The sequence below is a fragment of the Pseudoalteromonas prydzensis genome (assembly GCF_001661495.1).
GTDB lineage: Bacteria > Pseudomonadota > Gammaproteobacteria > Enterobacterales > Alteromonadaceae > Pseudoalteromonas > Pseudoalteromonas prydzensis.
Map to the genome: position 1 here is coordinate 288,357 of NZ_BDDT01000001.1, position 57,671 is coordinate 346,027.

At 41.5% G+C, this 57,671-nt stretch carries 51 protein-coding genes (2 of these 51 cut by a window edge); 19 read left to right on the forward strand and 32 right to left on the reverse strand.

What is annotated here, in order from left to right; all coding sequences use genetic code 11:
* Nucleotides 1-489, forward strand: the 3' portion of a protein-coding gene (locus tag A7968_RS01190) for a substrate-binding periplasmic protein (RefSeq protein ID WP_064664754.1). The gene continues 228 nt to the left of window position 1, outside the view; only the last 489 of its 717 coding nucleotides appear in the window; its start codon lies beyond the left edge, outside the window; its stop codon occupies nt 487-489.
* A 21-nt stretch (nt 490-510) separates the two neighbouring features.
* Here the strand turns inward: A7968_RS01190 and A7968_RS01195 are convergent, their stop codons facing one another.
* The 12 genes from A7968_RS01195 to A7968_RS01250 all read right to left on the reverse strand — a co-directional run bounded on the left by A7968_RS01195 (nt 511) and on the right by A7968_RS01250 (nt 9,801).
* Nucleotides 511-1,266, reverse strand: a complete 756-nt coding sequence (locus tag A7968_RS01195; RefSeq protein ID WP_227008956.1) for a substrate-binding periplasmic protein — start codon at nt 1,264-1,266, stop codon at nt 511-513.
* A 112-nt stretch (nt 1,267-1,378) separates the two neighbouring features.
* Entirely contained in the window at nt 1,379-1,588 is a 210-nt protein-coding gene (locus tag A7968_RS01200; RefSeq protein WP_016706454.1) for a cold-shock protein, read from the reverse strand.
* A 222-nt stretch (nt 1,589-1,810) separates the two neighbouring features.
* The gene (locus A7968_RS01205; protein WP_064664755.1) at nt 1,811-2,518 is read right to left on the reverse strand and encodes a hypothetical protein; all 708 of its coding nucleotides are present in this window, start codon (nt 2,516-2,518) and stop codon (nt 1,811-1,813) included.
* The gene (locus tag A7968_RS01210) at nt 2,515-3,255 is read right to left on the reverse strand and encodes a hypothetical protein (protein WP_064664756.1); all 741 of its coding nucleotides are present in this window, start codon (nt 3,253-3,255) and stop codon (nt 2,515-2,517) included. The genes A7968_RS01205 and A7968_RS01210 overlap by 4 nt, the downstream gene beginning before the upstream one ends.
* Nucleotides 3,242-3,589, reverse strand: a complete 348-nt coding sequence (locus tag A7968_RS01215; RefSeq protein WP_064664757.1) for a cupredoxin domain-containing protein — start codon at nt 3,587-3,589, stop codon at nt 3,242-3,244. The genes A7968_RS01210 and A7968_RS01215 overlap by 14 nt, the downstream gene beginning before the upstream one ends.
* Complete coding sequence (locus A7968_RS01220; protein WP_064664758.1) at nt 3,582-4,892, reverse strand: ATP-binding protein; 1,311 nt, start codon at nt 4,890-4,892, stop codon at nt 3,582-3,584. Before A7968_RS01220 ends, A7968_RS01215 begins: the two co-directional genes overlap by 8 nt.
* Nucleotides 4,892-5,551, reverse strand: a complete 660-nt coding sequence (locus tag A7968_RS01225; RefSeq protein WP_064664759.1) for a response regulator — start codon at nt 5,549-5,551, stop codon at nt 4,892-4,894. Before A7968_RS01225 ends, A7968_RS01220 begins: the two co-directional genes overlap by 1 nt.
* A 9-nt stretch (nt 5,552-5,560) precedes the next feature.
* Nucleotides 5,561-6,208: a tetratricopeptide repeat protein gene (locus A7968_RS01230; protein ID WP_064664760.1), complete on the reverse strand. Its 648-nt coding sequence runs from the start codon at nt 6,206-6,208 to the stop codon at nt 5,561-5,563.
* Between the two features lie 20 nt (nt 6,209-6,228).
* Entirely contained in the window at nt 6,229-7,005 is a 777-nt protein-coding gene (locus A7968_RS01235; RefSeq protein WP_064664761.1) for an SDR family oxidoreductase, read from the reverse strand.
* Nucleotides 7,002-7,691 (reverse strand): iron-containing redox enzyme family protein, encoded by a 690-nt coding sequence (locus A7968_RS01240; protein WP_064664762.1) that lies wholly within the window; start codon nt 7,689-7,691, stop codon nt 7,002-7,004. Before A7968_RS01240 ends, A7968_RS01235 begins: the two co-directional genes overlap by 4 nt.
* Nucleotides 7,688-9,163, reverse strand: a complete 1,476-nt coding sequence (locus tag A7968_RS01245; RefSeq protein WP_064664763.1) for an AMP-binding protein — start codon at nt 9,161-9,163, stop codon at nt 7,688-7,690. Before A7968_RS01245 ends, A7968_RS01240 begins: the two co-directional genes overlap by 4 nt.
* Entirely contained in the window at nt 9,160-9,801 is a 642-nt protein-coding gene (locus A7968_RS01250; protein WP_064664764.1) for a thermostable hemolysin, read from the reverse strand. The genes A7968_RS01245 and A7968_RS01250 overlap by 4 nt, the downstream gene beginning before the upstream one ends.
* Before the next feature lie 613 nt (nt 9,802-10,414).
* Between A7968_RS01250 and A7968_RS01255 the strand changes: the two genes are divergently transcribed.
* Nucleotides 10,415-12,586, forward strand: a complete 2,172-nt coding sequence (locus tag A7968_RS01255; protein ID WP_064664765.1) for a M3 family metallopeptidase — start codon at nt 10,415-10,417, stop codon at nt 12,584-12,586.
* Between the two features lie 124 nt (nt 12,587-12,710).
* Here A7968_RS01255 and A7968_RS01260 read toward each other — a convergent pair whose 3' ends face one another.
* From A7968_RS01260 to A7968_RS01285, 6 genes are all read right to left on the reverse strand, one after another.
* Nucleotides 12,711-13,403 (reverse strand): M15 family metallopeptidase, encoded by a 693-nt coding sequence (locus A7968_RS01260; RefSeq protein WP_084447959.1) that lies wholly within the window; start codon nt 13,401-13,403, stop codon nt 12,711-12,713.
* A 270-nt stretch (nt 13,404-13,673) separates the two neighbouring features.
* The gene (locus A7968_RS01265; protein ID WP_064664766.1) at nt 13,674-14,729 is read right to left on the reverse strand and encodes a hemin-degrading factor; all 1,056 of its coding nucleotides are present in this window, start codon (nt 14,727-14,729) and stop codon (nt 13,674-13,676) included.
* A 38-nt stretch (nt 14,730-14,767) separates the two neighbouring features.
* Nucleotides 14,768-16,867, reverse strand: a complete 2,100-nt coding sequence (locus A7968_RS01270) for a TonB-dependent receptor domain-containing protein (protein WP_064664767.1) — start codon at nt 16,865-16,867, stop codon at nt 14,768-14,770.
* 119 nt (nt 16,868-16,986) lie between these two features.
* Nucleotides 16,987-17,397, reverse strand: coding sequence for a biopolymer transporter ExbD (locus tag A7968_RS01275; RefSeq protein ID WP_064665345.1), 411 nt, complete (start codon nt 17,395-17,397; stop codon nt 16,987-16,989).
* The gene (locus A7968_RS01280) at nt 17,390-17,935 is read right to left on the reverse strand and encodes a MotA/TolQ/ExbB proton channel family protein (RefSeq protein WP_064665344.1); all 546 of its coding nucleotides are present in this window, start codon (nt 17,933-17,935) and stop codon (nt 17,390-17,392) included. The genes A7968_RS01275 and A7968_RS01280 overlap by 8 nt, the downstream gene beginning before the upstream one ends.
* A gap of 23 nt (nt 17,936-17,958) precedes the next feature.
* Entirely contained in the window at nt 17,959-18,654 is a 696-nt protein-coding gene (locus tag A7968_RS01285; protein ID WP_167542945.1) for an energy transducer TonB, read from the reverse strand.
* 106 nt (nt 18,655-18,760) lie between these two features.
* On the opposite strand from A7968_RS01285, the gene A7968_RS01290 reads away from it, so the two are divergent.
* From A7968_RS01290 to A7968_RS01300, 3 genes are read left to right on the forward strand one after another with little or no spacing between them, the layout of a single operon-like run.
* Nucleotides 18,761-19,687, forward strand: a complete 927-nt coding sequence (locus A7968_RS01290) for a heme/hemin ABC transporter substrate-binding protein (protein WP_064664769.1) — start codon at nt 18,761-18,763, stop codon at nt 19,685-19,687.
* A gap of 2 nt (nt 19,688-19,689) precedes the next feature.
* Nucleotides 19,690-20,742 (forward strand): FecCD family ABC transporter permease, encoded by a 1,053-nt coding sequence (locus tag A7968_RS01295; protein WP_064664770.1) that lies wholly within the window; start codon nt 19,690-19,692, stop codon nt 20,740-20,742.
* A 3-nt stretch (nt 20,743-20,745) separates the two neighbouring features.
* Nucleotides 20,746-21,543, forward strand: coding sequence for a heme ABC transporter ATP-binding protein (locus A7968_RS01300; RefSeq protein WP_064664771.1), 798 nt, complete (start codon nt 20,746-20,748; stop codon nt 21,541-21,543).
* A gap of 5 nt (nt 21,544-21,548) precedes the next feature.
* Here A7968_RS01300 and A7968_RS01305 read toward each other — a convergent pair whose 3' ends face one another.
* Nucleotides 21,549-23,174, reverse strand: a complete 1,626-nt coding sequence (locus tag A7968_RS01305) for a sensor domain-containing diguanylate cyclase (protein ID WP_064664772.1) — start codon at nt 23,172-23,174, stop codon at nt 21,549-21,551.
* Between the two features lie 177 nt (nt 23,175-23,351).
* On the opposite strand from A7968_RS01305, the gene A7968_RS01310 reads away from it, so the two are divergent.
* Together A7968_RS01310 and A7968_RS01315 are read left to right on the forward strand one after the other, a co-directional pair.
* Nucleotides 23,352-24,542: an acyltransferase family protein gene (locus A7968_RS01310; RefSeq protein WP_064664773.1), complete on the forward strand. Its 1,191-nt coding sequence runs from the start codon at nt 23,352-23,354 to the stop codon at nt 24,540-24,542.
* Nucleotides 24,542-25,045, forward strand: coding sequence for an NlpC/P60 family protein (locus A7968_RS01315; protein ID WP_208855825.1), 504 nt, complete (start codon nt 24,542-24,544; stop codon nt 25,043-25,045). Before A7968_RS01310 ends, A7968_RS01315 begins: the two co-directional genes overlap by 1 nt.
* Before the next feature lie 192 nt (nt 25,046-25,237).
* On the opposite strand, the gene A7968_RS01320 is transcribed toward A7968_RS01315, so the two are convergent.
* From A7968_RS01320 to A7968_RS01330, 3 genes are all read right to left on the reverse strand, one after another.
* Nucleotides 25,238-27,121 carry a C39 family peptidase gene (locus A7968_RS01320; RefSeq protein WP_064664774.1) on the reverse strand — a complete coding sequence of 628 codons (1,884 nt, stop codon included), beginning with the start codon at nt 27,119-27,121 and terminating at the stop codon, nt 25,238-25,240.
* Nucleotides 27,122-27,397: 276 nt separating this feature from the next.
* Nucleotides 27,398-28,612, reverse strand: a complete 1,215-nt coding sequence (locus tag A7968_RS01325; protein WP_064664775.1) for an MFS transporter — start codon at nt 28,610-28,612, stop codon at nt 27,398-27,400.
* Nucleotides 28,613-28,692: 80 nt separating this feature from the next.
* A complete protein-coding gene (locus A7968_RS01330) occupies nt 28,693-31,137 on the reverse strand; it encodes a TonB-dependent receptor (RefSeq protein WP_064664776.1) in 2,445 nt (814 codons plus the stop codon).
* Between the two features lie 147 nt (nt 31,138-31,284).
* Between A7968_RS01330 and A7968_RS01335 the strand changes: the two genes are divergently transcribed.
* Nucleotides 31,285-32,190, forward strand: a complete 906-nt coding sequence (locus A7968_RS01335; RefSeq protein ID WP_167542946.1) for a LysR family transcriptional regulator — start codon at nt 31,285-31,287, stop codon at nt 32,188-32,190.
* A 13-nt stretch (nt 32,191-32,203) separates the two neighbouring features.
* On the opposite strand, the gene A7968_RS01340 is transcribed toward A7968_RS01335, so the two are convergent.
* Together A7968_RS01340 and A7968_RS01345 are read right to left on the reverse strand one after the other, a co-directional pair.
* Entirely contained in the window at nt 32,204-32,524 is a 321-nt protein-coding gene (locus tag A7968_RS01340; RefSeq protein ID WP_064664778.1) for a hypothetical protein, read from the reverse strand.
* A 21-nt stretch (nt 32,525-32,545) separates the two neighbouring features.
* Complete coding sequence (locus A7968_RS01345; protein ID WP_064664779.1) at nt 32,546-35,410, reverse strand: FAD-binding and (Fe-S)-binding domain-containing protein; 2,865 nt, start codon at nt 35,408-35,410, stop codon at nt 32,546-32,548.
* Between the two features lie 372 nt (nt 35,411-35,782).
* On the opposite strand from A7968_RS01345, the gene A7968_RS01350 reads away from it, so the two are divergent.
* From A7968_RS01350 to A7968_RS01370, 5 genes are read left to right on the forward strand one after another with little or no spacing between them, the layout of a single operon-like run.
* Nucleotides 35,783-37,588 (forward strand): glycoside hydrolase family 3 protein, encoded by a 1,806-nt coding sequence (locus A7968_RS01350; RefSeq protein WP_064664780.1) that lies wholly within the window; start codon nt 35,783-35,785, stop codon nt 37,586-37,588.
* 15 nt (nt 37,589-37,603) lie between these two features.
* Nucleotides 37,604-38,401 (forward strand): putative hydro-lyase, encoded by a 798-nt coding sequence (locus tag A7968_RS01355; RefSeq protein WP_064664781.1) that lies wholly within the window; start codon nt 37,604-37,606, stop codon nt 38,399-38,401.
* Nucleotides 38,402-38,413: 12 nt separating this feature from the next.
* Nucleotides 38,414-39,145: a 5-oxoprolinase subunit PxpA gene (locus tag A7968_RS01360; protein WP_064664782.1), complete on the forward strand. Its 732-nt coding sequence runs from the start codon at nt 38,414-38,416 to the stop codon at nt 39,143-39,145.
* A complete protein-coding gene (locus A7968_RS01365; protein WP_064664783.1) occupies nt 39,130-39,999 on the forward strand; it encodes a glutamate cyclase domain-containing protein in 870 nt (289 codons plus the stop codon). Before A7968_RS01360 ends, A7968_RS01365 begins: the two co-directional genes overlap by 16 nt.
* The gene (locus tag A7968_RS01370; RefSeq protein ID WP_064664784.1) at nt 39,996-40,853 is read left to right on the forward strand and encodes an aminotransferase class IV; all 858 of its coding nucleotides are present in this window, start codon (nt 39,996-39,998) and stop codon (nt 40,851-40,853) included. The genes A7968_RS01365 and A7968_RS01370 overlap by 4 nt, the downstream gene beginning before the upstream one ends.
* On the opposite strand, the gene A7968_RS01375 is transcribed toward A7968_RS01370, so the two are convergent.
* Genes A7968_RS01375 through A7968_RS01385 form a run of 3 tightly spaced genes read right to left on the reverse strand, consistent with a single transcriptional unit; the run spans nt 40,824 to nt 42,283 of the window.
* Nucleotides 40,824-41,114, reverse strand: a complete 291-nt coding sequence (locus tag A7968_RS01375) for a MerR family DNA-binding transcriptional regulator (protein WP_227008955.1) — start codon at nt 41,112-41,114, stop codon at nt 40,824-40,826. The two genes, A7968_RS01370 and A7968_RS01375, sit on opposite strands and share 30 nt — an antisense overlap.
* 3 nt (nt 41,115-41,117) lie before the next feature.
* Nucleotides 41,118-41,879 (reverse strand): polysaccharide deacetylase family protein, encoded by a 762-nt coding sequence (locus A7968_RS01380; RefSeq protein WP_064665347.1) that lies wholly within the window; start codon nt 41,877-41,879, stop codon nt 41,118-41,120.
* 23 nt (nt 41,880-41,902) lie between these two features.
* Nucleotides 41,903-42,283, reverse strand: a complete 381-nt coding sequence (locus A7968_RS01385; RefSeq protein ID WP_064664785.1) for a VOC family protein — start codon at nt 42,281-42,283, stop codon at nt 41,903-41,905.
* 180 nt (nt 42,284-42,463) lie between these two features.
* Here A7968_RS01385 and A7968_RS01390 point away from each other — a divergent pair, with 180 nt between their 5' ends.
* Entirely contained in the window at nt 42,464-43,153 is a 690-nt protein-coding gene (locus A7968_RS01390) for a 4'-phosphopantetheinyl transferase family protein (RefSeq protein WP_064664786.1), read from the forward strand.
* A 134-nt stretch (nt 43,154-43,287) separates the two neighbouring features.
* Nucleotides 43,288-45,312 (forward strand): S9 family peptidase, encoded by a 2,025-nt coding sequence (locus A7968_RS01395; RefSeq protein ID WP_064664787.1) that lies wholly within the window; start codon nt 43,288-43,290, stop codon nt 45,310-45,312.
* Between the two features lie 671 nt (nt 45,313-45,983).
* Here the strand turns inward: A7968_RS01395 and A7968_RS01400 are convergent.
* Nucleotides 45,984-47,585 (reverse strand): isocitrate lyase, encoded by a 1,602-nt coding sequence (locus A7968_RS01400; protein WP_064664788.1) that lies wholly within the window; start codon nt 47,583-47,585, stop codon nt 45,984-45,986.
* A gap of 258 nt (nt 47,586-47,843) precedes the next feature.
* On the opposite strand from A7968_RS01400, the gene A7968_RS01405 reads away from it, so the two are divergent.
* Entirely contained in the window at nt 47,844-50,021 is a 2,178-nt protein-coding gene (locus tag A7968_RS01405) for a malate synthase G (RefSeq protein ID WP_064664789.1), read from the forward strand.
* Between the two features lie 317 nt (nt 50,022-50,338).
* Here A7968_RS01405 and A7968_RS01410 read toward each other — a convergent pair whose 3' ends face one another.
* The 4 genes from A7968_RS01410 to A7968_RS01425 all read right to left on the reverse strand — a co-directional run bounded on the left by A7968_RS01410 (nt 50,339) and on the right by A7968_RS01425 (nt 54,996).
* Complete coding sequence (locus A7968_RS01410; RefSeq protein WP_064664790.1) at nt 50,339-51,064, reverse strand: YebC/PmpR family DNA-binding transcriptional regulator; 726 nt, start codon at nt 51,062-51,064, stop codon at nt 50,339-50,341.
* 161 nt (nt 51,065-51,225) lie between these two features.
* On the reverse strand, nt 51,226-51,867 hold the full coding sequence (locus A7968_RS01415) for an HAD family hydrolase (RefSeq protein WP_064664791.1): 642 nt from the start codon (nt 51,865-51,867) through the stop codon (nt 51,226-51,228).
* A 178-nt stretch (nt 51,868-52,045) separates the two neighbouring features.
* Nucleotides 52,046-52,555: a DUF6702 family protein gene (locus tag A7968_RS01420; protein WP_064664792.1), complete on the reverse strand. Its 510-nt coding sequence runs from the start codon at nt 52,553-52,555 to the stop codon at nt 52,046-52,048.
* Nucleotides 52,555-54,996, reverse strand: a complete 2,442-nt coding sequence (locus A7968_RS01425) for a M1 family metallopeptidase (protein WP_064664793.1) — start codon at nt 54,994-54,996, stop codon at nt 52,555-52,557. The genes A7968_RS01420 and A7968_RS01425 overlap by 1 nt, the downstream gene beginning before the upstream one ends.
* A gap of 551 nt (nt 54,997-55,547) precedes the next feature.
* Here A7968_RS01425 and A7968_RS01430 point away from each other — a divergent pair.
* The 3 genes from A7968_RS01430 to A7968_RS01440 form a co-directional block, all read left to right on the forward strand.
* Complete coding sequence (locus A7968_RS01430; protein WP_064664794.1) at nt 55,548-55,787, forward strand: hypothetical protein; 240 nt, start codon at nt 55,548-55,550, stop codon at nt 55,785-55,787.
* A 66-nt stretch (nt 55,788-55,853) separates the two neighbouring features.
* Nucleotides 55,854-57,095 (forward strand): exonuclease SbcCD subunit D C-terminal domain-containing protein, encoded by a 1,242-nt coding sequence (locus A7968_RS01435; RefSeq protein WP_064664795.1) that lies wholly within the window; start codon nt 55,854-55,856, stop codon nt 57,093-57,095.
* Nucleotides 57,092-57,671 carry the start of an AAA family ATPase gene (locus tag A7968_RS01440; RefSeq protein ID WP_064664796.1) on the forward strand. It continues 3,071 nt past the right edge of the window, so the window shows 580 of its 3,651 coding nt (coding positions 1-580); the start codon lies at nt 57,092-57,094; its stop codon lies off the right edge, out of view. Before A7968_RS01435 ends, A7968_RS01440 begins: the two co-directional genes overlap by 4 nt.

Here is a 57,671-nt window from a genome sequence, read left to right on the forward strand (position 1 = left end):
AACACGCTCATTTATAGTATGGCGCGCACGCCCAAGCGTGAACCGCTATTTCATTGGATAGGCCCAGTTGCACAGTTTAAAATGGGCTTTGTAAAGCTTACAGAGCGTAGTGATATAAACCTTGATACCACCGATCAGGCTAAACAATATAAAATTGCTGTACAACGCCACGACCTAGCCTCAGAAGTGTTGGAAAAGCGCGGTTTCGAACTTCTCATGACCACAGATATTCAAAAGTCATATCAGTTATTACTGGCAAAAAAAGTTGACCTTGTGATTGATGATGCCAACTATATTGCTACAATGAGCGAGGAATTAGCTATCAATGCTGATACGCTGACATTTGTTCATGCCATTGAGGGATTGACGGTGGAGGGCTATTTAGCTGCAAACATTAATACCGATGAGAAAGTGGTAAAGGCGTTACGTCAGGCTTTTGTTAAAGTCAAAAACACCCCGCAATACCAGCGGCTGATTAATAATAACTAACCTGAACTCTAGCTAACTAGCTTATTTCATATAGCGGTTACGGTAGGTAGCTAAATTATCTTGCTCTTTGAGTAGCTGTAGTTGGTGGTTAAAACGTTCAACAACCTCAAGTGGTACTGCTTTATTAAACACTAAGTAATTGCCTTTGACAGCGTCAACTGGCAGCTCTACAAGTTTCACAACTTCTTTACCACCGTGGCCAAATTGCTGTAATTGATAATCTAGCGTTAATTCAGAACCTAGTATTAAATCAATTTTGTTTTTAAAAAATAAGTTCATATATTCATAGTGATGAGACACTTTTAGAAGGTTTTTATCTTTTTCAAAGCCAATCCCCTCCACTAACTCTGCATAGATATTACCTCTAACAACTCCTAATGTATAAGCACTTACTTCACTAAGGTTGGTTGGGTTAATGTGATCATTACTTGTAAGACGGTAAAAAAAAGTTCGGGACGAAACTAATGGGCCAACCCAATAAAACAACTCTTCACGCTCCGCTGTACGCGCAGTTGAGACTAAACCTGAGAGTGGATTTTTTTGCACTAAGTTGTAGGCGCGTGTCCAAGGTAGTAGTTCAAACTTACACTCCACTTGAACGCGTTCACACAAAGTACGAGTGATATCTAAATTAATCCCTTGTAGCTGCCCTTTATTGGAGAAGTTATAGGGTGGAAACTGCTCAGTATAAATAGTAATTAATGGTTTCGCGCTGCAAAAAGCCGCAAAAATAAAACTAAATACGAGAAAAATAGGTCGGAAGATAACCCGTCTCACTACAGAGGAATTTATAATAGATAAATATAGGTGGAAGGCGAAGTTACGTCAATTTTCAGACACAAAAAAGCAAGCCGTAGCTTGCTTTTCTTATTTTACCTAGAAGGTAAAATTAAACTGGAGTGATGTTCTCAGCTTGTGGACCTTTTTGACCTTGTGAAAGAGTGAACTCTACACGTTGGCCTTCAGCTAAAGTTTTGAAACCTTCGCTTTTGATTGCTGAGAAATGAGCGAATACGTCTGGGCCATTTTCTTGCTCGATGAAACCAAAACCTTTAGACTCGTTGAACCACTTAACTGTACCTGATACGATGTTAGACATAGTAATATCCTGATATAAAAATAAAATAAATTGCTCATATGAGCGGGTGTAGCAAAAAATGAGATGGTACTTTAAAAACTTCAGGACGGTACTACAAGTATTACTTATACAACATCGAAATGGAGATTTATAGCTTTCATGCTTTCTTTCTAGCTGCGGCCCACTATATAGAGTTAATTAGCTATGTCAACCCCTTTGTTTTTATTTTAACTCGATTTGACACTAAAACTCGAACTCTAAGGCAAGGCGAAAACTATGGTTTTTTTCTGATTGGCTTATTTCAGTAATAAAACCCGCTTCCCACTTTAATTGCCGTTGTGGGCTAAAACGATGTAAACCAATAAAGCCAGGTCCGACACCTACAAAGTCTTCCCCCACGTACACCTCTAAGGCTGGCTGAAATTCAGAACGATAGCGATAACGGTATTGCGCTCGGTATTCGCTTTCCCATTCATTTTCAATGTCGGCTCCCCACTCATACACTAAAAAGGCATTCATGGTTAAACTGGTTTTACCGAATTCTTTTTCCCATAAAAAGCCAGTCGTAAATTCGTACGCGTCTTGATCGTGTTGTTTCTCTAATTCAAACAAAGCGCCCCAGTCAGCCCATAAACGGCCTTGTTCTACTAACTGCCAGCGTAATTCGAGTTCATAAGCTGATAAACCAAAATCACCATTATCATCACGCTCACCGACCACATACCCTTCAAGACTCATGGTGTCGTTAAATGCGCCCCCCAACCCGACTCGTTGCGCTAAAATATTGCCGCTATCGGTTTGGTGCGATACTAAGCGCCACTCAAACTCACGTTCAAACGGCATTACATAAGGATGGTAGACTTTATCTACCACAATACCATCCGCTTTAACTGCGGGGCTTATTGCTAGCAGTGATCCAACACAAGCTAACTGCAATACGGTTAATTTCATATTGGTTCCTTAACTGAGTTTCGTTTACTGAGTAACCAACTGATGAATAAAAATACACTCATTGCTATGGTGTATAACCAGATCGCGGTTTTACTGGGCGTTGCTTCATAACCGATTAACGCTTTAAGTACGCGACCTAACTCTGAGTTTTCAACAAGAAAACCACGCCAATCAACATAACTTGCCGTGATATTAGCCAAATCAATTTGGCTGGCTAAATCGAGGGCGATCAATGTTTTTGCCGCAGCATTCATTGCGAGTAAAATAATTAACGGCAGATTACCAAAGCGCTGCTTTATGCCATCCAGTAAAAAATAAAACAGTGTGCCGAAACTAAAGCAGATCCCTAAGCCCAACGCTGTGCCTATCAGTAATGGCTGTGCGGTTTCGTTTGTTTGCCAAAAGCTAATTAAGTAAATCATGTAATGACTTAAGTACACGATCATAACACTTATCATCGCGATTACCGCGCCTTGGCGTTGTTGTTGGCAAGCAAGTAAAGCCGCTACAAACATGATGCCGCATAAGGCAATTTGGCTAAATTCTACCCCTCGGTGATCAAATAATTGACTGATCGAAGCTGCGTAGTGCACATAGATAAAACTACTCAATAGGCCAGCCAGCAGCGTGATCACTAATTCCTTTTGCGATAACTTAACTATGGCGTGCAATAACACCCACAAAATAACAACCGGTAATAGCTGATTGATACTCATTAATAAGCTAGTGATCAGCATTATCTTGCTCCTCAACGATCACTACCCCACGAGCAGTATTAGGTGAAAACTCACCAAAAAATTCGTAGCGCCCAGGCGATAAAGGGCCGATATAAATCACACTCACACGACCTGGATAAAGTACTTTTTCACGGTTTAGATCGAAGCTGTCGAATTCTTCAGGGGTGCTATCTTGGTTTTCAATCAGTAGCTTAAGCTTTTTATTCGTCGGCACCACAATTTCACCGGGGTAAAACAAATGCTCTTTTAAGATCAGTTTGAATTCCTGTGCGTGAACAGTCAGCGGACTCAATAAAACAATGACCAAGTAGACATTTAACAGGTGTTTACTCATCCGCGTTCCCTTGCATAAACATCACTTCAACTCGTAAGCCACCGAATGGGCTGTCACTGAGGTTAATTTTGCCATTATAAATACCAACAATATGCTCAACAATGGCCATACCTAATCCCGCTCCTTGCTCTGACGAGGCGTGTTTATCGCCACCAACGCGATAAAAACGGTTAAATATTCGCTGTTTTTGACTGTCATCAATCCCCGGGCCCGAATCATCTATTTGCCATAAACACTGTCCACCTTGTTGTAATAAGCGGATCATTATGTGGCCATTCGCAGGGGTATACTTGATCGCGTTACTGAGTAAGTTGCTAAACAAGGTCGTGAGGGTAAATTCATCTCCTGCAATAATAAAATCCTCCCCTTCGAGAGAAATAGTATGACCCTTATTATCTATTTGATCATATAACTGTGCGACTACTTGCTGACTCACTTGCAATACTGATTGCGGATTAAACTGTGCTTGCCATTGCTCTGGATAAGTACGCCCGAGGATCAGCATTTGCTCTACAATGTTACTCAGCTTGTCGATCCCTTTAGCCATCGCTTGCAGCTCTACGCTATCAATACCTTGGCCTTGTAAATTATGCACATTAATTTTTAAACTGCTAAGCGGAGTACGTAATTCATGGGCTGCATCTGAGGCAAAAAAGCGCTCGCGTAAATAAGCGCTTTCTACACGTTTAAACAAATCATTTAAACGACTAATAACAGGCTTTACCTCCGCAGCTGTCACTTGCCAGTCAATAGCAGTAAAGTCGTTTGCTTGGCGCTGTTGTAATTGCCTTGATAACCGAGTTAGTGGCTTTAAACCTTGTTTTACAAATAGGCTGATCAAAATTGCCAGCAGCGGCACACTCCACAGTAACGGCGTCATCGCTGATAAAATAACACTCTCGGTCAAGGCAAAACGCTTGCTTAATGGCTCTGCCACCAGCACATGTTTATTGCCGACCTGTAGGCGATAAACACGCATTCGTTGACCTGCAAAGTTTTCAACGCTTAATTCTTTTTGCCATTGTTTTTGCTCTAACGGCTTGGTTTTAAGTAAGGCTGAGCTACTGATCAAACGCTGATCCAACCACACTTGAAACATTAAATCGGGCAAATCACTGCTCAGGGTCACCGTACTGCCATGAATAGGCTGCTCAATAAGCACATGTGCAAGGGTTTTTAATTCGTTATCAAGCAGGTGTTGCGCTTGCTCCATACTCTCTCGATAACCTTTGGTAAAGGCTAAAAAGCAGGTCAGTACCACCATTGACAGTATAAGCAGGGTTAAACGCTTTTGAATCGACACTAACGCTTACCCGCTACATAGCCAATACCACGCAGAGTTTTAATCAATTCTTTGGGGAATTTTTTGCGTAAGTGATGGATATGAACTTCAATCGTGTTTGAGCCTACCTCTTCGCCCCACTCGTACAGTTTGTTTTCTAGTTGCTGCTTGGACAGTACCCGTCCTTGATTTTCTAGCAATGCTTTGAGCAACATAAACTCTTTACGGGGTAAATTAACGGGTTGTTGTTGATAACTGACCGTATGCGCAGCAATGTCCATTACCACATCATCAACTGATAACAGGCTGCTTTGCGCCTGAGTTAAGCGCCGGCTCGCCACTCTGAGGCGGGCAAACAACTCGGCGGGATCAAAGGGTTTAGCTAAGTAATCATCCGCGCCGAGATCAAGACCCAGCACTTTATCATCAATGCTGCCCCTTGCAGTTAAAATCACCACAGGTAATGATTTACGGTGCTTTTTGATATGTTTAAGCACATCAATACCATCGCCGTCAGGCAAACCAAGATCAAGTACCACCAGCTCAATTTGATCACTTTGCAGCCATTGCAGCGCAGCTTTTACAGTTGCGCAATGTTCGACGCTGTAACCTTGCTGGCGCAACGAACGCGATAACCCTTGCGCAACTAATTCATCATCTTCAACTAGCAGTAAATGCATAACAGCCTTTTATTTTTTAATTTTCTTATCCACTTTGCTCAACAAGGCGGTGATTTCTTGTTGGCGATATAAATCCGCTTTTGGTCTGTCTGCTCTTGCTGGCGCTTGCTGAGCAATGAGCAAATGTTTTTTCGCGGCGCTGTATTTACGCTCATCGAATAAAAATGCCGCATATAAATAATTACTATCTATGCCATTTGGGTTAAGCGCCAATGCTTGCTTAAACAGTTTATCGGCTTCATCGTCATCACCAAAACCAATTGGCCAACCAGGCACTTTAGCGTACAAAGTTGCTAAACTAGTATATACCGAGCCATCTAAAGCTTTAGCATCTATTTTCATGGCTTGCTCAAATTGTGCTTTCGCATCTTTAGCAAGACCAAGCGCGCCAAGCCCACCTTTTGCCCCTGCATAGCTTGATAACACAATACCATACCAAATATGGCTTGCTGCTTGGTCATTATTGGCTTTAGTAAATTCTGCGGTAGTATTGACTAGCTTTTCAAAGGCATCGAGTTGGCTGTCATCAACTAATTCATAATTAACCGTTGCCCATTGGCTTTGTACTGTGTGTAAGTCTGTCGCAAAATCAGCTTTGGCACTGTGTACAACAAAAGCACTGGCCCATATTAGTGTAGTAAAGATTAGTTTAGTCATGTTCGTTCACCTTTATCAATTTAGTTTACAAAAAAACTTTTAATTTTAGGAAGTTGTTTCGCAATGGCGTTATCTACTAGGGATGGAAACATGCCATTTATACGAGCAAATAAGGTTTCCTCAAAGCCAATAAACCGCCGTCTATTGGTTGAATTGATCAAATCACTCAATGCTTGAGCCACTTTTTCAGGCGGATCCATGGTGTTGCCAAGTGCTTTATTCATGGCCCTGACTTGAGGCGAATTAATCGCGGTATCAGTGGCTCTTGGCGCTAAGTACAACACCCGAACTTTACTATGACTGAGTTCACGAGCGAGCGCTTCGGTCATACCTCGCAGGCCAAATTTACTGGCGCAGTATAAAGTTTGGTAAGGGTAGCCAATGCTACCAAACGATGATCCCACATTGACAATAGTGCCGCTATGAGCGGTGATCTGAGGCAAAAATAACTGACACAGCTTAATAGGCACAATTAGGTTAATCGCCAACAGCTGGTCTATCTGCTGCTCACTGATCTCATTAAACCCTTGCATCACATTAACGCCTGCATTATTTACTAATAACGCAGCGCCCCCTAGTTGCTTGGCAAAATCAGCCAGCTGGGTGCGTGTTTCAAGAAGATTTAAATCACCGACAAAGATTTCAGCATCATTTTCACATTGCCCTTGCAGTTGACTCAATTGTGCGTGGTCGCGACCAACCAAAAGTAACCGCCACCCTTGCTTAGCTAATAATCGTGCTATGGCTTGGCCAATACCGCCAGTAGCACCGGTTAGTACACAAATTGGGGCGCTCATGCACTTAGCTCCTGCGCGTTTGCTGGAAAAAATGGTTCACTATCAAGGCCACGAAATATATTGCCGTACAGCTTATAAAAACATTTTGCAGCGTGAATAATTGCCTGCTTATCTTGTTCGTCAGTGATTTTATTCATCAGCTCTTCAAAGAACTTTACATGTTCAATATCAAGCGAGCCATGTGAGGTCAGATAACTGAATGCTTTTTTAGGCAACCCCACAACATCACGGATGGCACCCGCTGCATTATCGGCCAGTGCAATCGATGTACCTTCAAGCACATGCACCATGCCAAAAAAGCCCAACGGATTTTTACGATTAATAGTGTCATAGGCATATGCAACCATCAGCTCAGTGGCAAACTGTGGGGTGCTATTGCGCACCCGTTGTTTGTCAAAACCACAGGCAGCAATGTCGTTAAGGATCCACTCTTGATGACCAAGTTCTTCTTCGATGTACTCTGCAACTGCTTCACGCAACCACTCTTGTTGATCGGTTAATTTTGCCCCGACAGCCATCATTAATGGCACGGTATGTTTTACATGGTGATAGGCTTGCGCTAAAAATGACGCGTATTCAGTTAAACTTACTTGGCCTTTGAACACTCGAGTAATAATAGGTGCACTCAATAGATAATCGCGCTCGGCTTGAGTGTCTGCGTGTAATTGCTCAAAAAAATTGTTCATAGTACTTCCTCACAGGGATATAGCGCTGCAATTTGCTGGCGATAAAAGTGATTAATAGCATCACGCTTTGCACGATTGTTGTTAGTTAACAATCCGCTTTGGTAAGTTAATGGCTCAACTAAGCGATGCCAGTGTTTAATTTGGGCGTAGTCAGGTAATTGCTGGTTAATAGCAGTCACATGCGCGTGTAATTGCTCAGTAGATAGCTGCTCAGTAGCATAAATTAATGCACTGAGGTAAGGGTGTCCTTCACCTACTACGACAGCTTGTAAAACCGCACTGTGACTAAGTAGTAGTGATTCAGGCCATTCGGCACTGATATTGCGGCCAAAACTGGTGATCAACTGATTTTTTAAACGCCCTTGGATGATTAAACGTCCTTGCTGTTCAACCACTAAGTCGCCGGTGGCATACCACTGCTGTGGCTGCTGAGCCGCTTGCCCTAAATAACCTAAAAATAACGGGCCTTTAATAAACAATTGACCGCCTCGAATAGTCGTTTCAAGATGAGGTAATACTCGTCCTGCGCAGCTGATCAAATCATCATTTGGCGTATTTAAGCTCACCACTGAGGCTGCTTCTGATAATCCATAACCTTGATATACAGGTAATCCAAGCTGGCGTGCTTGTGCAATCAATTGACTGCTGACAACCGCGCCGCCTACCGCAATAAATTTAAGGCTTGCCGGTGGCTGCCAACCTTGTTTAGCAAACTGCACTAAACAGCTCAGTAGTTCAGGTACTAAAATCAAAGTATTTGGCGCAAGGTTATCAATTGCCGCAATTAATTGTGCTGGTTGAGCTAATTGTGACCCTTGAAAACCTAATTCATTTAACGCCATTAAGTGCACGCTGCCAGCGGCAAGTAAGGGGGCATAGACACCGGCTATATTTTCTAATAACACCGGTAACGGCAGTAAACACAGGTGTTTAGGTTTGTCGATGCCAATTTGTTGATGTAACGATGTGGCAACCTCTAATTGACTCGCCAGTGATAAACACACCCCTTTTGGCGAGCCCGTAGAGCCAGAGGTGAAGGTGATCTTATTGGTATGAGCAAAATACTCGACACTTGTTTGCACTGTTAGTTGATAAAAAAACAAAATAAAAGATTGGCATACAGAAACTGTAGCAACCAACTGAGCATTTTCAGCTGTATATTGGCGATCACTTATAAAAATAGTGGCACCACTGCTGGTTAAACTATGTTGTACCTGCTGTGGGGTAAAAAATACCGGTAACGGGATCGCTACTTTTTCAAGCTCACAGAGTAAACTATCTAAAATCAGCCACGGTGGTGTGTTATCAACTTGAAAAGCCACACTTTGACCGCTCAACTTAGTAAATACCTCAGCCAGTTTATTCGCTTCGGCTTGCCAGCTCGCTTTACTCAGCGTTATTTGCTGATTATTGAAATGACTCACAACAAGGCTCTGCTGCTCACAATGCGGTAATAACTCTAACCAGTTCATAGCGCCTCCAGTTGTAAAGCTAATTGTTCACTCGCTTGCAGACACTGCTGTTTAATATTAAATAACGCTGGGGCGTTTAATACACACTGGTGGGCCTGTGCTAAATCAACCACACAAATTGTTGGCTGATTTTCATAATAGCTGCCCCAATCCGCAGGTTCAGCTAACGCTTGGCTATTAGCCAAGCCTATTTCTTTACAGTTAATGCCAAGCATTTTTAGTAATGCACGCACTTTTTTAGTGGCACAAAACACCAAATACGCTGCGCCGTTTTTATAAAGTGCTTCGTTCATTAACACAAAATGTGTCAAGGTCGCTTTGCGATGTGTTGAGCATAAATTACCAAGCTCAAAAATCTGCTCACGCTTGGCACTAACAAAATGTTCAATGGCAGCTGGAAGGTATTGTTCAACAAATAGAGGCTGTTGGGCACAACGTAGTCCTAACGTACATACTTCATCAGCCACAGTTAGTTCGCAAAGTAACGGCATAAAATGCGTGATCTTGGCATTGTATGCCAATGCAAAGCCTCGCTTAATATTGTTCTCAAGGCGGTTACGGTACAACTGCCCTTCGCGAACGCAAACAAACGCAGGCTCTGTGACTTGAGTATGATGTAATTGTTGGACTGAAAGCATTTTTTTTCGCTCCACTTAAGATATGTTTAAAATTTATAGGGCGAAACTTAAATAAAACTTAAGAACAATTAATTTTTATAAATTATTTTTAATCCACTGATTTATTTAGTTTTATTTTAATAAATAGCTAAGATAGGCATTTTTGAGTCATACTTTTGGGGTTAACCTTAAGCTTATTTTATATACGCTTGATGGTCGTTTAGTTGTAATAACATTTGCTACAATATAACATATTGGAAGTTTGATTAGATTGCTACAGCTGTTGTAAAGGCACATCCGATACTGTTGTGCAGCGCTTTAACCTGACAATAGTGTCAGCATAAGCCGCTTTTTACTTTAGCTTACTTGCTATAAAGTGGCAGGGTTAACAACTATAATGAACATTCAAACTTTTATGAACGTTCGTCACTTATCGCAGCCAAAAACCACCTTATCGCAACGGATTAGGTCATTCACCGTTATTCGCAGTATGCTCGGCTGATTGACCATTTAACAATGTCAGCGCTATTTGAGTGCGTTTTGCAGCTATCTTTACAATACCATCGATATAACAAGCACTGCTTTAATTTACAGCGCTCATAATTTAATTTTTAAAAATGACAAGAGAAAAACAATGAAACATTTATTACTCGCAACCGCGATCAGTTCAGCGTTATTATTAACGGCCTGTTCTGAACCTCAAACAACAACCAATAACAATACTCAAACTGAGCAAGCAACAACAGCCGCAGAAGTACAGCCAGCTAATCCACTGTTCGTAAAAAGCGCATTACAGTACGAAACACCTGACTTCAATGCCATTAAAGACGAGCACTTCTTGCCTGCGTTTAATAAAGGCATGACGGAGCAAATGGCTGAAGTGCAGACGATCATCAACAACCCTGCAAAGCCTGATTTTACAAATACCATTGTTGCGCTTGAACAAAGTGGTGAGTTATTAACCCGCACTCGCAGCATTTTTTATAACCTTGCTGGCAGTGACTCAAACCAAACGCGTCGTGAAATACAAAAAGAGCTCGCGCCTAAAATGGCCGCACACAACGATAACATTTTCTTAAATAAAGCATTATTTGATAAAGTGGCCGCGCTCCACGCAGAGTCAGAAACACTGACACTTAGCCCTGAAGAAACACGCTTGTTAGACGTTTACTACAAACGCTTTGTACGCGCTGGTGCGCAATTAAACGATCAACAAAAACAGCAAATTCGTGATATCAATACCAAACACTCAAGCTTAACAACACAGTTCTCGCAAAACTTATTAGCACTGACTAAAAGTAATGTTGTGCTCGTTGCAGATAAAGCCCAACTTGATGGTTTACCTGCGGGTCAAATTGAACAACTTGCCAATGCAGCAACACAAGCGGGTCACCCTGGTCAGTACCTGATCAAAATCACTAACACCACCCGTCAACCTATTTTAGCTACGCTTAAAAACCGTGAGCTACGTGAAAAAATATGGCGCGCATCTGCAGAGCGTGCACTATCTGGCGAAAATAATAACCGCGAAATTGTGGCTGAGCTTGCTCAGTTACGCGCTCAAAAAGCCAAATTACTGGGTTACGACAGCTGGGCAGCGTTTGGTTTAGAGTCACAAATGGCGAAAAAACCAGAAGCTGTATTTGATATGTTTGCCAGCATGATCCCAGCATTAATGCAAAACGTGAATGCCGAAGCTGCGACTATCCAAGCAAAAATCGATGCCTCTGGCGAGCAATTTAAGCTACAGCCTTGGGATTGGTTGTTCTATGCAGAGCAAGTGCGCACAGATAAGTACAACCTAGACGAAAATGCAGTAAAAGAGTACTTTGAGTTTAACCGTGTGCTTGAAGACGGTGTATTCTTCACAATGAACCGCTTATACGGCATTACTTTCAAACCACGCACTGACATTCCAGTTTATCACCCAGATGTTAAAGCGTATGAGTTATTTGATGCTGATGGTACTAGTCTGGCGATTTTCTTTGCGGATTATTTTGCCCGTGAAGGTAAACGTGGTGGTGCATGGATGAGCTCGTTTGTAAAACAATCTGGCTTAAAAGAGCAAAAGCCGGTAGTTGTGAATGTCATGAACATCCAAAAAGGCGCTAAAGGTGAGCCAACGCTTATTAGTTATGATGAAGCGACTACTATCTTCCACGAGTTAGGTCACGGCCTACATGGCATGCTCTCTAAAGTGAAGTACCCAACGTTATCGGGCACGTCGGTGTCTCGTGACTTCGTTGAGTTCCCATCAACGTTTGAAGAAGATTGGGCTATGCACCCTGAAGTTATCGCAAACTATGCGAAACATCATGAGACAGGTGAGCCAATTCCTGATGAGTTACTGACTAAAGTCATTCAATCGCGTAGCTTCAACCAAGGCTACGATACCTTAGAGTACGTTGCAGCTGCACTTTTAGATATGGAATGGCACTCACTCTCTGCAGATGCGCCATTACAAGATATCGAGAAGTTCGAGCAACAAGCTTTAACAAAACACGGTGTAAACGTGCCATTTATACCACCACGTTATAAGTCTGCATTCTTCTCTCACTCAATGGGTGGCGGTTACTCAGCGGGCTACTATGCATACATGTGGAGTGAAATTCTAGCGGCGGATGCCTTTGCTTTCGTACAAGAGCAAGGTGGTTTAAGCCGTGAAATGGGTGATAAATACCGTAAAGAAATCTTAGAGGTTGGTAACTCACGTGACCTAATGGAGTCGTATAAAGCGTTCCGTGGACAAGAGCCTGACACCTCTGCGTTATTAAAACGCCGTGGTTTAAAAGCAACAGTTCAGTAGCAATAAGCTCATAAGGGGAAAGTGAGCAATCTCGCTGCTTTCCCTTTAACAATTAAGGCGCGAAACTAATTTCGCGCCTATTATACCTAGCACAGCTTGATCCTTCCTACTCACTAACTTCGCATCATTTCACCACAAAATTAAAGTAAGTATCAGGGTATGCTTGCGGTTTATAGGTAAAGTGCCACCACTCCATAGAGTAAGGCGAAAACCCTGCAGCCATCATAATATTTTTAAGTTTATAACGATTCGCTTTTTGCTCTTCGGTAATACGTGGGTCGTCAGTATTTGAAATAGTATCGAACATGTCAAATAACGAGCCCATATTTAGCGCTTGTCCTTGTGGATCGGTTAATGTTAAGTCAATGGTTGAACCACGACTATGACCAGACTTGGCAGCAATATAACCGCCTAGCAACTGATCTTTTCCTAGATTAGGATAATAAGCCGCTTTGGTTTTGGTGTCGTTTTCATCATTCACCCAACGGACAAAGTGATCTACCGCACGTTGCGGACGATAGCAATCGTAAATCTTAAAATTGTAGCCAGCCTGCTGCGCTTGCTTATGTGCCTGCTGCAAAGCTTTTGCAGCGGTTTTGTGTAAAAAGCATTTAGCTGCTTCATAACCATCAACAGGTACACCAACAAAGTTGTTATTACCAAAATAGCGGATATCAAATAAGGCGGTCGGCATTAAGGTTGCTACATCAACGAATTCATCGCGTTTATTATCGTGTACACTTGCGTAAGCTGTCGGACTTAATAAACCAATGGTTGCAAGCAATGAAACAGACTTAAAACATAATTTAAAAAACATAGTGCTGGCTTTCAGGTTACTTAATTTGATCTTTAATATTGCATATCTGAGGAAAGTTTCCAATTAAATCAGCACTACTTACTAGGGGCGATTAACTCTTTGTTGCCTACATGGATGTCTTTAAGGGCGTGAGCAGGACGCGGAAACTTTGCTCAATTTTTACTTTGCCCACTAAGTTACAAATCTCGCGCCGCGATTAAATCGCTCCTAGTTTGAACAAATTTTAATCCTGAAAAGTCAACACACCCAAGCTAATTACACTTTTTAGATTTAGGCAACAACCTCTTCACACCGTAAACTATTACACAGTGCAAGCCAATCTGCTGACTGCTCGTTGCCTTCACTTCTGCGGCCAAACAACGTCATTATGGTACTTCCCTGCGCATCAAAAAATTCAATTGAATGCACCTCAGTAGCCCCGTTATCTGTTGGCTTTTTAACCACAAATGCTCGACTAAATTGATTCACTAAAATATGCAAGTTAAAGCCGTTGTCCAATATGTTGAACCACTGCCCCACTTGTTTTAAATTATCTAATCGTCCCGTATAAATTTGTACAGCAGCGTGGTTATTTACAAAAATCATGATCTCGCTTTGCTGCTGTTTAACCGTTTCAAATACACTGGTTAAACACATTGGCGAGACTTCTTGTGCCCATTGCTCACCCGCAACCTCAAGCCCTTGAGTGCGACTAAGTGCAAATTGCGTTAACAATGCAGGAAAGTGATGCACATCTTGCAAGTTTTGCCAGCCTTGGCGAAAACCTTGAATATCAATATCATTTATAGGCTTATCTTCATTTAGTATCGCCTCTGGTGCTAATACGGTTAATTCAGCACTTTGCTCTTGTGCCTTATATTGGTTGACTAACTGCTGATACGCCTCAATATCTGAATGTTCAGTAGTAAACACTTTATGAACCGCAACACCGTATTTATCAAAGAACTGAATACTGCTGTATTTGGGGTGGGTTTGAACAGCAAAAACACTGTGCCACTTTGATAAAAACAACCGTAAATCAATACCTGTGGGATTGATAGAGATGGCCGTTTTTACCCCATTGCGCTCATGGCAATATATTTTTTCGTAACAGCCAGAAATCTCACTCACTACTTGAGCATTGCGAGTCAAAGCCATTACATGTTGCAGCTTTTTCAAGCCTTTTAAGATGCCTTCTAATTGTGTTACATCAAGTTGAGTCACCCCCTCCCCGACTTGCGCGGCAATTAATTGCGCTTCTGTTGTTTGTAGCTTTACAGCCGCATCAACAGCGCGAATCGTCGCTTGCTCTGCTTGGAGTTGGCGGTATTCATTAAGTAAACTCATAAGTACTCCTCGCTGTGAGCAAGCTCACAGCAATTTGGTTAAAATTTAAAACTCACTTGTGTTTTGATATTACGACCTACGCCGTAATCACCAATAGCGCCACCCGTTCCAGCCATAACCTGATACTCTTGATCAAAAAGATTATCGACTGCTAACCGAGCGTTCCATTGCTCATTGATATCCCAGCTCGCATTAATACCAAATAATGTGTAACTATCATGCTTAGTCGGTTGATAGGTCGCTGTTGTACTGTCATAAGCAAGTACATCACGCGATGCTTTATTTTGAATGCTAATACCAGTGCGAAGTGTGCTATCAAAGAAATTTAATCCAGCAGTTATTGCTGCACTGTCTGCAGGTAAATACCATAAAGGTTGGCCATCTTGATCATCACCAGAGACTTCGCTGTAAGAAAAATTTAGATAACCAATTACATGTGCATAATTAACCTCAAGTTCAAAACCATCTCGGTCATTACTACCGCTGTTATGATAGCGAGGAGAAGGCGCGGGGTTTGTAACTGAGTTGGTATTAGACTGGATCTCCTCATCAACTTGAGTATCGAAATAAATAACTCGCCCTGTTAATGAATCATTACCCGAAAACACGTTACGCGTTTGATAGCTCATGCCTATCTCTTTATTTCGGCTGCTCTCAATATCTAAGGCTAAATTAGGGTTTCGGTTGCCGTATTGATCATATATTTCATCTAACAATGGGGCTCTAAAGCCTTCTTGATAGCTGGCAAAAATAGTCAGTTGGGGCAGTAGTTGATAACTTGCTGTGATAGCAGGAACTAGATGGGAATGCTCAACATCAGTATCTTGATCAGCAAACTGCGCGGCAAACATATCTGTTGCTTTACTTTTATATTCCTCATAGCGAACTCCACCTGTTAAGGTGATATCTTGCCAGTTAAATTCATCTTGAATATAGATACCTAAACGCTTTTGTTCACCACCGGGTTGGGAGGTCATTTCAGTTGTTTGTAGCTGCGTGGCGTACGCTAAACACTGATAAGTTTGCGAGTCTAAATTAACGCACGGGTAGCTAAGCTTTTCACCAACACGTTCTTTATTTGAATACTGCACACCGTAAGTAAGTGCATGCATACCTAATGCACTGGTGTTCATGATATCTAGCGTGTTTATGTTGTATTCGTAATGAGACTCTACACCAATATAATCCTCAAGCATGCCTTTACCATCGGTTTCAGTAACATGACTTTGGGTGTTACCAAAGCGCACGGCTAAATCAATATAAGGATTATTAACTGGGTTGAATTCATAGTTAAGATTAGTTACCGACTGTTTAACAGTGCGATAAACCGTGCCCCATGCACCAGGATCGGTGGTATTAAACTCAGTTCTTTGCGCATCTTCAGTTTGCGAGTAAGAAAGCCCTACTAATGAGCTTTCGGTTAGGTAGTACTCCCCCTTGAGAAGTACAGATTCAGCCTCAATAGCAGAGTTATCAAGTGTTTCACCATTAGACAACTCGAAGTCATCACTTTGACGCTTTACATACGCGGCTAAAATATCGAGTGATTCTGTAGGGCGAGCATACGCGTATATCGAGCCATTATTTTCATTATTATTACCATGATGGCCCAACTTAATTTTTGCTCCCGCCGTTTGGTCTGGGGCTAAAAAGTCACTGGCATCCTTTAGCTCCATTTCCACCACGCCACCTAATGCACCACCGCCATGCAATACTGTGCTAGGCCCTCGTTTAATACTGACCGTGCGATATAATTCGGCATCGCTAAAGAAACTACCCATACGATACTTTTCAAAAGTCTGAATAGCGCCGTCAATGCTGACTAAAACATCTTCAGCATCATTAAAACCTCGAACACTGAATTTTTGCCCGCCCGAACGGGGTCCGCCAGTCGAGGTTACATTGGGTACTGCTAATAGACTGTCGAAAATGGTAGTTGCTAATATATTTTCAATGCTTTCAGAGGAGATCACATTGACCGCTTGTGAAGAATCAAGGACTGTTTTTTCAGTGCGGGTGGCAGTGACAGTGACAGCATCTAAGGTTGTTGTAAGCTGAGGTTGTTCTGACGAATTTGTTTGTGCCATTACAGGCAGTGAAACACTGGCAATACATAAAGCCAGTTTTGAAAGGCGCATGTTGTCGCTCCATTAAAGGTTATTATAGGATTGCGAATTGATTTAGCCCCTGATCACCAATCGCATAGTAAACGCATCTGCACTATAGCAAAATAAACACTAAATGATAATTGTTTTTATTATCTTTTAATTAATATGTTAGCAATTTTATGATCCTCTTTTGACAATGCTGCTAGCAAGTTGACTAAATCACCACTGGGTACCTGCTGATCAATCGCTAAATACACGCCTTGTTTATTAGTATTTACTCGTAAAGCATCCATCACCTCATTTAAAGAAGAGTAAGGAACTTTACCAAGCGCATAATTAAGCTTTTGATTAGTAAAATTGACACTAAGCACGAGTGCGTTTTGCTGCTCTATGGGGGCTTGATTGTCGTTACCAACCTCAGGAAGGGTCACATCAAGCATCTCTAATTTAACTGCCGCAGTTAATAGTAAAAAAACTAACAATATAAAAAGCACATCAATCAGCGCAGTTAAATCCGGCATTAAACCGCTATTAGTGGTTTTTTCTGGAAGCTCAAGCATGAGCAACTTCATCAAAACGTAGCTGATAGTTTAAGTGGTTAATTGTACGAGTCAGATCAGTGTGTAAGCGATCTAACAGTGCGTTGAAAATACCACTTAATAATAAACACGGAATTGCAATAATAAGCCCTGCCATGGTGGAGTACATTGCTTCCCATAAACCATCGGCAAGTAACGCTGGGGTGATTGCTTGCTGGGTTTGCGCTATTTTCTTAAACATTAAGATCAACCCCCACACAGTCCCAAGTAAGCCCATTAACGGGCTTAAAGCCCCCATTAGAGATAATATATTCAAACGCTTACGCCAGTTACTTAAGCAGTCTTGTAAGTACAGCTGGCACCATTGCTGGCGTTGTTCAGGCTGAATTTTCTGTTTAAGTAACTGGTTAAACTCGCTGTTTGGCTGTTTAATTTTTTGCATTGTTAACCAGCTTTGCAAAAACGCAAAACCACGTTCTAACACAATTGCTAAAGCAAATACCGATACCATGAACAATGGCCAAGCCATTAATCCCACAGCTAAAAATAGTTCTTGCATAATCACTTCTCTCATTAGCTGCGTTATGAACGCAGGGAAAACTCTATCGGCACACTAAAGCGGGCTTTAATACTGCGGTTATCACGCATTACGGGGTGGAATTGCCATTGCGAAACATTATTTATTGCCGCTTTATCAAGCTCTGTAAAACCACTACTTTGCACGAGCGTTAACTGGCTGATTGTGCCATCTTCGGCTAACTCAATTTGTAAAATGGCTACTCCCTGATAACCACGACGCTTGGCCTTCAGTGGATAATTTAAAGCAGGTCTAGGTGCTTTAAATATAGGTAATGTTTTAATGTCTATTACTTGGTTTTTTAATGAATGCTGCTCGGCAATTACAGGAGCTGTTGATTCAGGCTGAGCCTCACTGGCAAGGAGTTGCTGCTTCACAACCTCAGTAATTGGTTGCGATTTTTTAGGTGGTGCAGTTTTAGTTTTTGCAGACTTTTTAGGTTTGATCGTATTAGACGCAGCGATTTTAGTTACTTTAGGTTGCTTTAAAGCTGACTGCTCTGCCACACGTTTAACATCAGAATGAAACACAGTGCTTGGTATAGATGTCTGTTTTGCAGCCACGGCTGGCTGAGTGTCTTGCTTTATTTGCGGTTTAACAGGTTGAGACTTTATTATATTTACAGCAATACGCTTGGCAGGTTGTGCTTGATTAAATTGCACCACAAATGGAGCGCTTGGCTGATAGTACAACCAACCCAAATGACACCCGATAGAAGCAAAAAGGAAAATAATAAATTTCATAACTTTTAAATGCAAATGCAAACTGTTACTATTTGCGTTAAATAATATCAACATTGGAATCATTATGAAACCCCTACTCTCATCTTTATTTTTAATTGCCTTTGCACTACACAACCAATTTGCTTTTGCTGAGCAAACAGCTAATCCACAGCGTATTGTTGTATCTGGTGGCTCTATCACAGAAATTATTTATGCACTAGATGAGCAGCAACGTGTGATCGGGGTCGACAGCACTAGCGTGTTTCCTGTTCAAGCGAAAGCTAAACCGCAAATAGGCTATGTAAGAAGAATAAGTGCTGAAGGCGTGCTCTCGCTGAATCCAGACCTCGTAATAGGTGAAGCTGACACAGGCCCTAAAAAGGTGGTAGAGCAGCTTAAGCAAACCGGTATTAACTTGGTTATTTTGAATGAAAACGATAATTTAGCGGGAATAGAAAACAAAATAAAAAACATAGCTGAGTTGTTAGGGGTTGCTGATAAAGGCGATAAGCTTGCGCAATCATTACAGCTAGACCGCACTGCACTTAGTTATTTGTTAAAACAAACAACCACTAAGCCTAGAGTGTTATTTGTACTGAGTGTTCGTAATAGTCAGCCTATTGTTGCCGGAGCCGGCACCTCAGCTGATGAGCTTATTCGCGCAGCGGGAGGGGACAATATAGCAGCTGGTATGATCACCAATTGGAAAAGCCTTTCTAGCGAAGCGACGTTAGCGCTCAACCCTGATGTGATCATTACTATGGGTCGCCATGGCGATGATCCGCAGCTGGAATTAGCAAAGCTTGCCCACTTTAAATTTTCAAACGCAGTAAAAAATGGTCAAGTACATAGTTTTGATGGTAGTTATTTACTTGGCATGGGTCCGCGCGCACCACAAGCGGTTGTTGAGCTAGCTCATACACTGCATCCACAGGCGCAATTACCTCAAGGTTATCACTATCGCTTTGCCTCAAGCGCCAATGATGCCGTAGCCCAACTAAGTGAGCACTGATCATGCTTGCTCTTGGCAGTACCTTAGTATCCCAAAGCCAACACCGGCGCTTAGCAATCCCCGCGTTATTTTTAGCCTGTATCATGGTGTTTTTCATCGGGTTAAGTAAGGGCGGCGTGATCATCAGTATGAGTGAAATAATCGCTATTATTAATCACACCGCTGATGATCAACTTAAACACGCTATTATTTGGCAAATACGGTTGCCCCGTTTAGTGCTGGCCATGGTCGTTGGGGCTGGGTTGGCCGCCTGCGGCGCAGCTATGCAAGCTATTTTCAGAAACCCATTAGCAGATCCTGGTTTAATTGGGGTCTCAAGTGGTGCGGCATTAGGCGCAGTGGCAACCATTGTGTTAGGAACCAGTTTATTCGCTAATTTTAGCGATAGTTTAGGGATTTATGCGGTACCGGTGGGCGCATTTTTAGGTTGTATCGGTGTGTGTGTATTTATTTATCGACTAAGTGCCCACAGTGGGCAATTTACAATTATTAGCCTACTTCTCGCCGGTATTGCTGTAAATGCGATTGTGGGCTCATTAATTGGCGTGCTTACGCTTATCAGTAACGATCAACAATTACGTGATTTAACCTTTTGGAGCATGGGTTCGCTTGCCGGTAATCACTTCACGATGATGCTGCCTACACTGACGCTGATCGTGATCAGCTGTATTGGCTTATTGCGCTTAGCGAAACCACTTAATTTATATTTACTTGGCGAAGCACAAGCTAAGCATTTAGGCATAGATGTGACTAAGCTAAAAAAACACGTGTTTATCTATACCGCTTTATGTACTGGCGCGGCAGTTGCAATCACAGGGATTATTGGGTTTGTAGGCTTTATTGTGCCACATATTGTGCGTTTAGTATTAGGCCCTGACCACCGTTATTTAATGCCAACAAGCATGTTAGGAGGCGCGTTATTACTTAGCTTAGCTGATTTATTTGCGCGTACCGTTATGCTGCCTGCAGAGCTACCTATTGGGCTGATAACCAGTGCGATTGGTGGGCCTTTCTTTTTAATCATGCTATTAAAAACTTACCAAAGACGAGGATAAAAAATGCTTTCAGGTCATAACTTAACCGCTAAAGTGGGCAAAAAATTACTCCTTGATGACGTTAATTTTACGGTAAACCCATATGAAGTTGTGGTGATCATTGGTCCTAACGGCGCAGGTAAGTCATCGCTATTAAAAGCTCTGTGTGGTGATATTCCTTTAACTACCGGCTCGGTGAGCATCAACCAGCAAAATTTAACCGATTATAGCCTTAGCGAGCTGGCAACACTTAGAGCCGTCCTCACTCAAAGCTATGAGTTAGACTTTCCATTTACTGTAAACGAAGTCGTAGACATGGCCCATGTTGCACATCAACAGCAGTTCAGTTCCCTTGCTTTAAAACGATTTTCTAGTAATGCGATGCAAGCTTTAGGCGTGTCTCATTTAGCTCAACAATGCTTTACCCGTCTTTCTGGCGGGGAAAAGCAGCGAGCACAACTTGCTCGTGTTTTGTGTCAATTGCAACCGAGCTTAGCGAATAAAAAAAACGCCTATTTGTTAATTGATGAACCAACCTCTAGTTTAGATCTCTACCATCAATATGAGGTAATGACGCAAGCAAAAGCAATCGCTCAGCAAGGTGCAGGGGTGGTTGCCGTGGTTCATGATTTATCATTGGCAGCAAGCTTTGCTGATCGTTTATACATGCTAGATAAAGGGCGCGTTGTGGCCTGTGGCTCGCCAAAGCAAGTGTTAACGCAAGCTAGGTTAAAAAAAGTCTATAACATTGATGCTACGCTGCAAATTGATACTGATAATGCCCTGCCGCATATCTTAATTCGTAAAAATAATGTGGCTTGAATCTATTACTCTGCCGCTGATAACTCAACATATTGATACTGTGAGTCGAGGATACAGCGGTTGCGGCCAGTGCGTTTTGCTTTATAAAGCGATTGGTCGGCAAGTTTCATTACGTCTTCGATACTCAGTTGTGCAAGTGGCCATCCTGCGATGCCTATCGATACATTAATAGTACCGACAGGAGTAATCAATGTTTCAGAGATACGCATACGTAAGCGCTCAGCCAATACAAAGGCTGTGCTTGCATTCAAGTTAGGTAAAATAACAATAAACTCTTCACCACCAGTACGAGCAACAAAATCAGTTGTTCTAGTCACGTCCATAATAATACTCGCTAATGACTGCAAAACCATATCACCAATATCGTGACCAAACTCGTCATTAACTCGCTTAAAAAAATCAATATCCAGCGCCAAGACAGAGAACGGTGTTTGGCTATCGGTTAGTTGCGCTAAGATGGCATCTAAACTGCGTCGGTTATGAAGGCCAGTAAGTGGATCTGTTTGCGCCTCTTGGCGTAATAAGCCAATTTGATTTTGCATAATACTTACCCCTTTGAGCATGGCTTTACGCAGTTCAGCGCTTTCAAAATACCATGATTGCACTTGTTTTAACTGTTGTGATGTAGATGGTTTATCTATTGTTTTTGCAGCTTCCGCTAACTGCCTTAATGGCTTTGAAATTAACCGAGCTAACACCCAAATAAACACAAAGGTTGCCAATCCTACCGGCAGAGTTCGATATAAAACATTCATCATTAAATCGTCTAATGGCGCAAATGTAGCGTCTAATGGACGCTGAGTAACAATCCCCCAAGGGGCACTTTTTAACGGCGCATAACCTGCCAGCATAACGATGTTTTGGCTATTTTTCACCTCGCTAGTGCCACTTTCCCCTTTTAGCACTGCTTCTATTACTGGATTGTTGAAAACCTGCTCGCCGACTCGGGAAACATCTGGGTGATAAAGCAAGCGTCTATTTTTATCAACAACATAGATATATGAACCATCTTTGTGAAAATGTACTTGCAACAAGTCATGTAAAATCCCTTTTTTCTTTAAATATAATGTTCCACCTATATAGCCAAGGTATTCATTTTGAAGATTAAATATAGGATGCGAAATAAATATTATTAGGTTGCCGGTGACAGAAATATAAGGCTCACTGATCATTGGTTTTTTATACGTCAACGCTTGTTTTGCACCATCACTTTCTAATACTTGGCCTTTCAGCTGTAAACTCAGTGGTGAAAGCCCTAATACCACGCCATTTTTATCGACGATCACCGTTGAGTTAAAACTATCTGTTTGTAGCCTAAGTCGTTGCGCTTCTTGCACAAGGGTATCTTCATTATCAAATTGGCTGGCGAGAATTTTTGCGGAATAAGCGAGTTGCTGCTGAGCAGCAAATAAAAACCGATCAGTGGCAGAAACAAGTTTTGCGGCATACGCACTATGATTTTTTAAAGTTTGCTGCTGCAGTTGCTGTTTTTGCACTTGGTAACTAGAATAAAAGCCATTTAGGAAAGTGATCACTGTCACTGAAATAGCCAAAAACAGAATTAGCTTTTTTAGATCAAGGTTGATATTAATAAGGCTGCGCAAAATAGTTACTCTCTGTGCTGGCCTCATATTTCCTTGGCGATTATCTTAAAAATTCATACTAACAGGCTACTTTCACTATCGCTATGTCAATACGTTGTTAACTTGATCTAACGCACGCTATTAACTAAAAGCGATTAATTCACTGCTTGCCTTTGCAGAATAATTTATTACAATAAATTAGATTTAAATAAAATAAAAATAATTATGCTGCCCGATCACTGTCAAAAAATATTACAGCAATTACCAAGTCATCGCCTACTCGCCCTAGACGTTCTAAGAGGGCTCACTATCACTGCGATGATTCTAGTCAATAACCCTGGAAGTTGGTCCTATCTATTCTGGCCACTTAAACATGCTGATTGGCATGGCCTTACACCCACCGATTTAATTTTTCCATTTTTTATTTTTATTGTCGGGATGTCAATCACGCTTTCTGTAAATGCTATGCAGGCTAAAGGGGTTAGTAAACAGCAGATACTTAAATCAGGTGCATTACGCACCGTAAAGTTGATTGCATTAGGCTGGTTTTTAGCACTATTTTATTACAACTTTCGCGATACTAACTTTAGTTGGCTAGAGCAGCGTTTATTTAGTATCAGGGTGATGGGTGTGCTGCAGCGAATTGGCCTTGTCTACATCATTGCGTTAGCCTGTTATCTGTATTTAAAGCCTAAACACATAGCACTTACTTTGGCAGCATTATTAATAGGCTATGGCGCATTAATGCAATATATGCCCTATACATTGCTTAACGGCGAAACTACCAGTGGTCAGTGGCTATATGGTAATAACCTAAGCGCATGGCTTGATAATTTACTACTTGGCGCCCAGCATGTTTATTATGGTAATGCAGAACCTCTTCCGTTTGACCCTGAAGGCCTACTATCTACCTTACCAGCCATAGCAACTGCATTATCAGGGGTATTATGTAGCTGTTATTTAAGTACTGAAAAGAACCTACATAGTCAAATTAAAACGCTGCTATGGGTCGCCACTGCAAGTATTATTTGCGGGTACTCACTTTCACAAGTAATACCGATAAATAAAGCCTTATGGACACCAAGCTATGTAATGATCAGTTCAGGACTGGCATTACTAAGTTATGCATTTTGCAGTTATATTCTTGATATACGCCGCGCTCGCTTATGGTGCGCACCTTTTTTAGTGTTTGGTGCTAATGCGATTTTATTTTTTATGTTTGCTGGGGTAGTTGCCCGTATTTTAATTATGATCCCTGTTGGAGAAACGAGCTTAAAAGGGGTTATTTTTAGCAAAGCCCTGCAACCACTATTAGGAAATTACATGGGCTCATTTGCTTTCTCAGTATTATTTTTATTACTCTCTTATGCAGTGATGTATGCTTGCTATAAACGGCGTATTTTTTGGAAAGTCTAATGAAAAAGTTTTTTGTAATAATGCTATTCACTGCAGCTAACTATAGCTATGCAACCAACACAATTATTGATACTGCGCTAGCATGGCAAAATAAAGGCTACCGTGTTGGTAAAGCCGAGCAGTGTATGAATTGGACTCGGGAAGTCCTCGTTAGCGCCTGTGGTGAGCACTTTAAAACCTTACAAACCAAAGCTCCCTGGGATGCTCACTTATTAGAGGAAGAAGATGAGCTGGCCGTGATCCATGCAGACTCTCTAGCTGGTGATGAGTTAGGTAAGAAAATTACGCAATTAAGTGATGTGCAACAAGGGGATTTGCTATTTTTTAAAAATACCTATGGTGACTGGGCTGAAGGTGTTATTACTCATGTAGGTATTGCACTTGATAACACCCGCTATATTCATCGAATGACGTCAAATAAAGGGATTGTTAAAGTTGAAGCCATTCCAGATAAAGAATTTGCTAATGCTCTAAGGCTAGATAAAAAGCTTTGTAAACCTTGATTAACAAAACTTAGCTTTTGGCAATTTAAAGCTTTTGACTTTGATAGTTGGCTAAATCTATTTTCAGCTCGAAAACTGAATCTGGGTATTATTGGGTTGCATCAATAAAAGACCAGAAACCTTAAATTCCACTGCCTAAAAATGGCAGTACGTGGGCAAGAGACGCCCACGTACTTTAGCTCTAAAAGTTCGTTACTCAAAAATATGCACCCATAAATCGTCACCAGTGCCGTTATCATTTATCGCATATTCAAACGCAGCTTTAGGGTAGCGCAGGCCTTTACCTGACACATCACTGTTATAGCTGCCCCACTTTTGTAAATTCCACTGACCAAATGGGTCGTTTACAGTGTAATGCGTTCCATCGAACCCTGTAACAACCATTATATGTCCAGGATTAGTAAACCACCCGTGTACTATCGCTACTTTCCCTGCATTCACTGCATTACGAAGCTCAGTAATAGTGCCATTCGTTTTACTGTCTGCTCGCTTACTACTGCCAACACGACGTGCCATTTCATTGTAGCCCCACTCCAATGCGGGAACTGTTTGCAATACCCCGCCTAACTCTTCGTAAAGGTAATCAGGAGTACGGCCATTAACAGTAGGATCAGTGAAGCCTGCCATATCGGTTACCATCGCTAAAGATGTCACTGAACATGTGCCGTATGGGTCATAGTAGTTATTAAGCTGTTTATAGTAGGGCACTGCTGTTTGTGGCGGCGTCGGTGAATCATCGTTTGGTGTGTCAGCCATCCATGGTAATAAAGTATTATTACCACTGCTTCCCTGAACGTTTGAATCATACACCGTACGTTGCCAATTAACTTGTTGCCAATCATTCCATACTGCTTGCGGTACAGAGCCTCCCGGCACACGCCAAATTGACGCATTTGGCCCAGCAGCATTAATAAAGTTATTAATTTGACTGGCGGTGATCACATCATATTCTGTTGATACGATATGCCAAATAGGTTTGTTAGCACCTAAAATACGATACTCATTATTACCTGCTTCAATCCAACGTTTTGGGTCAGCCATATACGATGCGCCCCACACTTCTACATACGTTTGAGGCATATGAAAATCAACGTATTGGTCGATAATACCCACACTCATACCCTGTGCAATTGGATTGCTCCATGTTGTAGCTCCCAGTTTAAAGCTAGCATCAGCAAAGCTTGAGTTAATAGCATCGTTGCGGGCGGTAGTGAATGCTTGAAACAAACTATGCAGCTCGCTGGTTTTATTATTGAACTCCACTTCCACATCACTCACAAACCCGACATAACCATATTGTGCTGCGTAAAAAAGCGCATCAGCTTGTGCGGTATAACTACCTGGGTAATTATACGACCAAGCCCACGGCTCAATACCTCGAGATTTATACGTATTTGTGGTAACTGTAGAGCAGGCATCAGCAAACAAACTACAGTTTTGCGTGTCATCTGCTATTTTAATGTAAACACGTTTAACCCCCATGGCAGCAAGCTCATTCGCTAATTGTGTATGCGTTTTATTTAGTCCAGACTCGTCAATATACCAAAGCCAGACACCTAAGCGGTTTTCAACAGGTTGAGAGCCACTGTTATCTTCCGCTAATTTATTTTTCACACTAAGATAAAACCCTGCACTCCAGCGGTTTGTATAGCAGGCCAAGCCACCATTGAGTTCATTACAGGCATCAACTTCTTCACTATTAAAATTGCCGTAAACATTATTGGGTTCACCACTGAGTGCTTCAAAACAATGCCCGCCATATGAGCTGGAACGCACTGAACCGATTGGACAATCAGCACTTCCACGAATATTACTGGCGAATGATTGTGACCAGCGCAAAACATTAATGGTATTACCTTCAACAGGATATTGATAGGTATTACTACAGGCACTGCCACCACCAAATTGCTGGCATTTATTGACCATAGCCTTGGTAAAAGGGCCAAACACATCATTATCAATACGGCAAAAATCAAGATTTTCGTCATAGCTTGCGCCATCAGGGCATAAAGCGAGCGCATTACCAGCCATTAATAGCAAGGCACCCATTGTCAGCTTTGTTAGTTTATTGTTCATTAATTTTCCTATTAGTTCATGAAGTTTAAATCAATCCATGTTTACTACTTTCCGAACCCTACAATGAAACATTAAATTAACATTTGCATGTTAATAACTATCGCTCAAACCTATATTGGAGATATAAAAAATGCGGTTATGGGGGAACATAACCGCATTACTGTAAAACGCTTTAGCAACATTAAAGCGTTTTAAATATAACGAACTTAGGATTTATAAATAAATGACTACCTATCGTTTATACCGATAGGTAGTCGCTCTATACTTGAGTAGAAATTATTTGAATGACGACTTAAGAACATGGTTTTTTAATGCATGAGTTAACAACAAACCGCTTATAACTAATAATATGCAACTTATGTTGATAAGTATTTCATAGCCACTTAAATTAATTACTGTAGCCGCTAATAACGGACCGACAATTAACCCTATTTTGAATGCACTGACGCTCCAAGCGCTGTATTGCTTTGTATTATCTATCAAGCATAGAACTGCCATCATTAAAGGCACAATTAAGCTCCATAAAATTTGATACACTATGGTCGTGATTGCGAATAAGTACAACACCCATTGACTGGCTTTTATATAGTTCAGTGCCAATAAACAAATAACTTGCAAGCATATTATTAGCCAAACAGTCACACGTTGGCCAAGCCGCTTGTAAATTTTTAAGCACCACAATGAACCGACTATACTTAACGTGAAACCTATGGATAATATGCTACCTATTTGAAGAGTAGTTAACCCTAGTGATATACCTATTGGTTCAATATAAGCCCAGACACTGCCCTGAACTACGTAATATAAGACGATAGCCAAAACGATTTTTAGGAGTAACTGGCTATCTTTATAGTTATTTTTAAGCGTTCTATTTTGTTTGTAATTACGATCATAGCTTTTACTAAAACCATCAAAAAAAAAGCACACTATAAGTGTCAAGAGTATAAAAAAATTAAAAAAGATATAAATACTGGCTAAACCTAAATACTGGCTTATAGCAGCAATACAGCTAAAACCGATAGTACCGTAAACTATTTGACAACTGATTAGAGAAGAGAAAAGCTTTACTGCATTTTGTTGCTTCGCAATCGCTACCACAGCAATAGCGTAGATGATCCCCGTCTCTAAACCAGCTAAGAATCGAATAATAAATAGACTATATGAAGCCCAGTTCAGACTAACGGACAACATATTTATGCTATTAGTCATAAAGAGTAGCATCAACATCATGAATACTACTTTGTGAAAATTAATCAATCTAAGCCAAAGAAAACTGCTTGCACTGGTTATCAAAACCCCAAGCATTTCTAAACTTGTCATAATACTAATTTGCGAAGGATTAAGGTCACTATAATTCGTATAAGCACCGATCACACTCGGCATTAATAAGCTGCTACCAGCTCCAACAATAGCCGCAAAAAGTAACGGTAAGTAATTTAATAGATCAGAATTTATATAAAAGTGAGGTAAGTTATATCGATTAGTAATCATCTGCCTGTGTGTACACAATGTAGTTGCCCCTACATTGTGTACTAACCATTTGTAATTATTATAATAATTACTTTACCTTATTAATAATAACTATACGAGAAATTTAAACCTATCGTGCGAGGACGTTGGTTAATACTACGGTAACCCCAAGGGCCTGCAACACGTTGATATGATGTTTGCGTAAGATCATTAGCAATATTATCAACCCATAAGGTTGCATTCCAATTATCAACTCCATAGGTTACTGATGCATCAAAAGTAGTATATGCCTCAAAAATGAACGGGTCTTCACCACGCGTTTGACGACCACTTAATACTTCATCAGTATAACGAGCACGTAAATTAGCACCTAAATAACCGTTCCCCAGTTCGGTACTATAATCTAAACTTGCATTATGACGCCATTTTGGGGCGCCACCTAGCTTGTCACCTTCAAGCCAAGTGCTGCACTCTTGGCCAGGCATATCATCAGCACCTTCGTATAAACACACTGTTTTAGTTTCTGTAAACTCAGCTTCAGATGTTGCACTGCTTAATTTAAACGAAAACTCGTCAGTAATTGAATAACGTAACTGCATTTCAAAACCTTTAGATTCTGAATCAGGTCCATTTGTCGTTCCATTGAGGGGGAAAATTCCCGCTAGAGTTTGGTCATAATAAGTTTGGGTATTTTTCCATTCGATTTGGAAAATATTAGCCTGTAGATAAAGGTCTTTGTCGAGTACATAACCTTTATATCCAAGCTCATAATTAGTGGTTGTATCCGGCTCAAAACGCTGAGTTGACTCTTTAACTTTTAAATCGCCTTCATCACGAAAACCGTTAGTTCCGCCACGGCGATAGCCTTCAGATGCAGTAAAGTACATCAAATTATCGTCATTAATGTCATACGATGTATTAAATTTAAAGATACTTTCACCATTGCCTTTATCGGTTGATATATCTTCAGTAATACCAATAGCGCCGGTGTAATCACTGATATTTTTATAAGCTGTATCTTCCCAGTTGAATACACGTGCCCCGACTGTCACATCCCATGCATCGGTAATTTCGTAACTAAGCTCACCAAATAAAGCAAGTTCAGTGTAGCTTGATGATATATCTTCAAAATAACCAATATCAGCTTCTTTACGATCTGGATATAACAAATTAGCATCAAACCCGCCCCATGCATCGAACATCGCATTATCTAGGCCTCTAAAATGCTCCCAAAACTTTAAACTACTGTCGGTATCAGTGTAATAAACACCCACAATCCATGAGAACGGACCTGTGCTATTTGAAGTTAACCGTGTTTCGTGGCTAATACCTTCATTACTATTATCAAATGTCATATAAGCAGATTCACGAGTTTGGTCTGCCCCTAAACCATCAATCCAACCATAATAAATATAACCTTCACCGATATAATCGCCTTGACCTACACGCTCATCGGTATAATACGATGTACTGCTTGATAACTCAGCAAAGCCCAAAGACCAATCTAGATCAATTGATGACATGCTAAAACCGCGATCTGAGTACTCTTCGTGAACTGATTGCAGCGTATACTCATCAACTTGTAATGGTGCAGTAGCCGGTGTGTAAGCACAATTTTCGCTGCTAAGGCCTTGTGCTGCACAGGCTTCATCAACATCCCAAAGGCTCGCACCACGTGTACCGTGAGCAAGTTGGTCTTGTTCAATATGGGAAAAATTAATTTTAAAGTCATCGTTCGGCTGCCAAAGTAACTGAATACGCGCGGAGTCTGTTCGCTCCCAGTCATCATCTTGGTAAAGCTCTTGAGCGCGATCAGGGCTACCAAAACGGGTTTCGTCGTCTGTTAGCCATACCGCATTCATTTTACGGTCGGTAAAACCACGGTCGTCTAAGCGTGCAACATTAACTCGCATTGCAAACGTATCACTTACTGGCACATTTACTGTCATGTCAGTATCGTTACTTAAGCTACCTTCTTTAACTTGGTAAATACTGGTATTAAAATCAAATTGAAACTCACCTAACTGCGGCTTATTGGTAATATAACGAACTGTACCACCTAAGCTACCACCACCATATAAAGTACCTTGTGGGCCAAGTAACGTCTCTACACGGGCAACGTCTTTAATACGATAAGCAATATTAGGAAGCGGTGTATTATCGAGATAATAGGCAAGTGTTGAAGTCGTAAAACGTTCTAAATTGTTGGCGTTTACGTTTGCTACGTTAAGACCTCGAACGGTTACTGAATCAGAAAAACGAGAACTGTTCCCTGGTGAACTGATCACGGTACTGTCTTTAATCAATGATTTTATATCAGCAATATTCTTTCTCCGTAGCTCTTCTTCACCCATTGCTGTAATATTCATGGCTGTTTTAGTCGCAATTGTGCTGCGACCTGATGATGTCACCTCAATTACTTCGAGTTTTTGCTTATTGCTTTGCTGTGCCTCAACAACAGTATTTTCATCAGCTGCGATTACAAGATTACTTAATAAACTTGCACCAATGATTAGCGCTAAGCGATTCAATTTAAACTTTCTCATTTGTCACCCCAGTATTTTATTGTTTTAATTTATTTTTATTTTTAAAAATATGTGAGATAAATTATTCTCACATACTTTTATTGGCATAAGCATCTAAGATCGCGTATGTTGCGTAAAGTTAGAAACCATAGGTTGAGGCGATATAAAGTGCAATTATCCATAGAACAATTAGAAGCGTTTATTTGCGCTGTAGAGGAAGGCAGCTTTTCTGCGGCAGCCAGACGTTTAGGCAAAGCACAATCTTCAATCAGTGGATTAATCAGTAATTTTGAAATTGATGCCGGTTTTAGTGTTTTTGATCGAACAAGTCGCTCGCCAAAGTTAACTAAACAAGGCTTAGCAATTTATAATGACATTCGCACTGTCATGAATAGTCATAAAAACCTATCAACGCGCATTGCGCATATTGCCGATGATATTGAAACAGAACTTACCCTAGCCTATGACGAATTAGCATTACCCAAAGCTACAATTTTAAAAGTGCTTGAGCAGTTTTCGAATACATTTACTACAACTTCGCTGTTATTGATTGCGGCTCCTCACAAAGGCGCGTTCAAGCTAATAGAAAGTGGTCAAGCTGATATTGCAGTAGCACTGAGCCAAGACGATTACCCAGAAAAAGTGGCGTTTAGAGGTATCGGTCATGCGCACTATTATACTGTTGTGGCACCAAGTCATCCGTTATCACAGTTAGATACAGTATCAACGAATGATTTAGCACTATATCGTCATATTCGTATTACCGATCATAGCACTGGCTTTCGTCATTTTGATAGCGAGTTATCTACTCAATGCTGGTATGTGAATGACGCTTCAATGCTGATTGAAATGGTGGAAAGTAGCTTTGGTTGGGCGCAATTACCTGCAAGTGCGATTAAATCGGCGCTACGAGATGGAGATTTAGTAAAGCTTAATACGCAACATCAAACAGTTACCTTCCCACATTGTATTGATATGTTATGGCAACATCAAAGCAGTTCAGGCCCAGCATTGCAGTGGTTACTAAACGCACTTACACAAGCTGGCCAGTCAACAACGAAGCAGTTTTTATAATCCGCGTCTAAAATCAGCAATCGATTTTGCCACCATCAATTAACTCCTCTACTTTTAAAATTGTATAACGTAAGCCTTGTTTCTGTAACTGCTTAGCAAACACGTCAGCAGCAGGGTCAATAAAGTCTCGCTCACGCCCTTGTGCACCGCCACTGCTTAAATTGAGATCCTCAGGAAGTGTATGATCGGTTAAGATAACCACTTTGGCTTGTTTTACTTGCTCACTGAATTGAGTAAAACTGGGTAGTGGTTTTACAGTTTGCACATCATTAGTGTTACTGCAGGCACTCAATATCAGCATACTGGCGAGTATGCTTAAGTGTGTTTTCATCATAATTTTTCCTTGCTGATTTTATTATTGTTTTTGTGTGCTATTTTGGTCTAACAAATACAACACGGATTGATAATTAATGCCGCTGTGTTGGGTTAAGCCAATTTCACAACTGCGACTATTAGAAATCCCCGAGCTGCAATTGTTAGGCACTTGGCTGCGCAAGGTTTTTAACGCGTTAGCATTAAGCTCTGGTAAGTTAAAACCTTTATCACCGGCAAAACCACAGCATTCAATATCGGCTGGAATAATCACCTCACTGCAACACGCTTTTGCTACATCCACCAATTGTTGCTCGCTGCCACGGCGTTTACTGCTGCACGTGACATGCAGCATTACCGGCTCTGATTGTGCTGTGAGTGTTAATTTAGGCAATAAATACTGATACGCAAATTCGGCACTTTCCAGCACAGTTAGCCCGCGTTGTTGCGCCGCTGAGGTTGTGGTTAGCGCGCATGGGCTGGCGTCAAAAACAACCGGGTAACGGCCATTTTCAGATAACTGCTCTGCAATTGCGAGTAACTGATCCCCTTTACTGGTTGCTTGCTTTGGCAAACCTTTACTCGCAAATGGCATCCCACAACATAGCTCGCTGGCTTGCTCAGGTAGTAATAATTCAATTCCCGCTTTACTCGTTAAACTGTGCATGATTTGCATGATTGAACGTTTATCCGCCGCGCTTTCATCTGGGGCAAAAACGCGACTGGCACAGCTTGGTAAGTACACCACTTTATCTAGTTGCGGTAACTGCTGCTGTTTACGATTAATTGGCTGCTCTCCTCGCGGCCACGCGGAGTAATAAAGCGGCGTGCCAAGCAACTTATTAGCAGGTTTGCTTAAACTGCGCAGCATAGGCGCACCAATAATATTACGTATAACGGCCAAACTGGTTAAGCCAAACCGCGCAGAACTTGCCAGTGCTGCAAAATGCTTTACCGCAAAGTTAGCCGCATAATGAGCGCTTTTATTATTAACTAATTGCTTTTGCCTTAACGACTTAATAAATTCGCCAGTGTTGATCCCGACAGGGCATTTCATACCGCATAAGCCCGTTGCTGCACAGCTATCGATGCCTAAATACTGAAAGTCATTTTCAATACTTTTTAATTGCCGATTAAGTTGCTGTTTAACACTTAGCTCGTCAGTTATAGCTAATGTATTAACTAGCTCAGTGCGACGTCGCCACAAAGTTATCCGCTGGCGTGGAGTGAGCGTAAGCCCTTTTGAGGGGCAAACAGTTTCGCAAAAACCACACTCTATACATTTGTCGATGGTGTCGTCGCTGCTGGGCATGGATTTAAGATTTTGAATATGGCAATTTTCATCTGCGTTGATGATCACCCCTGGATTTAAGATATTATCTTTGTCAAACAGTTGTTTAATACGCTGCATCACAGCAAAACCATCAGCCCCCCACTCAGTTGCAACAAATGGCGCCATATTACGCCCTGTGCCATGCTCGGCTTTTAATGAACCATTCAGCTCTACCGCTACCAGCTGCGAAACATCTTGCATAAATTGCTCATAACGCGCTACTTGCTCAGGAGTATCAAAGGCTTGAGTAAACACAAAATGTAAATTACCCGCTAGGGCATGACCAAAAATAATCGCTTCATCGTAGCTGTATTTATCAAATAACTGGTGCAGTGCCTGCACGCCTTGGGCTAGAACGTCCAGCTCAAACGCTACATCTTCGATGATCACGGTAGTACCATTTTCACGCACAGCTCCTACCGCAGGAAAGGTGCCTTTACGAATATTCCACAATAGCGCGTTGCGTTTTACATCCGTTGAAAACGCCATTGTTGCTAATTGATGGCTACTAAATTTAGCCACCAATGTATCAACTTGTTGTTGTAAACCTGCGAGCTTAACTGCATCTTCTGCGCGAACTTCAATCAGTAGCGCCGCGCTATCCTCAGGGTAACTGTGTACGTCTTTGGGCATGATGTCATGATGGGCTACCGATATCAGTGAACGCTTATCTAGTAACTCAACTGCGGCGACCTCCAAGTTTGCCAATTGTTTTACTAGTTCACACACTTGGCTTATATCGTCAAAAATAATAAACGCAGTGCTTTTATGGGCATGCTCAACCACCGTATGATAGGTAATATCGGCGATGAATCCGAGTGTACCTTCCGAGCCAATCATTAAATGTTTAATAATTTCAATTGGGTCTGTGTAATCGAGTAACGCATTTAAGCCATAACCGGTAGTATTTTTTAACCGGTATTTATGCGCAATACGCTGCGCTAACTGAGTATTACTAGCAACTTGTTGGGCAAGTTCAGTTAGGTCTTTAATAAATAACGAATGAGTTTGTAAAAATTCAGCACAACTTTGCTCTGAGCGGGTATCTAGTACTGAGCCGTCAGCGAAGATTAAGGTCATGTCCTTTACAGTGTGATAACTGTTTTGTGCTACCCCACAACACATACCGGATGAGTTGTTTGCCGCCATACCGGCAATTTTGCAACTATTGATTGAGGCTGGATCGGGGCCAATTTTACGACCAAAAGGCGCCAGTAACTGATTAACACGGGCACCAATAATAGCAGGCTCTAAGCGAATACTGTGGCCTTGGTTTTCAATTTCATAGCCTGACCATGAATCAGCAAGTAATACTAACACTGAGTCAGTAATCGCTTGCCCAGATAAGCTAGTGCCAGCCGCGCGAAAAGTGATCGCTACTTTATACGTAGCAGCAGCACTAATAACTTGTTGTGCTTGTTGCTGATCAGCGACCAGTACTATTAACTGGGGCACTAAACGGTAAAAACTGGCATCGGTGCCAAACGCATAGCGCCTAGCGTAATCTTCAATAAACGCTGAGGCAGGCAGCTTATCACTCAGTTGTTGTTGAAAAAGTGTCAGTGCTGTTGCCATTATTTTGCCCCTTGGTGATGTCGTTAACTTGATTGGCGACCTACCAATCTTTATGGAATATATTATTACTTGAAACAAAGGTGAATTACTATCAATAAAAACCTATATCATATTAATTTTTTTCATCTAAATAGCTATTAAGACTTAATATTTACGTAGTATTAAGGCAACCACGTGATTAATCGGTGGTTTTTGCAGTTCAGAAAAAAAACCGTTAATGTGATAGAAATATGTTGTATTTTAGTCCAAAATGGCATTAACATCAGGAATAAAATATTCACAATTAAAATAAGCAATTCAGCTTTGGAGCCTACTGTGTTAAATAAGTTTGCCATATCATCAATTCTCTTTGGATTAGGGTGTTTATTACCAATGAAATCGACCTTTGCAGCGACAAATTTAACCCTTGAGCAACAGCTTGGTCAAAAGCTAATGCTCGATTTTCGTTATTATTGTGAGCAAGATTCAGAGCAAAAATGTCGCAAGGCAGTGACTGAATTACCAGTAGATTTAGCCAAAGTGATCACCAAACATAATATTGGTGGCGTTATTTTATTTGCCGAGAATATTGAAAACATTTCGCAAATCGTTAAATTAAACAATGCCATGCAACAAGCGGCGGCAAAATCAAGCTTAGGTGCGCCGTTATTTATCTCAATTGACCAAGAAGGCGGTCGTGTCGCCCGTATTCCTCGTGATGTAGCCACCTCATTTACTGGCAATATGTCAATCGGTGCTAGTTATAAAGTGCACGGCACTAAGTTTGCGACACAGTCGGCACAAGTGATTGCCGATGAGCTAAAAGCTGTGGGGGTTAATGTTAACTACGCCCCGACTGTTGATGTTAATATGAACCCTGATAACCCGGTGATCAATGTACGTTCATATGGCGAAGATCCTACTCTAGTAAGCATTTTAGGTGGTGCACAAGTTGCAGGTTTTGAAGGCAACGGTGTGATTACCTCGCTAAAGCATTTTCCGGGTCATGGCGATACCAATGTTGATAGCCATACAGGCTTACCAAAGGTTATGCATGACAAAGAAACTATCTGGGCAAAAGATTTACCGCCATTTCAACGTATTATTAAAGAACAAAACCCTGGCATGATCATGACTGCGCATATTCAATACCCAGCGCTTGATAGCAGTACGTTTGTTAGTAAAGATGGCAAAACCATGATCAAACCCGCCACTATGTCACATAAAATCATCAGCGAATTATTGCGCGATGAAATGGGCTATCAAGGTGTGGTGATCACTGATGCACTCGATATGGCTGGTATTAGCCACTTTTTTGAACCTATCGAGGCAGTTGTAAATACTTTTGCCGCGGGTGTTGATATTGCATTAATGCCGATTGAAATTCGTAGCCCTAAAGATTTAGCGGTGCTTGACCAACTGATCACTCGCTTAGTCAGCGAAGTAAAAAAAGGCAATTTAAACGCCGACGAAGTCGCTACATCGGCGCAGCGCATCATTAATTTAAAAAGTAAGTTTAAATTAACAACTGAGCTTAACGAATCCTTAGCTATGCAAAAAGCACAGCTGATTTTAGGTGATGAAAGTCATCGTAAAGTAGAAGCAGAGTTAGCACTTGCTGCCATTACTGAAGTTAAAAATGACAAAAGCACTTTACCAATTAAACTCAGCGCCAATACTAAAGTACATATCATTATGCCTGATACCCGAAAGTGTATCGCGTTACAGCAGGCAATGCAGGAGCATACACAGCAACAAGTTTCATTTAGCTGCACCAGCTTGCAAGGCTTTGAACCTATTGCAACGCTAAAAGCGCTTAACGAAGCGGATGTCATCATCGCGGGTAATGCGTCTCCTAATCAAAGTGCGGTTGAGGTTGGCGGTATGGATGATCTATCAGACAACCCGAGCTTCGCAATTGCTAAAGCAGAACAGGGCCCGGCACTTGAAAAGCTACTTCAGCAAGCACAGTTGGCTAATAAGAAAACTGTTTTTGTGAGCCTGCGGGCCCCTTATGATATTGCCACATTTGGCCAATATGCTGATGCAATTTTAGCAACTTATGCGTATAACATAGATGTAGATAATAGTGTTAAAGTAGCAGGACCAGCTTTTACAGCTCTTGCAAAAGTACTAGTTGGGGAAAACCCAGCACAGGGTACTTTACCTGTTACCGTAAACGGCATTAACAACAACTAAGTTCAAGAGGATACTATGCAACATAACGCATCACTTACAACGCCTTACGCTATTCGAAATATGATCCGTAATGAAGATTACACAGGTCACACTTCAGGGTTTGTGCCTGGTTTTGTGCAGGCTAATTTAGTGATTTTACCCCAGAAGTATGCGTTGGACTTTTTACAATTTTGCCAAGCAAATAAAAAGTCATGCCCGATTGTTGCAACGAGCCGTTTAGCGGGAGCAACGAGTATTCCTAATGTCGCTCATGACTTGGATATTCGTACTGATTTACCTCGCTATCGGATTTTTAAAAATGGCCAATTAATTGAAGAAGTCACTAATATCAAAGAGCAATGGCGCGATGATTTAGTTACTTTTTTAATTGGCTGCTCATTCTCATTTGAAGAACCACTCAAAGCTGCCGGGATCGAAATACGCAATATTACTGAGAACAAAAATGTGCCTATGTACATGACTAATATTCCTTGTGAAACTGCCGGTATATTCCACTCAAACATGGTCGTGAGTATGCGACCAATGAAACCTGCGGATGCGATTCGGGCAATTCAAATTTGCAGTCGTTTTCCTGATGTACACGGGGCACCGGTGCATTTTGGTGACCCGGCTGCAATCGGTATTAAAGATATTTACCGCCCTAACTTTGGTGAATCTGTCACCATTAAAGAAGGTGAAGTACCCGTGTTTTGGGCATGTGGCGTCACCCCGCAAATAGCGATAGCGAATGCCGCACCTGATTTTTGCATCACCCATAGCCCTGGGCATATGTTGATCACCGATATTCAAAACGCCCATATTTCGGCTTTTTAAACGGAAACAATAATGAAGCTCAATTGTGATTTAGGTGAAAGCTTTGGCGCGTGGCAAATGGGCCTCGATAGTGAGGTAATGCCACATATCGATATGGCCAATATCGCCTGTGGTTTCCATGGTGGTGATAGTGATGTGATGGCCAACACCTTAGCACTTGCCAAACAACATAAAGTACTGATTGGCGCTCACCCAAGCTACCCTGATAAGCAAGGTTTTGGGCGTCGCTCGATGGCCTTAACAGCACAAGAGCTAACCAACTGCCTGCATTACCAGATAGCCGCAATTGAAGGCATGGCAAAAGTGCAAGGTCTCAAGTTAAGCTATGTAAAACCTCACGGTGCGTTATACAACGATATGATGGCTAATGAGACAATTTTACATACCGTCATGCAAGCTGTTGTTAGTTATTCCGCAGATTTGCAACTGATGATTTTAGCTACAGCACAAGCAGAACAGCATAAACAGCTAGCTCAGCAATATCAGCTAACGCTCATTTTAGAAGCGTTTGCTGATCGTCAATATACCGATGAAGGGCAGCTCGTATCGAGAAGCATGGCAGGTAGTGTCCATGATAAACCCGCATTGCTCGCACAGGTTAAACAGTTACTCGCCACTGGCTGCGTAACAACCCGCTCTGGTAAGCAATTACCACTGCATGCTGATAGTTTATGCGTTCACGGCGATAACGCCGCTGGTATTGCCCTTATTGAAGAGATCAAAGCACTATGTCACAACAGCTAAGTGATGTGCAATTAAGCCAAGCCATCGAAACGATGATGATTGAACAAAACCTTCGCGGCATGCAAAGTCTTTATGCTCATCAACAGCCAGGCACTTACCTGCGCGCTGCAAAGTCGTTATTTGATGCAAAAAACACCGTGCTCATTGGCACCGGCTTTGCGGTAAAACAAACCTTTGAAACTGACGGCCCAGTCGGTGCGATTGCTTTATACAATGCATTGCAAGCACTTGGCAAACGCCCCGTTTTAGTATGTGGCAACCCCCTTTACAGTGCTCTTAAAAATGACTTTAATTGCTTTGAGTTACCTCTTAATAACATTACTGAGGCGCTGCCATTCAGCCAAGCGGCGTTGGCAAATTTAAAACCAGACTGCGTACTGTCAATCGAGCGCCCAGGGCTATGCCACGGCAATAAATACTACAACATGCGTGGTATCGATATTTCTGCTGATTGTGGTTGCTTTGATTTTTTTATTACCCAAGCCACCTGCCCTACTGTTGCCATTGGTGATGGCGGTAACGAAATAGGCATGGGCAATTTGTCACAATATATGACCGAGTTGAGCATCACGCCAAGCCTAACCTGTTGTGATGAGTTGTTATTGGCCGATGTATCAAACTGGGCAGCCTACGGCATCATTGCTTTGTTAAGCCGCTGGAGCGGCCAAGACTTACTCAAAAATATCGATACTCTAGCAATATTACAATACTTGAGTGAACGCGGCAGCGTGGATGGTGTTACACACAAGAACGAATTAACCGAAGACGGCCTACATGCCATACATGGCCAACAACTCATCGCAAGACTACGTCTGCTTAGCGGTGTTGCCAATCAGAATGAGGATTTACAATGAGCACGGTGTATTTAAACGGCGATTATATGAGCGCTGAGCACGCAAAAATATCACCAATGGATAGAGGGTTTTTATTTGGTGATGGTATTTACGAAGTGATCCCTGCCTACAATGGCAAAATGCTTGGCTTTGCCGCACATATAGAGCGCATGAATAACGGTTTAAATGAGCTGGAAATTAGCTTAGGTTATACAGCTGAGCAATGGCGTGAAATCTGTCAGCAATTGTGTGAGAAAAACCAAGGTGATAACTTAGGTATTTATTTACATGTTAGTCGCGGCGCTGATACAAAACGAGCTCATGCTTATTCTAATGGCATAACACCCACTGTATTTGCTTACGCGTTCGAAATCCCTCCACAGCCGGTGAGTGACATCGACAATGCTAAAACCTATACAGTGTCTGTAGAGCAAGACAAACGCTGGCAGCGTTGCCACATCAAATCAACAGCCTTGCTTGGTAATGTGATGCACTACCAACATGGTGCGGCAGCAGGTAACAGCGAGACTATTCTATATAACCGCTTAGATGAACTCACCGAAGCAAGCTCAAGCAATGTATTTATCGTTAAAGATGGCGTTATTAGCACCCCTCCTTTAGATACCCAAATATTGCCCGGCATCACTCGTTGGTTAATTATTAATATTCTCCACAGCCACAGTGACTTTAAAGTACAAGAGCGCGTTATAACTAAGCAAGAATTGTTTGCCGCAGATGAAGTGTGGATCACCAGCGCCACCAAAGAAGTTGGTCCGGTGATAAAACTCAATGGGCAACCAGTTGCTGATGGCAAGCCAGGTAAAATATGGCAACAAGTGCAAAGCTTATTTACTAAACACAAGTTTGATTATTAATAGCGGTAAGCGGTAATTATAAAAGCCGTGTTTGTTAAGTAAACACGGCTTTTTAAATCCAATTATAAGCTGTTTAAGTTGAGTTAAGCTTAACCCTAATAACTGTGCCCGTTTAATTAGGGTGACAAATTCTACATCAGCGTTTTCATAAATACGGTAACTACCTTGTCGCTTAATGTCACTTAATAAACCAATCGCTTCATAATGCCGAATGGTTTTTAAGGATACATCACAACGGGTCGCTATTTCGCCAATATACACCGCTCACTCCTTTGCCTGTTGCTGCATAATATTTATATATGAATCAACGTAATATTTTTCTTTATTTGCAGCTAAGAAAGCTAATAACTGCGCGTGAGCCGTGACTGAAATACTCAAATGATCACCACCTACACCATGAAAAAGAAGATTGATCAGCTGCGTTTTTGCGGGAACGTTTTTCACATACTCAATCAATTGCTGCCCAGTCACATCTGATGGCGCCCAAAGGACAGAACGCTCACTCTGATCAAGTCCTTTTATTGCCACAAAATGCGCTTTAAGCGGCTCTATAAAATCGTTACCAGCGGCTTGAGTATCAAAGCAAGGCGGCGTGAATGTGCGCTGAGTTTTGCCATCAAGTGCTTGTAAAAATATATTCGCCGTGAGCACTTCGCGTATTGCACGTTCTGCAGTGTAATTATCAAGATTTTGCTCTTCACTCACCCATTCTCGTGACGGTTTTGCTGCGCTGCAAGGATGAAATAAACTGTGATTGCCAAGCTCATGCCCATCACTTGCAAGTGCTTGCCAATCTGCCATACGCGATTGCACACTCGCTGAGTTTGGTACGATATAAAACGAGGCTTTAAAGTTGTATTCATTTAGTGCGGGTACTGCGTTATCGAGTTGACTAGCTAACGCATCGTCATAAGACAGGCTCACCGCTATTTTATTATTGTCTGGCCAAGCTGGTGCTGCTTGTGCGTTAACCGCAGGGAAACTAAAGCCTGCAAACACCGCCAACAAAACTGTTATTTTAGTCATGTTTCTACCATTAAATTGCATGGTTACGCAGCCTGAATGAAACAAAATATATTTAGTTTATTGCCGTCTAGATCACGGAAGTAACCAGCATAAAAGCCCGGCATTTCACGCGGTCCAGGCGCCCCTTCATCGGTTGCCCCAAGTTCAATTGCTTTTGCATAAAAAGCATCTACTTGTGCAGGAGTCTCGGCCGCAATCGCGATCATAGTACCATTGCCCGCAGTTGCGGCATGACCATCATAGGGTTTAGTGATGGCAAAACCTGGCTGCTGAGGGTCAACACTCCAAGCGACAAACTTGTCAGTCTCTAGAAACCGTTGCGCATTGAGTAAAGAGAATAGTTCATCATAAAACGCCACGGCATCTGGCAGATTATTGGTACCTAACATTGTATAGCCAATCATAATTATTCCTTATTGAAAATTGATCACTATCCAAGATAACTGCGTGTTGATGTTTAGTCCATTATTTATACTGCTAATAACTGCCGCCCCTTCATTAAAATAACCATTATCTTTTTTATTCATTAAAAAAATAACGTACTATCAATATGTTCAAAGAAATTAATCAGGACTTTTATTTTCATGGAAATACTGCAAACGACAAAACTCAGACCACAACTGCCGTACCCATACTATTGCAGCGAATTCGAAGCCACGAGTTTTGTAGATGCAGATTTTTCGACCCATCAAATCCTATTTCCTGCACAATTAGGTAAAGCCGTAAGTAAAAGAAAAGCCGAATATTTGGCAGGCAGAGTGTGCGCTAAACACGTACTCGCAACGCTTAGTATTGATAATTTTGAACTGCAAAGCGGGACTGATCGCGCCCCCATCTGGCCTGAAAACATTATTGGTAGCATTACCCACACCCAGGGCGTCGCAATGGCAATGGCGTGTCAGCACACTGATGTCGCTGGAATTGGTATTGATATAGAGCAACTAATGAGTGCAGAGCAAGAACTAGAGCTACAAAAGCAAATTTTGCATCCTGATGAATACCCACTGTTTAGACAATTGGCTGAGCAGCTTTCACATCCATTAACAGTCATTTTTTCAGCCAAAGAAAGCATTTTTAAAGCGTTATACCCAAGTGTAAAGCAATTTTTTGGTTTTGAAGCCGCTAAACTCATTGCTTTTAATCAACAACAGCTGCAATTTAAAATAACCCAAACACTTGCATCAGCAGTGCCTAAAAACACTCAAATTGCGGTGTTTTACCAAATAAATGTAAGCATAGTACTCACTGAGTGCGAGTTTACTATCGCACCTTAACCACTAAAAAGATTGATGGCGGCTATCATTATTAATTCCTATTCATTTTAAAGGTATTCATCGCATCATGGTGTACCTTTGGGTTTTGTTATTCTATAACGGTTAGGTGCGATAATTAATAACAAGGAATTAAAATGAAATTGATTGCCCCCGCAGCCCTGCTAACCTCACTGTGCTTTTCAGTATTAGCCAATGATAATGTGCAAACTCTACAACTTGAAAACGTGTTCGACCTTGAATATGCCAATCAAATTGAAATGACCAATGATGGTAAAACTGTGTACTTTGTGCGTAATCGCATGGATATTAAAAGCGACCGTAAAGTAAGTAATATTTGGTCTGTAGATAGTAATTCCAAACAGCTACAGCCTCTTACATCAGGTGTGCATATGGACTATGCGCCAGTGCTTTCTCCGGATGAAACACGCTTAGCGTTTATTTCAACACGCGATGGCAGTAGCCAAATTTATGTAAAGTGGCTAAAAACAGGCGCACTTGCAAAAATTAGTAACCTGACCCAAAACCCCTCTAATTTGCAGTGGTCACCCAATGGTCGGCAACTGCTGTTTAGCCAATTTGTACCAAGTAAAGCTGCGGCTCCTGTCAGTCTACCGGGTAAACCAGAAGGCGCGAACTGGGCAGAGCCCGCCAAGTATATTGATGATGTATATTATCGCGCTGATGGTGGTGGCTACACTAAGTCGGGGTTTCGCCATTTATTTAGCATCGATGCCAATGGCGGTAATGCTCGCCAATTAACCAGCGGTGACTTCGACCATAGTGGACCAATTAGTTTTGCTGATGAAGGAAATACGCTCTATTTTTCGGCAAATCGACATCCCAACTTTAGGCTCAAACCAACTAATTCCGAGATTTATCAACTGACATTGAAAGACTTGCAGATCACTGCTGTTACCGACCGAGTAGGTCCTGATAGCCAACCTCAAGTATCTCCAAATGGCCGCTACCTCGCCTACACGGGTTATGATGATAAACGCACAAATTATGAAAATAGTCAGCTGTATGTTCGCGATTTAAAGTCTGGCGAAACCACTAATTTAACTAGTGATTTTGACCGCAGCGTTGGACAAATAAAGTGGGCTGATAACTCCAGTGGTATATTTTTTAGTTACGCCAGCGAGGGGCAAACTGTACTTGCTTATCAACCGCGCAGTGGCAAGCGTAAAGTCATTACCGAAAAAATAGGTAGCGTGTCTTTTGGTCGCCCATACTCAGGTGGCGATTTTGATATCAGCGATGATGGTGATGTCGCAATTACCCTAGCCGATACCCAGCGCCCTGCCGATGTCGCCATAGTTAAAAGTGGTAAAGCGCAGCGTCTAACTAAATTAAATGATGATGCCTTAGGTAATAAGCAACTGGCAAAAGTAGAAGAAATCTGGATTAAATCAAGTCATGACGATTTACCAATCCAAGGCTGGGTTGCTTACCCACCGGGCTTTGACAGCAGCAAAAAATACCCACTTATTTTAGAAATTCATGGCGGCCCTGTAGCCAACTATGGCCCGCACTTTAGTGCTGAAGTACAATTATTTGCAGCCAAAGGTAATGTGGTTTTATACATGAACCCACGTGGCAGCGACTCCTACGGCAAACAGTTTGCACAAACGATTCATCACAATTACCCAAGTAACGATTTTGATGATTTAATGACAGGAGTTGACGCCTTAATTGCCAAAGGCTTTATTGATAAATCTAAACTATTTGTTACCGGTGGTTCAGGCGGTGGTGTGCTTACAGCATGGATTGTCGGTCATACTGACCGCTTTGCAGCAGCCGTGGTAGCAAAACCGGTGATCAATTGGATCAGCTTTGTACTAACTGCTGACTTCTACCCATTCTTTGCCGATTACTGGTTTCCAGGTAAACCATGGGAGCATATTGAGCATTATATGAAGCGCTCTCCAATCAGCTATGTGGGCAATGTTAAAACCCCTACGATGCTATTAACCGGTGAAGCTGACTATCGTACGCCAATTTCAGAGACGGAGCAGTTTTACCAAGCCCTGAAACTGCAAGGGGTTGATACCGCGATGGTACGTATTCCTGATGCCTCGCATGGTATTACGCAGCGCCCATCAAACTTGATGGCTAAAGTAGCCTATATCCAATGGTGGTTTGACAAACATAGTAAATAATGAGTTTGGGAAGCATTGTAGGCGCGATTTTATATCGCGCCATATTCGTAACATAAAATAGTCATTTATAAAAACATTACGCGGGGTAAACCCGCTACTCGCTAACTTTACTCTCGCTCACTTTTTGTAAACCCCCTTTACAGTAATAATGTAAGTAACTCCTCACATACTTAAAAAATATCGGACTTTGTGTCTCAATTGAGTTAGTAAAATTTCGGTTTATGACATTTTTAGGTCGTTAAGTTAGTAAAAAATCGGTTTGAGCCACTGTTTATGGCGTTTGAGTTGGTAAAAAAGTGGTTTATCCTCGCTTAGAGTTGGTAAAAAATCGGTTTATATTTTTAGTTTAAAGGGCAATTCTAGGTATTTTGACCTGAAATTGCCCTTACCAATAGCCAAAAAAGCATTTAAGCGTACTTTTTATTAAAAAAGTGCGAGTAAAAGCTAGGCTGATTAAATACTGATCCAAACATTTAGGTAAAACTGAGCAGCTAGTTAAACTCTGATCCAAATCGGGAGTCTGAAATTACCAGCTAGTTAAATCGTGATCTGAGTTAAGCCGAACTTTGCATAAGCAGCCTATATACTTCTTATTATTGGTTTTGCTAGCAACGAAAAAAAGGGCCTTGCGGCCCTTGTAACACTGTTGAGTTGGAATGTTGTTTTACTTTTTAAAATTGATTCATAGTATTCGCTTCACCGCCCGCTTTAAGCGCATTATCACCTGAGAAATACTCTTTATGTGTATCACCGATATTAGAACCCGCTAAGTCTTGGTGCTTCACTGACGCTTGCTCACGACGAATTTCTTGGCGCTGTACATCACGTACATAAGCTAGCATTCCTAAGTCGCCAAAGTAGCCTTCTGATAGAATATCAGTGCTTAATGCCGCCGTATGATAGGTTGGTAGCGTAATTAGGTGATGGAAAATCCCCGCTTCTCGCGCACCATCTCGTTGGAAGTTTTGTACTAATACATCAGCAGCTTGCGCCAGTTCAGTATTATCCATTTCCGGTGCCATCAGTGCTTTATTATCATCAATGCTTGGGTAAGCTGATAAGTCTTTTCCTTCATCAAGCCACTGTTGATAAACCTGCTCACGGAATTTCAGCGTCCAGTTAAATGACGGTGAATTGTTGTACACTAACTTAGCATCGGGTACTTGCTCTTTAACACGATTAACTAGCTCGGCGATTTGTTTAACGTGTGGCTTTTCAGTTTCAATCCACAGTAAATCAGCGCCTGACTGTAAGCTGGTAATGCAATCAAGTACTACTCGGTCTTTCTCAGTACCTTCACGGAACTGATAAAGGCCGTTATCAAGGCGAGTTGGTTTACACAGTTGGCCGTTCAGCTTCATTGCTGTATCGCCTTCGTTTAAATCCTCTACGCCATTAATTGGGGTTGTTTCTAAAAACGCATTGTATTGGCTGGCCAAGTCGCCTGGCGTTTGTGATACCGGCACTTTTTGAGTCAAACTTGCACCCAGTGAATCGGTACGCGCGACGATAATACCGTTATCAATACCTAGCTCTAAGAATGCATAACGTACCGCGTTAATTTTCGCTAAAAAGTCTTCATGGGGTACCGTTACTTTACCTGCTTGGTGACCACATTGCTTTGCATCAGACACCTGGTTTTCAATCTGGATAGCACATGCTCCGGCTTCAATCATCTTTTTAGCTAATAGATAAGTTGCTTCTTCATTACCAAAACCGGCATCAATATCAGCAATAATTGGCACCACATGGCTTTCAAAGTTATCAATTTTATCTAGCACTGCTTGGACATCACCGCCGCTTGCTTTTGCTGCATCAAGGTCTTTAAATAAATGGTCTAATTCACGGGCATCGGCTTGCTTTAAAAATGTATAAATTTCTTCAATGAGTGCAGGCACAGAAGTTTTCTCATGCATACTTTGATCAGGCAGTGGGCCAAATTCAGAGCGAAGTGCTGCAACCATCCAACCACTTAGGTATACGTAGCTGCGCTTAGTTGTTTTTTGATGACGCTTAATTGCCATCATCATTTGTTGCGCAGTAAAACCATGCCAGCAACCTAAAGATTGTGTGTATTGACTGGTATCAGCATCGTATGCCGCCATATCTTCACGCATAATATCTGCTGTAAATTGTGCGATATCTAGCCCGGTACGAAAACGATTTTGCAAACGCATACGACTAGCGTACTCAGGGTTAATAGCTTGCCATTGTTTACCTTGTGCTTGACAAAGTGTTGCTAACGAATCTGTTTCACGTTGATAAGTAGTCATAATAAAAATCCTTTGAACGGGTTAATACAAATTTATATTTCTGGTTGTGAGAGAGGCTAATGAGGGTTTGCTCGTTAGCGCTTAAAACAACATTAGGCCGATTTTTCAGATTTAGTAAATTTATAGTTGTTATGCTGGCTATATATTTTATGAATGGACAAAAGCACACTGTTCACGCATTTTTGAGTTATGGTTACAGCACGACAATCAACAATTGTCATTTAATTAGCACCGCGACCGTTTAAAAGGATACCGATTATGACCACCTCTCACAGCCAGTTTGGGCTAACTGTTAATAGCCAGTTAGCCGATTTTGTTAACCAACAACTGCTACCGGGTACCGGCATTAGTAAACAGCATTTTTGGCAAGGCTTTGCTGATATTATTGATGATTTAAGCCCTATCAACCGCCAGTTACTTATTAAGCGTGAAGACTTGCAACATCAAATTGATAGCTATCATGTTGCTCACAAACACTGGGACGCTGAGCACTATCAACAATTCTTAACAGATATTGGTTATTTGGTTGCTGAGCCAGAAAACTTTTCTATTGAAACTGATAACGTGGAGCCCGAAATAGCACGCACAGCAGGTCCACAGCTTGTTGTGCCAGTTAGCAATGCACGCTTTGCGCTTAATGCTGCAAACGCGCGCTGGGGCTCATTATATGACGCTTTATACGGCACTGATGTGTTAAGCGAAGAAGATGGCGCCGAAAAAGGTAGTACCTATAACCCTGTGCGCGGTTTTAAAGTAATGGCCTATGCAAGGCAGTTTTTAGACAAAGCCATCCCCCTTGAAAATGGCTCACATATCGAAAGTACTAATTATTCGGTAGTGAATGGACAGCTTTTTATCACCTTACGTGATAGCTCACAAACTGGGTTAAAGCAACCAGTACAACTTGTTGGTTTTCAAGGTGAAGCGCAAAATCCTACCGCTATTTTACTGATCAACCACGGCCTGCACATTGAACTACAAATTGACCATAACCACCCAATTGGTAGCGCCGATAAAGCGGGCTTAAAAGACGTGCTACTGGAAGCCGCATTAACAACAATTATGGACTGTGAGGATTCTGTTGCCGCCGTTGATGGCGAAGATAAAGTACAAGTTTACCAAAACTGGCTTGGTTTAATGAAAGGCACGCTGGTTGAGTCATTTACTAAAGAAGGTAAAACCATCGAGCGTAAATTAGCACCCGACCGCAACTACAGCGGCGTTAATGGCCAACCGCTTACGTTAAAAGGCCGCAGCATGATGTTCGTTCGTAATGTGGGGCATTTAATGACCAACCCGGCGATACAAGATAGCCAAGGCCAAGATGTATTTGAAGGCATTATGGATGCAGTGATCACAGTTACAGCAGCACTGCATGACTTAAAGGGTAACAGTCCCGTTAAAAACTCCAGCGCAGCCAGTATCAATATTGTTAAACCCAAGATGCATGGCCCCGAAGAAGTGGCCTTTACCAATACTTTATTTAGTCGCGTTGAACAGTTACTACAGCTTCCTGCAAACACCGTGAAAATGGGCATTATGGATGAAGAGCGTCGTACCTCAGCCAACCTAAAGGCCTGTATCGCCGCTGCAAAAGAGCGAGTTGTATTTATTAATACTGGCTTTTTAGACCGCACTGGGGATGAAATTCATACCTCAATGCAAGCCGGAGTAGTACTGCCAAAGGCCGCCATTAAACAACAACCTTGGATAGCAGCATACGAAGACCGTAATGTTGATATTGGCTTACAAACGGGTTTAAGTGGCCGCGCGCAAATAGGTAAAGGAATGTGGCCTATGCCAGATAAAATGGCATTAATGATGGAACAAAAAATTGCCCATCCGCAATCTGGCGCAAATACCGCCTGGGTGCCCTCCCCTACGGCTGCAACCTTACATGCTATGCATTATCATGATGTTGATGTATTTAGCTGTCAAAAAGCGATTGCTGCACGCCAACAAGCCAGTTTAACGCAGCTACTCACGCCACCTTTGATGGTCGATCCAAATAGCTTAACAAAAGAGGATATTCAGGCTGAACTTGATAACAACGCACAAGGTATTTTAGGCTACGTTGTACGCTGGATAGATCAAGGTGTCGGCTGCTCTAAAGTGCCTGATATTAACCACATTGGCTTAATGGAAGACAGAGCGACATTGCGTATTTCCAGCCAACATATGGCTAACTGGTTGCATCACGGAGTGTGTACGCAAGCGCAAATAGAAAACACTATGGCAAAAATGGCTAAAGTGGTCGATGGTCAAAATGAGGGCGATGCAAACTATATTGCGATGGCTGACTCTGAGCAAAGTTTAGCGCAAAGTATTGCCTATCAAGCCGCTCTAGCCCTTGTATTAGAAGGGGTGAAGCAGCCCAGTGGTTATACTGAACCATTATTGCATGCGTTTCGTATAAAGTTTAAAGCGCAACAATAGCTCCCCTTCGAGTTTGTTAGTGTCATATTGCCAGCCCTCGGGCTGGCTTTTTTTACTTAAATAGTCTATCGCCATAATTACAGTGAATAGCTAGCATTCAGTGATGTATTCACCATCGAAAATACAGAGTTCATAGAGAAGAAATTAATAATTTTTTACTTAAGCTTTCTCTGTGTAGCGCGCAGCGCCTCCTGCCCTCGGTGGTAAAATAAACTTGTTGGATAAATGACTACAGGAGCACGGTGGGTATTACCTTTAAACGAATACCTTGCCACCGCGAATAATCTTATTATCGCGAGGTAAACTCGCTGCGACCCTTAACTTACAACCGTTGCATTGTGATAAACATTTTGTACATCATCACAATCTTCAAGCATGGTTATAAACTTTTCAAAATTAGCGATGTCGTCCGGATCAGTTATATCGACATGGACTTGCGGTACGAAGGTAATTTCATCAACTTCAAAGTTAATCTCTGCAAAGGCACCTTCCAAAGCTGTTTTGGCTTTGTAATATTCAGTATGAGGAGCAAAAACAGACACTTTACCATCTTCAACTTCAACATCAGTAACGTCAACATCAGCCATCATCAGCGCTTCAAGCACCACTTCATCGTCATCACCGGAAAAACCAAGTACAGCTAAGTGGTCAAACATATGCGCGACACAACCTGGCGTGCCTATTTTAGAGTCTGTTTTCGTAAACGGTAAGCGAACATCTTTGATAGTACGATTTGGATTGTCTGTTAAACAATCCACTATAACCATACAATTACCCGGGCCATAACCTTCATAACGTGCTGTTGAATAGTCTTCCCCAGCACCACCGGCTGCTTTTTCTATCGCTTTTTCGATTACATGCGCAGGAACTTGATCTCGCTTGGCACGTTCAATTAAACGTTTTAAAGATTGGTTTACTTCTGGATCAGGTTCACCATTTTTTGCAGCGACGTAAATTTCTTTACCGTATTTAGAATTAACTTTGGTTTTCGCATTGGCAGTTTTTGCCATGGCGTTTTTACGGACTTCAAATGCTCTGCCCATCTTATGCCTCTATTGGAAACTCGTGATTGACGCCATTTTAACAATTCGCACAGTTTTCAGCTAGTGATTAAATGACTGCAAAATTATTATTTGATTTTTAATTTTGTATGCTTGATATTAATAAAAGTAAAACCACACGCTATTTAACATAATAATTAATTTTATAGAACGGTGGAGTCTAAGGAATGTAATTGTGGCTGTTTTTCACTTAGTTGATTTATTAACCCAGGTAATTCAGAAAAGTGCTTTAAAATGTAATCTGCCTGACTTGCATATGCAGGAACATCGCTAGGTGCATATAAACAAGCGCGCATATTTGCATTATGTGCCGCCTGTATATCATAAAGGTAATCCCCAACATAAAGTACATGCTGCTTCTCCATTTCCCATAATGTTGCAATTGCATTTAGGGCACTAGGATCAGGTTTTGCAGGGGCATCACTGCGGGTCAGTACTGTTTGAATTGGCAATGGATTATTTTTTAATTTAAGTGCGGCAGCGCGGTCATAATTTCGCGTTACGATTGCCATCGGCAGGGCTTGTTGTTTTAACCTTGCGACTGCTTGCGCTACGCCAGGTAAAAGGGTTGCATGTTGCGCATCTATTAATTCATGTTGATGTACTATATTCATTGCTTCTTCACGCATATAAGGAGAAGGAAGCTGAGCTATAAAACTAAGTAAATCAAGCTCTTCTGGGCATCCAATTTGCGCCTTTATCAAAGTAAAATCTAACTCCGATGACATAAGCGTGCCATCTAAATCAAAAATCACCCCAGCGACCATGTTCTCATGCAAATTCATATCTTTCCTTGTCTATGATACCAATCGACTTAAATACATAACACGATTGGTATGATTTCAAATTCATCCCAGTAACTTCCTATAAGATAGTTTAAGTAATTGGATATGAGAAGAAATTTAAAGAAAAAAAACGCGCACAAAACTACTGTGCGCGTCGGTTGGGAAATAACAACTAAAACTAATTACTGCTTGCTGCTAATGGCTCAAAGCGAGCTTCAAGCCAAGTATCGTCTTGAGTGAAATGCAAGGTTTTTACTTTGCCTTTACCTTCCACATTAACCATATTGACTTGTGCAGGCCATAAATCACGCAGTGCACCATGACTCATGCGAATGCCTTGAATATCTTTAGGGATAGGGGCTTCTTGGTATACCCAAAAGAACTTTCCATCTATTTGAGCGCCCACTTCCTGCAATTTTAATGGCTGTCCATCAAGTGTTTGCAGAGCAACATGTGACTCGATGTAGTCTGCAAAACGTTGTTGATCCTCTTTATTACTTATAATATCGGCACTGCCAGGAAATAAATGCTCCACAGCATGCTCAGTATCGTGTAAATAAAAACGATGCATCAACTCGATGTTGTTAGTACGTTTATTAAATAAAACCGTGGTTACAGACGCTTTCAGTTGATGCGCCATTGCAGGCGCAGCAACTAGTAAAGCAAGAGTAATGAGTAAAAAACGCATTATTGTTGTTCCTTAGCGTCATCTTTTTCTTCATCATTTTTTAATTCAGTTTTGATATCATGCATGATATCGCGGCTGACTTTCGCTTTACTCTTGTCACGCTTATATACTTCAATACGTGATGGAATGATACGGCGCGGGTAGTTGTTATTTTCAACATCTACATCAGCAGTTTCCCAGCGCGGGTCAACTGAAACTGAAACAAGTGGTTTATTGTTATCAGTGATAATTAACTTTTGCACATGTTTATGATTACGGCGCCAAATTTCAGCCGGAATATACTGCTCTTCTTTACTGCCGTCTTCATATGTTAGCTCAAGTAGAATTGGCATCACTAAACCACCCAAGTTTGAAAACTCAAGCACATAGTAATTTTTATCTTCTTCAACTGCACGATCCAGTACTTTACGCTCCCACGGCTCTAAACCTTTTAAGAACTTGTTATACGCGTTACGCTCTTTATTCGTTACAGTGAAGCGGTCATTACCGTCATAGAAATCAGTCACGTCTGGGTTTTCTTCAACCCATAACTTCTTACCTTCGGCCTTATTGCGCTCAACGAATAACGGCATTGGTTTCGCCGCTTCAATATCACGGAGGCGGTTAAAATCAATGTCAGGATCCTTAGTGTCTAAACGCAATTGATAGACTTTATCTAACGAGATATCTACATGATCTGTCGTGTAAAACCAACCACGCCAGAACCAATCTAAATCAACACCTGAGGCTTCTTCCATCGTACGGAAAAAGTCAGCTGGGGTAGGGCGCTTATACTTCCAACGTTGGGCATATTCTTTAAAAGCGAAGTCGAATAAATCTCGGCCTAAAATAACTTCACGAAGAATATTTAGTGCAGCAGCAGGTTTAGTATAGGCATTAGGGCCTAAACGCAATACGCTGTCAGACTGTGTCATAACAGGTACTTGGTTTTCAGATTTCATATACGAGACGATATCACGTGGCTCTACGCCCCATGGAATAGTCGGGTCCCACTCACGGCCCGCAACGCCATCTAAAAAGCTATTCAAGCCTTCATCCATCCAGGTCCACTGGCGCTCATCAGAGTTAACCACCATAGGGAAATAGATATGTCCTACTTCGTGGATCACCACGCCAATTAAAAAGCGCTTTTCAGCTTGCGAGTAGGTACGAGTGCCATCATCTTGTAACTTTGTACGCGGACCATTAAAGGTGATCATCGGGTATTCCATACCACCGACAGGGCCATTTACTGACTGTGCCACAGGGTAAGGGTAATCAAATGAGAAGCGTGAATATACTTCCATGGTATGAACAATGGCTTCGGTTGAATACTTTTTCCAAAGATCGCCACCTTCTTTCGGGAAAAATGACATTGCCATCACTAATGGTTGATCATCTCCACCTTGCTGATAGCCTTTAGCGTCCCACATAAATTTACGTGAAGAAGCCCAAGCAAAATCACGCACGTTTTCAGCTTTAAAGTGCCACGTTTTGGTTTTGTCAGTGCCTGCTTTTTCGTTTTCTAGTGCTTCTTCTTCAGTCACAATAAAAACTGGGCGTTTTGCTTTTTCGGCTTGTTCTAAACGATTACGCTGAGTGCGCGTTAACACACTGCTGGCATTATCAAGTTTACCCGTTGCTGATACGATATGATCTGCAGGCACAGTGATCTCAACATCATAATCACCGAATTCAAGGGTAAACTCACCACTGCCTAAAAACGCTTTGTTAGTCCAAGCTTCATAGTCTGTATATGCGGCTAAACGCGGGAACCACTGCGCAAGTAAAAAGATGTCATTACCATCTTTTTCAAAGTGTTCATAACCTGAGCGAGCGCCTACGGCATCTTCTTCAACAATGTTGAAGGCAAAGTCCATGCTAAATTCAACATCTTTACCAGGTTTAAGCGGCTCGTTTAAATCAATACGCATTAGCGTATCAACCACAGTTACTTTGAGCTCTTTACCACTGTCATCTTTAACATTTGCGACCGTAAAGCCTAACTCATTATCACTCATAAATTGCTGACGACGAAGTTGCCCTAAGCTTAACTTTGCCGGTTTGTCGTCTGGACGACCTTGTAATTTATCCGCATTAAAGGTGGTTGTACGCTCTGCAATTGAATCATTTTTGAAGATGTTTTGATCCAATTGTAACCACAAGTACTTAAGTGTATGTGGGGAGTTATTTTTGTATTCAATAGTTTGGCTTGCAGTTAAACGACGTTTTTTCTCATCTAACGTCACATCAATGTCGTAATTTACTCTCTGTTGCCAATATTTCTCACCAGGTTCACCGGCTGCACTGCGATAGACATTAGGTGTTGGTAACGCTTCATCGAGTTGACGAAACTTATCAACATAGCTGCCTTTAGTTTGCTCAACTGAAGACGCTAAAACAGAACTTGAGAGTGCTAATGGTAAAAACAAAGCCCCTAAAGTTATTACTGCTTTTTTCATAATTAATCCTGTTAAATTTCCGTTACTGTACTTTGTCAAACTAGCCTTAGTTATTCAATTAAATAGCGACAAACGGCTGCTTTTACAGGGTAGAAAAAGCAATTATCAGAAACTTACTTCCGCCTAAGAGCTAAACATATTGTAAAGGGGGTTTACAGTAACCATTGCATAAAATTCTACATAGTAAAAAAAGACGATCGTGTAGCCGCTATTCCAGCTCAAACAACGCAGCTGAATGAATACAAAAACAGAGGCTTTAAGTTTGTTGAAGTAATAGCCGCATGCGATAAAAATGATGCCCTAAATCGTTATCCAAAACATAATAAAAAACGTAAAAACTGGCTTGTTTTATGCAGTATATTGTTGGTTATTGCGGTAACTTTGAGCCTAATTTCGGCTATTTTTAGTTTAATTGCTAAATAGTGAATTCTTTAGTTGACCTTTATAGTCTTTTGTATTTAAAATCGCCCACTTTTTTAATTTGAGGGGTTTAAAAGCATGGCTTTTCCTTTCAAATATGTTTCAACAATCAAGTAAAATGCGGTGGTCGTATGGATTTTTATATCCTAAAAAAACAACAAGAATTGATTGCAATTCCAGCAGATGAACAAAGTTGTAAACAGTATCTAGATTCGGGCTATTTTTATATTGATAAAGTGGCCGCTTGTAACGAAACTAATGCATTAAAAGTATTACAAGCAAAACAAACCAAAGCCTTAAAGGTGCCTTTAGTGATGGCATTATTAGCATTGCCGATTGTGATTTTTGCTTGGTATAACCTCAGTCCCTAACTATGCCCTTGCATCTTAATTTAGCTTGGGTATATTGACGCTCTTAACAGATTTTAAGAGCGTGACATGAAAGTCTTACACACCTCAGATTGGCATCTTGGCCAACAATTTTATGAACATCACCGTGCAGATGAACACCAGCAGTTTTTTAATTGGCTGATTGACACGCTCGTCAATGAAGAAATCGATTTACTGTTAGTTGCAGGAGACATTTATCACACCGCAACACCACCTGCGAGCAGTGAAAACCAGCTTTATCAATTCATCAAAAACGTTAAAAAACGCTGCCCGACATTACAGATAGTGATTATTGCTGGAAACCATGATTCAGCAAATCGCATTATGACCGCAAAACCTTTACTGGCACAGTTTGATACCCATGTAGTAGGGCGTTTTGATGCGAATAACCCTGATGATGTTGTGATCCGCATAAACACAGATACAGTAAACGCTCATATCGTCGCCATGCCGTTTTTACGTGCCAGTGACGTCACAACCTTAAGTAATACAGAAAACGGGCCAGATTACGCTCAGGGTATCGCTAAAGCGTACCAACTTAGCAGCGAATGCGCACTTAAAGATAAACCCGACGCGACGCCATTACTCATCATGGGTCACTTGCATGCAAAAGGTGGTGATATTTCCAGTGATTCAGAGCGCAATTTAATAATTGGTGGTGAAGAGTCAGTCACCGCACAAATCTTTACTGATCAGGCAAATTACGTGGCGCTAGGGCATTTACATAAAGCGCAGAAAGTCGCAAAGTCCGACACTATCCGCTATAGCGGCACTCCTATGCCTATGTCGTTCTCTGAACGTCATTATAAGCATCAAGTATGCATTGTAGAATTGGCAATCGCCAATCAACAAATTGTCGTTACTGTAAACCCCCTTTACATTCCACGTGCCGCTGAGGTAATTCTGTTACCTGAAGGAGAGTGTGTTCCCGTTGAACAATTATGCGAGCAAATAGCGGCTCTAGATCTCAGCAGTTACAGCCAACCTCCATATTTAAGAGTCAAGCTCAGTGCAGGGGATACCGATACCACCTTTAGAGAGCAAATTGAAAAAGCACTGGAAAATAAAGCGGTCAACTTTTGTGGTATAGAACGCGTACGGCAAACAAATAAACAGCAAAGCAGCGCTGTGTTTGAAGATCTAAGCCAAGTCGAGATGCTCAACCCGCAAACTTTATTAGAGCAGGCATTCGCAAATAATAAAGATATGGCTGGGCAAAGCGTACCTGATGAGTTAAAAACGCTTCTAAACGAGGTGATTGCTGAACTGGCGGAGCAAGAGCAACTATGAAAATAACCGCAGTACGCATTCATAATTTAGCCTCTATTGTTGATGCTGAAATAGATTTTACCAAAGCGCCCTTAAAAGATGCAGGCTTATTCGCTATAACTGGTGATACAGGTGCTGGCAAAAGCACTTTTTTAGATGCAATTTGCTTAGCTCTTTATACTAAAACAGCCAGACTAAAAGGCGATAAAGGTAACTTAATCGATTTTAATGGCGACAATATTAAGCTCAATGATCCTCGTAATTTACTACGAAGAGGTACATCAACAGGCTATGCCGAGGTGGACTTTGTAGGTCAAGATAAATGCCAATATAGAGCAAGATACACAATACAACGCGCTCATAAGAAGATAACGGGTAAATTAAAAACTGCCGAACATAGTCTATTCAGCTTACCTGACGAAGCGCTTATTGCCGATAAAAGTAACACCATCAAGCACATTGAAAGTAAAATAGGGCTTAGCTTTGAGCAGTTCTCACGTGCGGTATTATTAGCACAACACGAGTTTGCTGCATTTTTAAAAGCCACCGGCGATGAACGCGCACATCTTTTAGAATGCTTAACCGGCACTGATAAAT

Bases quoted from the DNA above. Each gene is read 5' to 3' on its own strand.
- A7968_RS01200 (WP_016706454.1), bottom strand. From the start codon at position 1,588: ATGTCTAACATCGTATCAGGTACAGTTAAGTGGTTCAACGAGTCTAAA.
- A7968_RS01205 (WP_064664755.1), bottom strand. From the start codon at position 2,518: ATGAAATTAACCGTATTGCAGTTAGCTTGTGTTGGATCACTGCTAGCA.
- A7968_RS01210 (WP_064664756.1), bottom strand. From the start codon at position 3,255: ATGCTGATCACTAGCTTATTAATGAGTATCAATCAGCTATTACCGGTT.
- A7968_RS01215 (WP_064664757.1), bottom strand. From the start codon at position 3,589: ATGAGTAAACACCTGTTAAATGTCTACTTGGTCATTGTTTTATTGAGT.
- A7968_RS01225 (WP_064664759.1), bottom strand. From the start codon at position 5,551: ATGCATTTACTGCTAGTTGAAGATGATGAATTAGTTGCGCAAGGGTTA.
- A7968_RS01230 (WP_064664760.1), bottom strand. From the start codon at position 6,208: ATGACTAAACTAATCTTTACTACACTAATATGGGCCAGTGCTTTTGTT.
- A7968_RS01235 (WP_064664761.1), bottom strand. From the start codon at position 7,005: ATGAGCGCCCCAATTTGTGTACTAACCGGTGCTACTGGCGGTATTGGC.
- A7968_RS01240 (WP_064664762.1), bottom strand. From the start codon at position 7,691: ATGAACAATTTTTTTGAGCAATTACACGCAGACACTCAAGCCGAGCGC.
- A7968_RS01245 (WP_064664763.1), bottom strand. From the start codon at position 9,163: ATGAACTGGTTAGAGTTATTACCGCATTGTGAGCAGCAGAGCCTTGTT.
- A7968_RS01250 (WP_064664764.1), bottom strand. From the start codon at position 9,801: ATGCTTTCAGTCCAACAATTACATCATACTCAAGTCACAGAGCCTGCG.
- A7968_RS01255 (WP_064664765.1), top strand. From the start codon at position 10,415: ATGAAACATTTATTACTCGCAACCGCGATCAGTTCAGCGTTATTATTA.
- A7968_RS01260 (WP_084447959.1), bottom strand. From the start codon at position 13,403: ATGTTTTTTAAATTATGTTTTAAGTCTGTTTCATTGCTTGCAACCATT.
- A7968_RS01265 (WP_064664766.1), bottom strand. From the start codon at position 14,729: ATGAGTTTACTTAATGAATACCGCCAACTCCAAGCAGAGCAAGCGACG.
- A7968_RS01270 (WP_064664767.1), bottom strand. From the start codon at position 16,867: ATGCGCCTTTCAAAACTGGCTTTATGTATTGCCAGTGTTTCACTGCCT.
- A7968_RS01275 (WP_064665345.1), bottom strand. From the start codon at position 17,397: ATGCTTGAGCTTCCAGAAAAAACCACTAATAGCGGTTTAATGCCGGAT.
- A7968_RS01280 (WP_064665344.1), bottom strand. From the start codon at position 17,935: ATGCAAGAACTATTTTTAGCTGTGGGATTAATGGCTTGGCCATTGTTC.
- A7968_RS01290 (WP_064664769.1), top strand. From the start codon at position 18,761: ATGAAACCCCTACTCTCATCTTTATTTTTAATTGCCTTTGCACTACAC.
- A7968_RS01295 (WP_064664770.1), top strand. From the start codon at position 19,690: ATGCTTGCTCTTGGCAGTACCTTAGTATCCCAAAGCCAACACCGGCGC.
- A7968_RS01300 (WP_064664771.1), top strand. From the start codon at position 20,746: ATGCTTTCAGGTCATAACTTAACCGCTAAAGTGGGCAAAAAATTACTC.
- A7968_RS01305 (WP_064664772.1), bottom strand. From the start codon at position 23,174: ATGAGGCCAGCACAGAGAGTAACTATTTTGCGCAGCCTTATTAATATC.
- A7968_RS01310 (WP_064664773.1), top strand. From the start codon at position 23,352: ATGCTGCCCGATCACTGTCAAAAAATATTACAGCAATTACCAAGTCAT.
- A7968_RS01315 (WP_208855825.1), top strand. From the start codon at position 24,542: ATGAAAAAGTTTTTTGTAATAATGCTATTCACTGCAGCTAACTATAGC.
- A7968_RS01320 (WP_064664774.1), bottom strand. From the start codon at position 27,121: ATGAACAATAAACTAACAAAGCTGACAATGGGTGCCTTGCTATTAATG.
- A7968_RS01325 (WP_064664775.1), bottom strand. From the start codon at position 28,612: ATGATTACTAATCGATATAACTTACCTCACTTTTATATAAATTCTGAT.
- A7968_RS01330 (WP_064664776.1), bottom strand. From the start codon at position 31,137: ATGAGAAAGTTTAAATTGAATCGCTTAGCGCTAATCATTGGTGCAAGT.
- A7968_RS01340 (WP_064664778.1), bottom strand. From the start codon at position 32,524: ATGATGAAAACACACTTAAGCATACTCGCCAGTATGCTGATATTGAGT.
- A7968_RS01345 (WP_064664779.1), bottom strand. From the start codon at position 35,410: ATGGCAACAGCACTGACACTTTTTCAACAACAACTGAGTGATAAGCTG.
- A7968_RS01350 (WP_064664780.1), top strand. From the start codon at position 35,783: ATGAAATCGACCTTTGCAGCGACAAATTTAACCCTTGAGCAACAGCTT.
- A7968_RS01355 (WP_064664781.1), top strand. From the start codon at position 37,604: ATGCAACATAACGCATCACTTACAACGCCTTACGCTATTCGAAATATG.
- A7968_RS01360 (WP_064664782.1), top strand. From the start codon at position 38,414: ATGAAGCTCAATTGTGATTTAGGTGAAAGCTTTGGCGCGTGGCAAATG.
- A7968_RS01365 (WP_064664783.1), top strand. From the start codon at position 39,130: ATGTCACAACAGCTAAGTGATGTGCAATTAAGCCAAGCCATCGAAACG.
- A7968_RS01370 (WP_064664784.1), top strand. From the start codon at position 39,996: ATGAGCACGGTGTATTTAAACGGCGATTATATGAGCGCTGAGCACGCA.
- A7968_RS01380 (WP_064665347.1), bottom strand. From the start codon at position 41,879: ATGACTAAAATAACAGTTTTGTTGGCGGTGTTTGCAGGCTTTAGTTTC.
- A7968_RS01385 (WP_064664785.1), bottom strand. From the start codon at position 42,283: ATGATTGGCTATACAATGTTAGGTACCAATAATCTGCCAGATGCCGTG.
- A7968_RS01390 (WP_064664786.1), top strand. From the start codon at position 42,464: ATGGAAATACTGCAAACGACAAAACTCAGACCACAACTGCCGTACCCA.
- A7968_RS01395 (WP_064664787.1), top strand. From the start codon at position 43,288: ATGAAATTGATTGCCCCCGCAGCCCTGCTAACCTCACTGTGCTTTTCA.
- A7968_RS01400 (WP_064664788.1), bottom strand. From the start codon at position 47,585: ATGACTACTTATCAACGTGAAACAGATTCGTTAGCAACACTTTGTCAA.
- A7968_RS01405 (WP_064664789.1), top strand. From the start codon at position 47,844: ATGACCACCTCTCACAGCCAGTTTGGGCTAACTGTTAATAGCCAGTTA.
- A7968_RS01410 (WP_064664790.1), bottom strand. From the start codon at position 51,064: ATGGGCAGAGCATTTGAAGTCCGTAAAAACGCCATGGCAAAAACTGCC.
- A7968_RS01415 (WP_064664791.1), bottom strand. From the start codon at position 51,867: ATGAATTTGCATGAGAACATGGTCGCTGGGGTGATTTTTGATTTAGAT.
- A7968_RS01420 (WP_064664792.1), bottom strand. From the start codon at position 52,555: ATGCGTTTTTTACTCATTACTCTTGCTTTACTAGTTGCTGCGCCTGCA.
- A7968_RS01425 (WP_064664793.1), bottom strand. From the start codon at position 54,996: ATGAAAAAAGCAGTAATAACTTTAGGGGCTTTGTTTTTACCATTAGCA.
- A7968_RS01430 (WP_064664794.1), top strand. From the start codon at position 55,548: ATGGATTTTTATATCCTAAAAAAACAACAAGAATTGATTGCAATTCCA.
- A7968_RS01435 (WP_064664795.1), top strand. From the start codon at position 55,854: ATGAAAGTCTTACACACCTCAGATTGGCATCTTGGCCAACAATTTTAT.